Origin of the sequence: Aestuariivivens sp. NBU2969, assembly GCF_019931125.1 — a bacterium.
Taxonomy (GTDB): Bacteria; Bacteroidota; Bacteroidia; order Flavobacteriales; family Flavobacteriaceae; genus Aestuariivivens; species Aestuariivivens marinum.
This window is the reverse complement of record NZ_JAIOUU010000022.1, coordinates 1-41,634: the sequence shown is the minus strand read 5'-3', so window position 1 is coordinate 41,634 and position 41,634 is coordinate 1. Positions and strand designations below refer to the sequence as shown.

37 protein-coding genes are annotated in these 41,634 nt (G+C 34.6%); 15 read left to right on the top strand and 22 right to left on the bottom strand.

The window, feature by feature from the left end:
- Window positions 1-318 precede the first annotated feature (318 nt).
- Complete coding sequence (locus K7G79_RS12800) at window positions 319-948, bottom strand: 7-carboxy-7-deazaguanine synthase QueE (RefSeq protein ID WP_223551991.1); 630 nt, start codon at window positions 946-948, stop codon at window positions 319-321.
- A 104-nt stretch (window positions 949-1,052) separates the two neighbouring features.
- On the opposite strand from K7G79_RS12800, the gene K7G79_RS12795 reads away from it, so the two are divergent.
- The 7 genes from K7G79_RS12795 (at window position 1,053) to K7G79_RS12765 (ending at window position 6,707) form a co-directional block, all read left to right on the top strand.
- Entirely contained in the window at window positions 1,053-2,594 is a 1,542-nt protein-coding gene (locus K7G79_RS12795) for a helicase HerA-like domain-containing protein (RefSeq protein ID WP_223551990.1), read from the top strand.
- A 32-nt stretch (window positions 2,595-2,626) separates the two neighbouring features.
- Window positions 2,627-3,190, top strand: a complete 564-nt coding sequence (locus K7G79_RS12790) for a hypothetical protein (protein WP_223551989.1) — start codon at window positions 2,627-2,629, stop codon at window positions 3,188-3,190.
- 6 nt (window positions 3,191-3,196) lie between these two features.
- Window positions 3,197-4,171 (top strand): YitT family protein, encoded by a 975-nt coding sequence (locus K7G79_RS12785; RefSeq protein ID WP_223551988.1) that lies wholly within the window; start codon window positions 3,197-3,199, stop codon window positions 4,169-4,171.
- Between the two features lies 1 nt (window position 4,172).
- Complete coding sequence (locus K7G79_RS12780) at window positions 4,173-4,538, top strand: cupin domain-containing protein (RefSeq protein WP_223551987.1); 366 nt, start codon at window positions 4,173-4,175, stop codon at window positions 4,536-4,538.
- 137 nt (window positions 4,539-4,675) lie between these two features.
- Window positions 4,676-5,503 (top strand): alpha/beta hydrolase, encoded by an 828-nt coding sequence (locus K7G79_RS12775; RefSeq protein WP_223551986.1) that lies wholly within the window; start codon window positions 4,676-4,678, stop codon window positions 5,501-5,503.
- An 18-nt stretch (window positions 5,504-5,521) separates the two neighbouring features.
- Window positions 5,522-6,289: a pseudouridine synthase gene (locus K7G79_RS12770; RefSeq protein ID WP_223551985.1), complete on the top strand. Its 768-nt coding sequence runs from the start codon at window positions 5,522-5,524 to the stop codon at window positions 6,287-6,289.
- Window positions 6,279-6,707 carry a VOC family protein gene (locus tag K7G79_RS12765; protein WP_223551984.1) on the top strand — a complete coding sequence of 143 codons (429 nt, stop codon included), beginning with the start codon at window positions 6,279-6,281 and terminating at the stop codon, window positions 6,705-6,707. Before K7G79_RS12770 ends, K7G79_RS12765 begins: the two co-directional genes overlap by 11 nt.
- Here the strand turns inward: K7G79_RS12765 and K7G79_RS12760 are convergent.
- The 4 genes from K7G79_RS12760 to K7G79_RS12745 form a co-directional block, all read right to left on the bottom strand.
- A complete protein-coding gene (locus K7G79_RS12760) occupies window positions 6,693-7,436 on the bottom strand; it encodes a TIGR02206 family membrane protein (protein ID WP_223551983.1) in 744 nt (247 codons plus the stop codon). The genes K7G79_RS12765 and K7G79_RS12760 overlap by 15 nt on opposite strands.
- A 27-nt stretch (window positions 7,437-7,463) precedes the next feature.
- Window positions 7,464-8,339 (bottom strand): bifunctional 5,10-methylenetetrahydrofolate dehydrogenase/5,10-methenyltetrahydrofolate cyclohydrolase, encoded by an 876-nt coding sequence (locus tag K7G79_RS12755; protein ID WP_223551982.1) that lies wholly within the window; start codon window positions 8,337-8,339, stop codon window positions 7,464-7,466.
- Window positions 8,340-8,397: 58 nt separating this feature from the next.
- Window positions 8,398-9,726, bottom strand: a complete 1,329-nt coding sequence (gene ffh, locus K7G79_RS12750) for a signal recognition particle protein (RefSeq protein ID WP_223551981.1) — start codon at window positions 9,724-9,726, stop codon at window positions 8,398-8,400.
- A 193-nt stretch (window positions 9,727-9,919) separates the two neighbouring features.
- On the bottom strand, window positions 9,920-11,686 hold the full coding sequence (locus K7G79_RS12745; protein ID WP_223551980.1) for a hypothetical protein: 1,767 nt from the start codon (window positions 11,684-11,686) through the stop codon (window positions 9,920-9,922).
- A 148-nt stretch (window positions 11,687-11,834) separates the two neighbouring features.
- Here K7G79_RS12745 and K7G79_RS12740 point away from each other — a divergent pair, with 148 nt between their 5' ends.
- The 4 genes from K7G79_RS12740 to K7G79_RS12725 all read left to right on the top strand — a co-directional run bounded on the left by K7G79_RS12740 (window position 11,835) and on the right by K7G79_RS12725 (window position 16,463).
- Window positions 11,835-12,350: an RNA polymerase sigma factor gene (locus tag K7G79_RS12740; RefSeq protein ID WP_223551979.1), complete on the top strand. Its 516-nt coding sequence runs from the start codon at window positions 11,835-11,837 to the stop codon at window positions 12,348-12,350.
- Between the two features lie 115 nt (window positions 12,351-12,465).
- On the top strand, window positions 12,466-13,380 hold the full coding sequence (locus K7G79_RS12735; protein WP_223551978.1) for a FecR family protein: 915 nt from the start codon (window positions 12,466-12,468) through the stop codon (window positions 13,378-13,380).
- Window positions 13,373-15,733, top strand: a complete 2,361-nt coding sequence (locus K7G79_RS12730) for a TonB-dependent receptor plug domain-containing protein (protein WP_223551977.1) — start codon at window positions 13,373-13,375, stop codon at window positions 15,731-15,733. Before K7G79_RS12735 ends, K7G79_RS12730 begins: the two co-directional genes overlap by 8 nt.
- A 91-nt stretch (window positions 15,734-15,824) precedes the next feature.
- Window positions 15,825-16,463 carry a YceI family protein gene (locus tag K7G79_RS12725; protein ID WP_223551976.1) on the top strand — a complete coding sequence of 213 codons (639 nt, stop codon included), beginning with the start codon at window positions 15,825-15,827 and terminating at the stop codon, window positions 16,461-16,463.
- A 65-nt stretch (window positions 16,464-16,528) separates the two neighbouring features.
- Here K7G79_RS12725 and K7G79_RS12720 read toward each other — a convergent pair whose 3' ends face one another.
- From K7G79_RS12720 to K7G79_RS12705, 4 genes are read right to left on the bottom strand one after another with little or no spacing between them, the layout of a single operon-like run.
- Window positions 16,529-17,245: a peptidoglycan DD-metalloendopeptidase family protein gene (locus tag K7G79_RS12720; protein ID WP_223551975.1), complete on the bottom strand. Its 717-nt coding sequence runs from the start codon at window positions 17,243-17,245 to the stop codon at window positions 16,529-16,531.
- A gap of 28 nt (window positions 17,246-17,273) precedes the next feature.
- Complete coding sequence (locus tag K7G79_RS12715; RefSeq protein ID WP_223551974.1) at window positions 17,274-18,791, bottom strand: hypothetical protein; 1,518 nt, start codon at window positions 18,789-18,791, stop codon at window positions 17,274-17,276.
- Window positions 18,792-18,806: 15 nt separating this feature from the next.
- Window positions 18,807-19,379, bottom strand: a complete 573-nt coding sequence (locus K7G79_RS12710) for a hypothetical protein (RefSeq protein ID WP_223551973.1) — start codon at window positions 19,377-19,379, stop codon at window positions 18,807-18,809.
- Window positions 19,363-19,914: an RNA polymerase sigma factor gene (locus K7G79_RS12705; protein WP_223551972.1), complete on the bottom strand. Its 552-nt coding sequence runs from the start codon at window positions 19,912-19,914 to the stop codon at window positions 19,363-19,365. The genes K7G79_RS12710 and K7G79_RS12705 overlap by 17 nt, the downstream gene beginning before the upstream one ends.
- Before the next feature lie 180 nt (window positions 19,915-20,094).
- On the opposite strand from K7G79_RS12705, the gene K7G79_RS12700 reads away from it, so the two are divergent.
- Together K7G79_RS12700 and meaB are read left to right on the top strand one after the other, a co-directional pair.
- On the top strand, window positions 20,095-20,649 hold the full coding sequence (locus K7G79_RS12700; protein WP_223551971.1) for a DUF2911 domain-containing protein: 555 nt from the start codon (window positions 20,095-20,097) through the stop codon (window positions 20,647-20,649).
- Window positions 20,650-20,814: 165 nt separating this feature from the next.
- Window positions 20,815-21,885 carry a methylmalonyl Co-A mutase-associated GTPase MeaB gene (gene meaB / locus K7G79_RS12695; protein WP_223551970.1) on the top strand — a complete coding sequence of 357 codons (1,071 nt, stop codon included), beginning with the start codon at window positions 20,815-20,817 and terminating at the stop codon, window positions 21,883-21,885.
- Here the strand turns inward: meaB and K7G79_RS12690 are convergent.
- Genes K7G79_RS12690 through K7G79_RS12675 form a run of 4 tightly spaced genes read right to left on the bottom strand, consistent with a single transcriptional unit; the run spans window position 21,874 to window position 25,033 of the window.
- Window positions 21,874-22,821 carry an NAD(P)-dependent oxidoreductase gene (locus K7G79_RS12690; protein WP_223551969.1) on the bottom strand — a complete coding sequence of 316 codons (948 nt, stop codon included), beginning with the start codon at window positions 22,819-22,821 and terminating at the stop codon, window positions 21,874-21,876. The two genes, meaB and K7G79_RS12690, sit on opposite strands and share 12 nt — an antisense overlap.
- Complete coding sequence (locus K7G79_RS12685; protein WP_223551968.1) at window positions 22,818-23,405, bottom strand: phosphatase PAP2 family protein; 588 nt, start codon at window positions 23,403-23,405, stop codon at window positions 22,818-22,820. Before K7G79_RS12685 ends, K7G79_RS12690 begins: the two co-directional genes overlap by 4 nt.
- A 10-nt stretch (window positions 23,406-23,415) precedes the next feature.
- Window positions 23,416-23,643, bottom strand: a complete 228-nt coding sequence (locus tag K7G79_RS12680; RefSeq protein WP_223551967.1) for a hypothetical protein — start codon at window positions 23,641-23,643, stop codon at window positions 23,416-23,418.
- A 13-nt stretch (window positions 23,644-23,656) separates the two neighbouring features.
- Entirely contained in the window at window positions 23,657-25,033 is a 1,377-nt protein-coding gene (locus K7G79_RS12675) for an MATE family efflux transporter (RefSeq protein WP_223551992.1), read from the bottom strand.
- A 351-nt stretch (window positions 25,034-25,384) separates the two neighbouring features.
- On the opposite strand from K7G79_RS12675, the gene K7G79_RS12670 reads away from it, so the two are divergent.
- Complete coding sequence (locus K7G79_RS12670; protein WP_223551966.1) at window positions 25,385-26,320, top strand: hypothetical protein; 936 nt, start codon at window positions 25,385-25,387, stop codon at window positions 26,318-26,320.
- A gap of 4 nt (window positions 26,321-26,324) precedes the next feature.
- On the opposite strand, the gene K7G79_RS12665 is transcribed toward K7G79_RS12670, so the two are convergent.
- From K7G79_RS12665 to mnmA, 3 genes are all read right to left on the bottom strand, one after another.
- Window positions 26,325-27,776: a sialate O-acetylesterase gene (locus tag K7G79_RS12665; RefSeq protein ID WP_223551965.1), complete on the bottom strand. Its 1,452-nt coding sequence runs from the start codon at window positions 27,774-27,776 to the stop codon at window positions 26,325-26,327.
- Window positions 27,777-27,932: 156 nt separating this feature from the next.
- Entirely contained in the window at window positions 27,933-28,874 is a 942-nt protein-coding gene (locus K7G79_RS12660; RefSeq protein WP_223551964.1) for a nitronate monooxygenase family protein, read from the bottom strand.
- Window positions 28,875-28,996: 122 nt separating this feature from the next.
- Window positions 28,997-30,184 carry a tRNA 2-thiouridine(34) synthase MnmA gene (gene mnmA, locus K7G79_RS12655; protein ID WP_223551963.1) on the bottom strand — a complete coding sequence of 396 codons (1,188 nt, stop codon included), beginning with the start codon at window positions 30,182-30,184 and terminating at the stop codon, window positions 28,997-28,999.
- 177 nt (window positions 30,185-30,361) lie between these two features.
- On the opposite strand from mnmA, the gene K7G79_RS12650 reads away from it, so the two are divergent.
- Entirely contained in the window at window positions 30,362-32,653 is a 2,292-nt protein-coding gene (locus K7G79_RS12650; protein ID WP_223551962.1) for a fasciclin domain-containing protein, read from the top strand.
- A 231-nt stretch (window positions 32,654-32,884) separates the two neighbouring features.
- On the opposite strand, the gene K7G79_RS12645 is transcribed toward K7G79_RS12650, so the two are convergent.
- From K7G79_RS12645 to guaA, 6 genes are all read right to left on the bottom strand, one after another.
- Entirely contained in the window at window positions 32,885-33,613 is a 729-nt protein-coding gene (locus K7G79_RS12645) for a toxin-antitoxin system YwqK family antitoxin (protein ID WP_223551961.1), read from the bottom strand.
- Between the two features lie 188 nt (window positions 33,614-33,801).
- Complete coding sequence (gene yidC, locus K7G79_RS12640; protein ID WP_223551960.1) at window positions 33,802-35,697, bottom strand: membrane protein insertase YidC; 1,896 nt, start codon at window positions 35,695-35,697, stop codon at window positions 33,802-33,804.
- A gap of 75 nt (window positions 35,698-35,772) precedes the next feature.
- The gene (locus tag K7G79_RS12635; RefSeq protein ID WP_223551959.1) at window positions 35,773-37,413 is read right to left on the bottom strand and encodes a CTP synthase; all 1,641 of its coding nucleotides are present in this window, start codon (window positions 37,411-37,413) and stop codon (window positions 35,773-35,775) included.
- A 109-nt stretch (window positions 37,414-37,522) separates the two neighbouring features.
- Window positions 37,523-37,747: a DUF3820 family protein gene (locus tag K7G79_RS12630; RefSeq protein WP_223551958.1), complete on the bottom strand. Its 225-nt coding sequence runs from the start codon at window positions 37,745-37,747 to the stop codon at window positions 37,523-37,525.
- Between the two features lie 25 nt (window positions 37,748-37,772).
- Window positions 37,773-39,707 carry a LysM peptidoglycan-binding domain-containing protein gene (locus tag K7G79_RS12625; RefSeq protein WP_223551957.1) on the bottom strand — a complete coding sequence of 645 codons (1,935 nt, stop codon included), beginning with the start codon at window positions 39,705-39,707 and terminating at the stop codon, window positions 37,773-37,775.
- Window positions 39,708-39,945: 238 nt separating this feature from the next.
- Window positions 39,946-41,481 carry a glutamine-hydrolyzing GMP synthase gene (guaA, locus tag K7G79_RS12620; RefSeq protein ID WP_223551956.1) on the bottom strand — a complete coding sequence of 512 codons (1,536 nt, stop codon included), beginning with the start codon at window positions 41,479-41,481 and terminating at the stop codon, window positions 39,946-39,948.
- Window positions 41,482-41,634: the final 153 nt, after the last annotated feature.

Sequence of the window (41,634 nt, the reverse complement as noted above, 5' to 3'; positions counted from 1 at the left end):
TTTACAAAGTTTAGTATATTTTTACCTTCATATTGTTCCATATCTTAATGTTTTAAAGCATTAAAATACGGATTTTAAATTAATAACTCAATTTTTTTAAATAATTTCTTTAACAGAAAAAAATCTTGTTTTGGAGTATTAGTAATTAACGAGTTGGGATACTATATTCAGTACAATGGGCATTATTATGAAAGGCAAGTGGCAAAGTTTATAGAAAACTTAAAAAAACAAATACATACCTTAACAAAGAACTGAATTAAAAAACGATAGTATCCAAAATTGACACTATCCAAAAGGCAGTATATAAAAAATGGTACTTTAAGGAATATTTAAATACTTATGGGTTTGTAAGGACACTTTCCACTTAGGGTGTTTCATGACGTAATCCACAATTTCCGGAATCACCTTATCACGCTTACTCCATTCGGGTTGTAAATACAGGATACAGTTGTCATTAACCTTGGCCGCTTGTTCTTCAGCAAAGCGAAAATCATCCTTGTTATAAACAATAACCTTAAGTTCATTGGCTTTTTCATAAACTTCCTGAGTTGGTGGTTTTAGCTTTTTTGGCGATAAACATATCCAATCCCAAGTCCCCGTCAATTTATAAGCGCCAGAAGTTTCTATATGGACCTGCAATCCTGCAGTTTTAAGCTGGGACGTTAAAGGTTCCATATCCCACATTAAGGGTTCCCCTCCAGTAACAACAATAGTATCGCTATAGGTTTTCGCATTTTCAACAATCCTAACTGTTTCTGTTGGCGGATGCAAATCGGCATTCCAGCTTTCTTTTACATCGCACCAATGACAGCCCACATCACAGCCTCCAACACGTATAAAGTACGCCGCCGTACCTTTATGGTAACCTTCCCCTTGGATGGTGTAAAACGCCTCCATTAAAGGCAGCATTTTACCTTGATCTACCAACTGCTTTATTTCTTTTTCCATAAGGCTGCAAAGATAGCGGTTTACGGTTTAATTGTTCAAAGTTTTACATATCTTGGTTACAAGATTTAACCGAGAATGGTTATTTTTATCAAAATTTCCTATTCATGGACAAGAAGGATGCCTTTTATAAACACATAACCGATGGCAATACAACCAAAGGTGATTTTATTCCCATAGGAGCCGCCATGTTAGATGGCGAAACCGTTACAGGTGCCCATGTAAAAATTCCTTTAAAAACCATGAATCGCCATGGCTTAATTGCCGGTGCTACAGGAACAGGAAAAACAAAATCGCTACAGATTTTGGCAGAGAATTTAAGCGATAAGGGAATTCCTGTCTTGCTGATGGATATTAAAGGCGATTTAAGCGGATTGGCTCAACCCAGTTTAGGGCATCCTAAAATTGACGAACGTCATGAAAAAATAGGTTTACCTTTTGAAGCGAAAAGTTTTCCTGTTGAAATCTTAACCCTTTCTGAACAAGATGGTGTACGGTTAAGGGCTACCGTTAGTGAATTTGGCCCTGTATTGCTTTCAAGGATTCTGGATTTATCGGATACACAATCTGGTGTTGTTGCCGTGCTGTTTCAATATTGTGACGACAACAAATTGCCCGTATTGGATTTAAAGGATTTTAAAAAAATATTGCATTATGCCACCAACGAAGGCAAGGAAGAATTTACCAAAGCCTATGGTAGAATTTCCCCAGCTTCTACGGGTGCTATTCTAAGAAAAATTATAGAATTGGAGCAACAAGGTGCCGATTTGTTTTTTGGTGAAACGTCGTTTGAAGTTGAAGATCTATTACGAATTGATGAAGATGGTAGAGGTTACATCAATATCATTAGGCTTACCGATATCCAGGACCGCCCCAAACTATTTTCAACCTTCATGTTAAGTTTATTGGCAGAAATCTATTCCACGTTTCCAGAACAAGGTGATAGTGACAGGCCGGAGCTTATTATGTTTATAGATGAAGCACATTTAATATTCGATGAGGCCTCCAAACCTTTGTTAAATCAAATTGAAAGTATCGTAAAATTAATACGTAGTAAAGGCGTTGGACTTTATTTTGTGACCCAAAATCCAACCGATGTTCCCGAAGCTGTTTTGGGACAGTTAGGACTGAAAATTCAGCATGCACTTCGTGCCTTTACGGCCAATGATAGAAAAGCCATAAAGCTTACAGCACAAAACTATCCCGATTCTGAATACTACGATACCACCGAAGTACTAACCTCACTTGGTATTGGCGAGGCTTTAGTATCTACCTTAAATGAAAAAGGGCGCCCCACACCCCTTGCTGCTACTATGATGCGTGCACCCATGAGTAGAATGGATGTATTGACCAAAACCGAGTTAAGTAGCTTACTTTATAAATCTAAACTGGCTAAAAAATATAATGAAACCATAGACCGGGAAAGTGCTTACGAACTTTTAAATGCAAAAATAGAACGTGCCGAAGCCGATCAGGCCAAAGAAAAAGCAAAACAAGAGCGCGAAGCCCTTAAAAAAGCAGAAACCAAAAAACACACATCAGCAACAAGACACCGAAGTACTAGAATGAACCCAATAGTTAAAGTACTTACCAGTGCTACTTTTATAAGAAGCGTGTTTGGTATTTTAACCAAATTGATGAAAAATTAATTATCATAAACCTGTTTATAACACTAAAATTAATGAACAAACTATTTTTTTTAAGCCTTGCTGTTCTAGCTATTTGCCTTAGCAGTTGCAAACAAGAACAAAATCCATTTGAAATTGACAAACACCATGTAGGGCTATTAAACGATTCCACACAAGTAAAAGATTTAAAAATTATTTTTCCTAATGACTCGATATCAAAATTTGAAAGCGGCAAAGCCTTTTCAGGCAATATCAATACCATTGATGTCCATGATAAAACTGGTAAAAAGCTTCTCGTACTTTCACCAAGAAAACTTGGGGATTCTACCTCGGTGATTAGTAGTGTTCAAATTATGGATGCCCGCTATAAAACCAATGAGAACATATCTATTTTAAGTACCTTTAAGGATATTAATAACGCTTACAAAATAAGCCGGATCAATAACCTAATAAATTCTGTTGTGGTATCTGTAAATGAAATTAACGCATCATTTACCATTGATAAAAAAGAACTTCCTGCCAACCTTCGTTTTGACAGGAACTTAACCATTGAAGCCATACATATTCCGGACGGTGCAAAAATTAAATACTTTTTTATTAATTGGAATAATAACTAAGACGTAATGAACCCTCTTCTTTCCAAATTACTAATAGACATTGCTAGAAAAAAACTAGAGCACAAACACCCTAACCAACCTGTTAGAAAAAGGGAAATTGTACCATTGGTAAGAAATCTACAGGTAGAATTATCGCATACCATAAAAAAATATATATTTATAGCAATTGGTGTCTTTTCTGCAGGCTTTGGCCTTAAAGGATTTTTACTACCAAACCGCTTTATAGATGGTGGAGCAACAGGTATTTCTTTATTATTAGAAAATATTACTACTCTTAATTTAGAAACCTTACTTGTACTCATTAACCTGCCTTTTATATTCCTAGCCTCTAAAACCATCAACCTAAAATTTGCTGTTCGCAGTATCGTTGCTATCATTCTTTTGGCCTTGGTAGTTCATTATATCGATTATCCAACAGTTACAGAAGACAAACTACTTATAGCAGTTTTTGGAGGCTTTTTTTTGGGTCTAGGTATAGGTATGTCAATGCGAGGTGGAAGCGTTATTGATGGCACTGAGGTTTTAGCCATTTACTTAAGTAGAAAGCTGTCCCTTACCGTTGGCGATGTGCTTTTGCTTATTAATATCATTATATTTTCCTTTGGCGCTTATATTTTGTCAATTGAAGTTGCATTGTATGCCATTCTTACCTATTTAGCTGCTGCAAAAACCGTGGATTTTGTAGTAGATGGTGTTGAAGAGTATGTTGGTATTACCATTATTTCTGAAAAACATGAACAACTTAGGATGATGATTACCGAAAAATTGCAAAGGGCTTGTACTATTTATTCTGGTAAAGGTGGTTTTGGTAAAAATGGAGCATCAAAAGAGAAAAACATAATATACACCGTTGTTACACGCCTTGAAATACCTAAACTAAAAACCGAAATCGACAAAATAGACAAACATGCTTTTTTAGTGATGGGCATTGTAAAAGATATTAAAGGGGGCATGATAAAGCGTAAACCTTTAAAAGATTAAAATGAAAAAATATAAAATTCAAGACAACCCCTTTATTGTGCCTACAAACGATGGTAAGGCCATAAAGGAACATTTCGGCCTGGTTAGTGACGGTAATACGCAAATAAGTATTGCACACATGACCGTTCCTGGTGGGTGGAGCGAACCATTTCAAACTCCAGAATTTGACGAGTATACTTTTGTAATAAAGGGTAAAAAAAAATTCATAATAGAAAAAGATACAGTTGTATTAAAAGCTGGTCAATCTATTAAAATTGAAAAAAACACGCGCGTTCAATATTCAAATCCTTTTGATGAAGCATGTGAATATCTTGCCATTTGTGTTCCCGCCTTTTCCATGGATTTGGTTAACAGGGAAGTTGAATGAAATACCGATATTTAATTTTATCATAAAACGAAATGATGATTTGGATATTACATGCCCATGCCGAGAGTAATTGAAGCACAGCCATAAAAACAGAATAGATATCAGTACAAGAAACGAACATTAATAAATTTAAACATTTGAAAATAGTTTTAGTCAAACTCATCGGTTTTTTTATAAATACCATAGCTCTTATTAGTCCAAGATATGCTGTTAAAATAGCCATTAAATTATTTTCTACACCGCTAAAAGGGAAACACATTCCTGAAGGAAAAGATTTTTTAAATACAGCTTTTCAAGAAGAGGTGGTCTATAAAGATTTCTCTATAATGACCTATAGATGGCTTGGTAAAAAGGATACTATTCTATTGGTTCATGGCTGGGAAAGTAATGCCTTTCGATGGAAAGATCTAATTGAAAAACTGAAACAAAAAAGTTATAACATTGTTGCCATAGATGCACCAGCACATGGTAAATCGGGCGGGAAGTACTTTAACACCTTAGACTATTCGGAATGCATACATCTCGTAGCAAAAAAGTTCAAGGTAAAAACTATTATTGGACATTCTGTTGGAGGTATGGCAACGATTTTTTTTCAATACAAATATCAATTCCCCCATTTGGAACGTATCGTATTACTTGGTGCACCATCTAATTTCAAGGATATATTTGAACGCTATGTAAACATGATGGGATACCATAATATTTTGGTAAAACACATTGATGAGTTCTTTTTAAAAAAACATGGGCATCGTTCTGCTTATTTCGAAGCTTCAAAATTTTCAAAGGACATTACATCCAAAGGTTTGATTATTCATGATGACAAGGATAATATCATTCCATATAAAGATGCCTTAGACTACCAAGTCAGCTACACCAATGCAAAACTTATAACAACAAACAATCTAGACCATAGTTTAAAATCTGAAAATGTTGACAATCACATTTTAGAGTTTATCTCCAATTAGTTATTGTATTTTTGTGGTATGCAAGAAGAATTAAAACGTATTAATAAGTTTTTAAGTGAAATAGGCTATTGCTCTCGTCGTGAAGCCGATAAGCTTATTGAAGCTGGCCGCGTAACAGTAAATGGAAACATTCCTGAAAAAGGAACAAAATTAACATTAGAGGATATTGTTGCCGTTGATGGTACTGAAGTTGGAAACACTAAAAAAGAATTCGTGTATCTTGCATTTAACAAGCCTGTTGGTATCGTATGCACTACAGATACAAGAGTGGAAAAAGATAATATTATTGATTTTATTAACTACCACAAGCGTATCTTCCCTATAGGTAGATTAGATAAACCCAGTGAAGGTTTAATTTTATTGACAGATGACGGAGATGTTGTAAATAAAATTCTTCGAGCCAATAACAACCATGAAAAAGAATATATTGTTAAGGTGGATAAACCCATATCCCAAACCTTCATTGAACATATGTCTAGAGGTATTTACTTAAAGGATTTGGGACAAACCACACAACCTTGTAAGGTTAAAAAAATGGATAAGTTTACCTTTAAAATAATACTTACACAGGGGCTAAACAGGCAAATCCGTCGTATGTGTGAATACTTAAGTTATGAGGTACAAACCTTAAAACGCGTACGTATCATGAATATCAAATTAGATATACCTTTGGGAAGATATAGAGAGTTAACTAAAGAGGAGTTTACCGAATTAAACAAACTATTGACTAAATCGACCAAAACCAATAAAGGGAAACCTTCTTTAAGAAATCATCATGGCAAATAACATCAATCCGTTCCACTTGGCCATTCCAGTTCACAACTTAGAAACCTGTCGAGTTTTTTACCGGGAAACTCTTGGATGTGTTGAAGGCAGAAGCAGTAATTTATGGGTTGACTTTAATTTTTTTGGGCACCAATTGGTCATTCATTACAAACCAAAACAAGACAATTCCAGTTTGTACACCAACCCTGTAGACGGAAAAGAAGTTCCCGTACCTCATTTTGGAGTTGTTTTATCTTGGAAAACCTTTCATGGTTTAGCTGAAGATTTAAAACAAAAAAACATTGAATTTGTTATTGAGCCTTATATACGATTTAAAGGTTTAGCAGGAGAACAAGCCACCATGTTTTTTTATGATCCTTCAGGAAACGCATTAGAATTTAAGGCATTTAAGGACATCAATCAACTATTCGCCAAATAATGCCTGTTCCCTTTTCTTTTTATTTGCTAAATAAAATGGCAAGTAAATAAGAAAAAAATAAGGGATCAATATAATTTGAACTACTATAATATAATAAGGCCAATCACCAAAATAATCTAATAGCGAGGCTGCTTCTGGCTTTTCAATCAAATAAAAATAATTTGATTTTAATGCATAATTAATAAGAATCATAACAAATACATATGCCTGCAAGGCAAAGTACGATTTAAAGACACTAGGCAATTTAGGTCGCATTTGAAAAACAAAAATGGCATAAAAAATAACAATTAAAACGCCTAAATGCACTGCCCAAAACCTAAAATAATCAAAGGAAGGAAATCCTATTGCTATATCTGGTGTTATAACCCCTTGTAAAGTTCCTCCAATAATCCAAAATAACAAAATTTCGAACATCCAATATTTTCTGTAATAAGTAAAAAATGGAATGAACAAAGCCATTAAACTACATAAATACAAAGGTAAATCGGTAACAATACTGTAATCCCCAAACAAAAAGTAGTATAAATGAAATACAAAAACCGTTAAACTTACAGAGCAAGCCAAATAATGAATGTATTTAATTTGCTGGGATTCGTTTAACTTATGTTTTGCATACCGAATAAAAAAAACAGCAAAAAGGGTAACCAAAACCACTGGAATTATGTGCTGCAAACTACCAATAGCAACCCGGGTCTGTAATTCTATAAAGCTAAATAGGTTAAAATGCATATTGCAATTTAATCTATTTTGGGTTAATTACAAACGTCTTGTACGTGCCAACAACGTATTTTTAAGTAACATAGCAATAGTCATAGGGCCCACACCTCCAGGTACAGGTGTGATATAACTGGCTTTTTTACTAACACTTTCAAAATGCACATCTCCCGCAAGCCTAAACCCATTTTTCTTAGAAGCATCTGGTACTCTGGTGATACCAACATCTATAACCACAACACCTTCTTTAACCATATCTCCTGTCAAAAATTCTGAAATGCCTATCGCAGCAACTATAATATCAGCTTTACTGGTGATTTCAGATAAATTTTTTGTTCGACTGTGAACTAGGGTGACAGTAGCATCTCCAGCACTTCGCTTTTGACTCATTAATATACTCATGGGACGACCTACAATATGGCTTCTTCCCATTACAACTAAATTTTTACCAGAAGTCTCAATACCATAACGTTCAATAAGCTCTAAAATACCAAAAGGAGTTGCTGGCAAAAAACAAGGTAAATCTAATGCCATTCTACCTACATTTACGGGATGAAAACCATCGACATCTTTTTCAGGGTCAATAGCCATCAATACTTTTTGTTCGTCAATATGCTTGGGCAAAGGCAACTGTACTATAAAACCATCAATATCATCATTAGTATTTAGCTCATGTATTTTGCTAAGCAATACCTCTTCTGAAGTTTCTTCAGGCAAATCGATTAAAGTAGATTGAAAACCAACACGTTCACAAGCTTTTACCTTGGCACCCACATAAGTCATACTAGCACCATCGGTTCCTACGAGCACTGCAGCTAAGTGAGGTGCTTTTTCACCTTTTGATTTGATTAAACTAACTTCCTTAGCTATTTCATCTTTAATGTCGTTACTAATTTTTTTACCGTCTAGAATGATCATTTAATGTTGGTTATTAGTGAATTTAATTACAAATGGCAGCTAATCTTTAGCTTAAAACCTAGCGCATATTCTGCATCATTTGCATCATTTTTTTACCGCCTCCACCTTGCATCATCTTCATCATTTTGCTCATTTGGTTGAATTGATTTAATAACTGGTTAACTTCTTGAACCGAAGTTCCAGATCCCTTCCCAATACGTTTCTTTCTACTAGCATTTAAAATTGATGGATTGGCACGCTCTTTTGGAGTCATGGAGTAAATAATTGCCTCAATACCTTTAAAAGCATCATCATCTATATCGATATCCTTCATCATTTTTCCTGCACCGGGTATCATGGCAATAAGGTCCTTCATGTTACCCATCTTCTTAATTTGCTGAATCTGCTTTAAGAAATCGTCGAAGCCAAACTGATTTTTAGCAATTTTCTTTTGAAGCTTTCTTGCTTCTTGCTCATCGAACTGTTCTTGGGCCCGTTCTACCAACGAAACAACATCTCCCATTCCCAAAATACGGTCTGCCATACGTGACGGATGGAACACATCAATAGCTTCCATTTTTTCACCTGTACCAATAAACTTAATTGGTTTATTAACCACAGACTTTATGGATATTGCCGCTCCACCTCTCGTATCACCATCTAATTTGGTTAAGATAACACCATCAAAATTCAATATATCATTGAATGCTTTGGCTGTATTAACCGCATCCTGACCAGTCATTGAATCTACTACAAAAAGGGTTTCTTGTGGTTGAATGGCTTTGTGGATATTCGATATTTCATTCATCATCACCTCATCTACCGCCAAACGACCAGCAGTATCTATAATGACCACATTAAACCCATTTGCTTTAGCATGGGCAATACCTGCCTTTGCAATAGCTACAGGATCATTATTGCCTTTATCACTATAAACTTCTACATTAATTTGATCACCTACTACATGTAATTGATCAATCGCTGCTGGACGATAAACATCACAAGCCACCAATAAAGGTTTCTTTGTTTTTTTGTTTTTGAGATAATTGGCAAGCTTACCAGAAAAAGTCGTTTTACCAGATCCTTGCAAACCTGACATTAGAATAACACTTGGTGTTCCCGAAAGATTAAGCCCTTCAGCATCACCACCCATGAGTTCGGTTAATTCATCCTTGACAATTTTTACCATTAATTGTCCTGGCTGAAGCGTTGTCAACACATTTTGACCAAGTGCTTTCTCTTTAACTTTATTGGTGAACTCTTTAGCTATTTTAAAGTTAACATCGGCATCTAACAAGGCACGCCTTACTTCCTTTAAAGTTTCCGCTACATTAACTTCCGTAATACTTCCATGGCCTTTAAGAACGTGTAGGGCTTTATCTAATTTATCGCTTAAATTATTAAACATAATGTTACTTAAATTTTAAGAAGTGCAAAGTTAATGATTTGTAACCTATTATTGAAACGCTATTCTATAAATAAAAAAGGCTGTCAATTTTACAATTTGACAGCCTCAAAAAGGATTACTTAGCTAACTAACCTATAAAACCGATATGACAAGTTTTCCTTTTTTTTAACCAAAACATAATTCTCTTTTTCAATTATATTTTCTTTTCAAGAACTAGAATACGTTCTATATTTCCATTAGAGTCCAGATCTTTTAATTCTATCCTAGTTTCATCAATCTCCACTATTTTCCATCTATGGTTTAAAACATTAAACGGTTCATTATCTCCAAAATACAAACCAAGTCTTAACCCTTCTTTTCTATAGGACAACCAAGAGCCTGAAAAAGTACCATTATTAGGATCAGTAACTTTTACTCTACCAGTCTCAAAAAAACTTAGTGTGTACATAAAAAACGTATCGTCTTTTTCCAATTCCCCTTCAGCAATAAAGTACCTAGTTACTTCCCAATCGCTACTAATTAATACGTCATCGACATAATTTAGATCGTCATCTGTATTTGGACAATGTCTTTCCAACACCATTTTATTATCTAAATTACCAAGACTTTCCAGTTTAATTAAACCAGGTTCCAGGAAGGTTATTAACCACTCTAACTGTAAGTTTGGCCTGCCTTCCAATTGAATTTGAAGTACGAATCCAGCATTAAAAGCTAATACATTATAAGTCCCTTGAACAAACTCACCATTCACACGTATTTTAACCACATTATCTGGAAAGAATTTTAAAGGCGTACCTATATAATCCTTTTCATTATCCACCCCATCAACACTTAAACGTGTTACTCGCCATAAACATTCCTGCAAGTAATTTAGTATACGCTCTTTGGTAACATCGAAAGCAATATCGCAATTCTTCTTTAAAATAATCCTATTGCCTCCAACTTGGTACAATTTAATCCTTCCGTATTCTAAGTCATAAACAATCCATTCTAAGGTAAAGTCTACTAGGGTGTCGAACTCCAATTTAATTAATGCACCGTGGTCTCCAATTCGGGTTGTCCAAGTTCCTGTTAATACATCTCCATTTCTAGCACGTACTTTTACGACATTATCTTCCTTGAAAACAACTACGTACTCACGGTATTTGTCATCTAAATTCTCTTCATTTCTATCAAAGTCATGAACTACCCATGGGCAAGTCATTAATAAATTATCCAAACGTTCTTTAGTGAAATCGTCATCACCATAATCGTTATCATCATCCTCATCACACGTATCCTTAGCATCTTCAATTGCTGTTTCCAATTCAAAATTGTTATTAACGATTATTTCTGAACCGTCGGCCAATATCATAGTAACTGGAAAATTTAAACTAGCTAAAACTTCTTTATCTATTACACGTTTAATAAAACGATACAATTGAAAATCATTTTCAACCGTAACAACATCTATAACCTGAAAGTTAGCATTGTATAAAGAAAATGAAATTGGATATTTGAAATCAATACACTCAATATCATCATCATCTTCATTTTCACCTTTACATTTAGCCACTAGCTCTTCTAGGTGGGTTTTATTTTCAATAACAATCTCCTCATGATCTTCGGTAATGATAGTTATTGGGAATATAATTTCCAATCGATCATCGTCGTCTTCAAATTTGTCAAAAATGGCTTCAATGGTTTTGAAGTCTTCTTCAGAATCAACAATAATTTCCAAATTGTTCACTACCACGGTTACAGGAAGTTCTACAGACAAACAACTGGCTCTATCAATAATATTGTCTTTAGAACCATCCCGTTTTGAGGTGGCACTAACCATAGCAGTTAAATTTGAATTGGCGACTAAGGCCTCTGCTTCATTGGGAGGTGTAATGTCTACGATTTCATCCTGACAAGATGTAAATAGTAAGAGGGCAAAAAAAGGTAGTAGGATTAAGGTTTTTAATTTCGCTTTCATGATTTTTAATTTAGGGTTCAACATAGCGTTTTGATGATAAAACAGGATAACTATAAAAACTCCTACCCTCTACCCCTAAAAAAATTTAAAAATTGTAAAAGCTAAATTCCAAAAAGCATTATTTTAGAGGCACCAACTACCAAAACCAATGACAAAACAGCTACATGACAATATTTGTGAAGAACATCTTTTTTCTTCCATATTTAATAAATATTCTAAAGACCTACATGATTTTCTATATTACAAGTTTGGTGACCGATTAAATCCAAAGGACAAAGTACAGGAAGCTTTTGTGAAGCTTTGGCAAAACTGTGCAAAAGTAAGGCCAGATAAAGCCAAAAGTTTTGTTTTTACAACGGCCAACAATTTAATGCTGAATGAAGTAGCACATCAAAAAGTGGTTTTAAAACATCAACAGGCCAAACCTAAAATGCATACCAATGAAAACCCTGAGTTTTTAATGCAGGAACAAGAGTACAATGACAAACTGCAACGTGCGCTATCTAATTTAACCGAACCTCAACGGGTGGCTTTTTTAATGAACCGAATAGAAGGCAAACGTTTTAAGGAAATAGCAGAACTATTGGATATTTCTACCAAAGCAGTTGAAAAACGAATTTATGGCGCATTGGATAAATTAAGAAAGGAGATTAAGGAGTTGTAGTTTTTGACTTTAATTTTACCTTAATAAACCAAACCTATATATTGAAACTTGAAACATAGAGCCTGATTTTTTTTCAAAACAGGGTAGGAGAAAATAAAAACTAATTGTTATATAGTTGAATACAGAAATGATGGACAGAGAAAAACTCATATTAAAATGGTTAAATAACGACCTAAACGATCAAGAACTTCAAGCCTTTAAAACCCTTGAAGATTATGACGATTTAGAAAGGTTAAACAAAAACCTAAAAGGCTTTAAGGCTGATAATTATGATACTAGTAGCGAGTTAGAAAAGGTATTATCTTCCATTAGAACTAAAAAAACACAGGTAACGAGGCATTGGATAAAACCCTTTATGCGTGTAGCTGCAATTCTTGCCATTTGTTTAAGTGTCTATTATTATAGTACTATGGTAGACACAACATATACTACCGATGTTGCCCAAAAAACGATTATACAACTACCTGATGCGTCAAATGTATCACTTAATGCGAAATCGACATTGGTATTTAATAAAAAAGATTGGAAAAAAGAACGTGATGTAACACTGGAAGGTGAGGCTTTTTTTAAAGTATCTAAAGGATCTACATTTAATGTAATTACAGAGTCTGGAACCGTAACCGTATATGGTACAGAATTTAATGTAAAGCAACGCGACAATTATTTCGAGGTTATTTGCTACGAAGGTTTAGTTGGGGTTACCCATAATGCTTATGAAACTAAATTAAAACCTGGAGACAGCTTTTTAATTATAGATGGGAAACTAATTGCTAAAGAAAAAGAAAACCGCTCAACACCTTCGTGGCTAAATAACGAAAGTCAATTTAAAAGTATTCCTTTTAAAGCCGTCGTATCTGAATTCGAAAGGCAATATGGTGTCGATTTTACACTCTTGGGAATAGATAGTTCACAGTTGTTTACCGGTAGCTTTTCGCACGATAACATAGACATTGCTTTGCAGGCAATTTCCTTGCCTTTACACTTAACGTACAGTAAAGAAAATAATACTATTATTTTAAAACGTGAGTAAAAAAGGTTTACTTAATGTTATTATTGCCTTATTTTTTTTGAACACTTTTTGCATTACTGCCCAAAACGTTCAAAAAGAAAAGCTTAGCCTTGCTTCCGTTTTGAATGTACTAGAAACCCTTTACAACGTAAGTTTTTCTTATGCTGATGAAACCATAGAAGACATTTCATTAGAACTACCTGAAAACATAATAACCCTTACCGATGCTATAAATTTCATAAGCATCCAAACCGATTTGAATTTCAAATTGCTAGACAATCGCTTTATTGTTATTACCAAGAAAAAGACCCTTAACAGTCATGATTTCAGCACTCAACAGCTAGAAGAGGTCGTTGTTGTAAATTACCTAACTTCTGGTTTAACCAAACTAAATGATGGTAGTATTACCTTAAAACCTGAATCTTTCGGTATGCTTCCTGGATTGATTGAACCCGATGTGCTACAGACCATTCAGGCACTCCCTGGAGTTTTGAGTGTGGATGAAACCGTATCGAACATTAATGTAAGAGGTGGTACTCACGACCAAAACCTAATACTCTGGGACGGTATAAAAATGTATCAATCGGGACATTTCTTTGGCTTGATTTCAGCTTTTAACCCATATACTACTAAATCTGTTAAGGTTTCCAAAAATGGTACACCGGCAAAATATGGCGATGGCATTTCAAGTATTATAGACATGCAGTTATCCAATACTATCGACAATACTTTTAATGCAGGTTTAGGCTTTAACTTAATTAATGCCGACGGCTTTGCCAAAATACCGTTATCGCACAATACCGAACTACAACTATCCACCCGAAGGTCAATAACTGATATGATTAACACGGCAACATTCGAACAATATTCCAAACGTATATTTCAGGATTCAGATTTTAATAAGGCTAAGGAAAATGATGATTTTATATCACAAAATGAATCGTTTTATTTCTATGATATCACAGCTAAGTTCCTTTACGATATTACTCAAAAAGATAAAGTAAGATTTCATTTTTTCAATGTGTTCAATGATTTAAACTACGACGAACAATTAACCACAAATGACCGCAATGAAGTCTTGAATAGCCAACTCACGCAGCGCAACTCAGCTATTGGACTAACTTATACAAGAGATTGGAACGACGATTTATCAACCAGCACCCAAATATATGTTTCCAATTATGATTTAGATGCCACTAATTTTGATCTCATTAACAATCAACGCTTAATACAGGAAAATGAAGTATATGATGGTTCAATAAAATTGGATATAAATTACAGGCATAATCAAAATTTTAAGTTTAATATTGGCTATCAATTCACAGAAGTTGGCATAAGTAATTTGGAAGATGTTAATAACCCCGATTTTAAAAGTTATATAAAAGAAGTTAATAGAACCCATTCCCTATACATTGAAGGAGCATTTTTATCCAATAGTGCCAAAACCAATTTGAAATTGGGGACAAGGTTAAATTACTTAGACAAGTTTAACACTCTTTTAATAGAGCCCCGCTTAAGTTTCAGTCAACGGTTTTTAGACTATTTTAGACTTGAAATTTTGGGTGAATTAAAAAGTCAGACCACCTCCCAGATCATTGATTTGCAAAATGATTTTTTAGGCATAGAAAAAAGGCGTTGGGTATTGTCCAACAACAATACTGGAGTTACTAGCATTAATGGAGTAAATCTCTTTCCTGTTCCTATTATAAAAAGCAAACAAGGCTCTTTAGGATTGCATTTTAATAAAAACAAACTATTAATTAGTTCTGAAGCTTATATTAAAAAAGTAGATGGTATAACAAGTAGAAGTCAAGGTTTTCAAAATCAATATCAGTTTGTTTACGATACCGGTAGTTATAAAATTAAGGGCTTAGACCTATTAATCAACAAACAATTTAATACTATTTTCAGTACGTGGTTAAGCTACACCTATAGTAAAAATAACTACCTGTTTTCAACTTTAAATGATGGCGAAGCCTTCCCTAACAATGCTGATATTAGGCATGCTTTGACCTTTGGAGGTGTTTATACCTATAACGACCTTAAACTAGCTTTAGGAATTAATTGGCATACAGGCAAACCAATAACAAACCCAATAGATGTGACCGATAGTTCAACCTCGAAGGAAATTAATTACGAAGCACCTAACAACAGTAACTTAAACGATTATTTACGTACTGATTGTTCTGTTTCCTATGCATTTGTAATTTCAGAAAATACCAAAGCCAATATTGGTGCTTCTATATGGAATGTTCTCAATAAAAAAAATGTTATAAACGCCTATTATGTTTTAAATGATGATAACACTTACAGGATGGTTGAAAATCAATCGCTAGGTATTACACCAAATATTAGTTTTCGTGTTAATTTTTAACATCCTATTTTATTAAAGCACTCTAAATTTATAAAACTTGACTTTTGTTAATAATTTAAATAAATTGTTGACTCATAAAAAAACATTGATTATGAAAAACAAACTCCCTTTTGTGTTAATGATTATTGTCTTAACTTTTACAATAACCAGTTGTCGTGATAAAGTCAAGGAAGCAGAAACCAAAGAAGCAGAAACTGTTAATTTAGCAAAAGAAACTTCAAATAAATTTATAGTTTCCACAGAAGAATCTACTATTATCTGGTCTGGCTATAAACCTACAGGTTCACATACAGGTACTATAAATTTTAGTCATGGCGAATTAACCATAAATGATGGTAAAATTGAAAGTGGAACCTTTACTATTGATATAGCCTCGCTTAAAGATTCTGAAGCTAATGCCCGGTTGGAAAAACATTTAAAAAGTACCGATTTTTTTGATGTTCAAAAATATCCCATTGCTACTTTTAAAATTACTGATTTTGAAAAAGTCAATAATAAAACATTACTCTCAGGAAATTTAACCTTAAAAGACACAACGAACAATGTAACCTTTACTGTGTCGGTACTTCATACAGATGATTCGGTTAAAGTTGAAAGTGAAACGTTTTCTATAGATCGCTCTAAGTGGAATGTAAAATACGGTTCAAAATCTTTTTTTGATAATTTAGGCGAAAAGTATATCAACGATGATATAGAATTATCGATTGTTGTTAAAGGGAAAAAAGAATAAAACTTGTATTAAATTGATAATAACCAAAGACAAAACCTTTATAAACTAGTTTTAGCATGTTATATCTATATTTTATCTTTTACGCTACAGTTTATCTTCAACAACAAATTAGGATCTGGACAATTGGATTTAAAAAAACTTAAATCCTTGATATTGCATACTCCTGGATAATCTCCAACCCACCCTTGAAGGTTCTTTATGATTTGAAAATGCAAATGTGGTGGATAATCCCCATTTTCGCCCATACTTCCTAAAGAGCCTATTTGATCTCCTGCCTTAAACACTTGCCCTACTTTTAGATGTTTTATAGAAGACAAACTTAAATGGCCATACAAAGTATAGAATTCAAACTCGAAAAGGGTATGTTTCAAAATAATGGTTGGTCCATAATCGCCATAATTGCTATTATTACAAAAACTGTGCACTGTTGCTTTCAATGGAGTATAAACAGCTGTATTCACAGGACACCAAAAATCGATTCCTAAATGGATATTACGTTCTGAGTTGTCTAGATTTAATGTATTAAAATGCGTACTACGTTTATAAATAGTTCGTTTTTCCAAATAACCGCCATAAGCGGCAAAAGCCTTATGCATTTTTATAAAAGTTCCTATATAATTTCCTAATTTTTCAGAAGATGAAAAATAAAATGAACTGAATTGGGCACTATTTGCCGATAAATCTAATGGGATATATTTTGAATAGGATTTAGAAGCATCTAAAACATGAAGTGGTTTTGTACTAATGTTGGAAAGGCACTTTAAAAAACGGCTTGAGTCCATATAGGATATTTTCCCAAAACTAATGAATCTATCGCATAGTTACATTACTGTATTTGGCATTAACAACAATACTTTTGTCCGAGCTTAAATCTCCCGTTGAAAAAGAAGCGGTATTATCCTTTGCTGTTTTATTGGGGTGACTAAGCCGGGTAAGATTTCCTTTAAACTGAAGGTTATGAGCTGCTTTAGGTAGTACGATAACCGCTTGGGTATTATGCAATATGGCATTTAAATTGGTAAAGGCATCATCTATCCTTAAAATTTTTAAATCTCCAATACTTTCATTTATTATAGCATTTCCGAGCAAATTATCAATTTTAATATTGGAGGAATTTGCCGTAAGCACCAACTGCCCAACCTGTTCCAGATTAGCTTTCTCTACATAATTTAAAGTAAGTTCCCCCACGTTCCATTGGACAACATGAACAGGTGAATGTGTAGCATTAATGGAAGTAGAACTTCCATTAATGCTTTGTGCTACAAACTTAGTATAGGCTAAATCAGCTTTTAAATTATTAGTACTCGCTGCCAACTTTAATTCACCATGCTTTACATTAAGCTTGAGCTTAGCACCTTTTGGCATTTTTATCTTTATAGTTTTCTTTACCTTAGAGTGAGCTTCACGGTTAACCAAACGCTCCACAATTACACGTCTTTTATCAGCTAGTTTTTCACGCTTTTCACTTAACTTTTCGCGTTCCAACATATGCTTTTCACGAGCTCTTTCGTGCTCTTCCCTCATTTTATCTTCACGTTCTGCCATGGCTTCCATACGTTCGGCTCGTCGTTCCATCTGGGCTGCAAAACGCTCTCCCCAAGCTTCCATTTGTTTTCCATATCGCTCCTCAAATTTTTCACTCCAATCCGCCATTTGTTTAGCATATTTTTCCTCCCATTCCTTTCCAAATTTTTCACCCCAGGTTTCCATCTCTTTTGCAAATTTCTTCCCAAATTTAGACTCAAATTCCTTAGTATATTCTTCTAAATACTTGTCTCCATCTTTTTTATAGGCATTGTAATCGAATTTAATACTTTTAACGCCTTCTGGAAGCTCTGGCAATTCTGGAAACTCCGGTATTTCTGGTATTTCTGGTGCCAAAGGCATTTGAGGTATTTCATGAAACACAAAGTCAAAATCCAGCTCTGGCAAATCTGCCAATTCAAACTTCAACTCCTCCAGAACAACATCTAAACCTTCTATATCTCTAAGATCCAAGTTATGCACCCAAGCTACTGGTGCATACCCCCTTGTGTTTACAGTTATCAGAGATGTAGAAGCATCAACATCTACCTCCCAATTTTTTAAAGCTTCTTCTAATTCTTCCTTGCTTAAGCCATCACCTTCTATATAAGCTTCTATTTCAACGGTATTTTTATTCCAGGTATCAAATTCGATATTACAATAGCTCGTATTTAAATCGATGGTAACATCTTTATCTACTTTTACAGATTGCGATATCTTAGTTAGTTTTTCTTGTGCTGTTAGTGTTGCGAAAACAAAACAACTTAGTATAAATAATTTTAATTTTATAATTGACTGTTTCATTGTTTGATTGATGTTTTAAGCTGTTTGTGATTGTAATTCAGCTTGTGTTAATTCCTTTAATTGTTCTTTTAATCGATACAATAGGTTTAAACGAAGTTTTAAATTATCTATTAAGGCATTAATGGTTAGCTCGGTGGGACCTGCTTTAGTCAACTCTAAAGACAAACGCTCGTACTCCTTATTGAGTTCGTCGAGTTGGGTAATGTAACCATCGAAAACCTCTTTGGTTTCTGGGGTGTATTTAATTTTTGAAAGTTCTAAATTGATGCTAGCCAAATAGTAATCCTCTACCTTCTTTAACCCTGGCGACACATCACCAAGTGTCTTGGTTTTAGCAACCACAGTCTCTGTTCCATTGGATTCATCATTAATATTTAGATCATTAATATTTATATAATTAAATGCACCATAGCTTAAACCTAAAAGCACTACAACACTAGCTGCAATATTGTACCATCTAAACGATTGACGCTTAGCTTGCGGCAATGCTTCATCTAATTTTTTAAGAAACCGTTCCTGATGGTTCACTGGCATTTTTTCGCTCGAAAACTTTTCATTCTTAAATAATTCTCTAATATCCTGTGCCATTTTCATTTAGTGTTAACAATTCTTTTAATTTAGATTTTCCTCTAGATAATTGAGTTCGCGATGACACCTCAGAAATATTTAGTATTTCTGAAATCTCTTGATGATCGTACCCTTCAATTAAATATAGCATAACAACATACCTATATTTATCTGGCAACTTACCAATTGCCACTTTTACTTCATCTAGTGTAATTGCATCGTCTACTAACCATTTGTCATCATCAACAGTATCGACAACCTTTAAGTGCACTTCTTCCAGTTCAACTAAACGTTGTTTTTTGGATTTCAGGAAATCAATACTCTTATTAACGACAATACGTTTTAACCAAGCTCCAAAAGTAACCTCTGCTTTATACTGGTTCAGTTTTGTAAAAGCCTTAATAAAAGCTTCTTGAACAACATCTTCAGCATCATTTGTATTTTTCAAAAAACGCATGGCAACAATATACATACCATCGCAGTACTGGTTGTATAACTGCAGTTGTGCCTTACGATTGTTTTGTTTACATTTTTCAATAATGTCAACTTGAAACATACTTTGGTCTACATTTTGGTTTAAGCTAGTTCATATTAAAGGACGATACAAAAATAAATATGTTGCAAACACACCATATTTTTTTATTTATAAGGGTAACAAATCTAAATAAATATGCGTTAGCATTTTATAGATTGCACCTAATTAAAGTATCTTTACATCCCAAAAATTGCTATATTTATGAATACTTTTTTAAAACAGTTAATGGCAATACTATTCATTGTTGCCCTTGGAGTTTTCGTTTATTCTTATCTCAATGATGGCTTTCAAAAGCCAAAGAGTCCAAAAAAAACAGTGAGCTTTAAAGTTGATGATTTAAAACTTGAAGTATTTTATAACAGACCTTCAAAACGTGGTCGAGAAATTTTTGGGGCCCTTGTTCCTTACAATGAAGTTTGGCGTACTGGGGCCAATGAAGCTACCACTTTTGAGACTAATAAAGCCTTAAAAATTGTTAACTATTCACTTGAGGCTGGTAAATATACCTTGTGGACTATCCCCAACGATACAGCATGGCAGGTTATTTTTAATGCCAAACAATATGAATGGGGCGTAGACCATACCACACTAAAACCCCTTAGAGAACCGAATTTTGATGTAGTTAAGGTTTTGGTTCCAGTGAAAAAATTAGATCATGTAGTTGAACAATTTACAATAGCTTTCGATAATTCAACAGACAATCTTTTTTTAACCATGGCTTGGGATAATGTAAAAATCGAAGTCCCGCTAAAATAAGTTGGCTATTTACATTAGCAGTCTTTAGAAAAACCATTTTATAAATCACTTGTTCATTATAATAGTTCACTTAAAGTTACAATAGTCATAAGACTACTAAACATTTGTGCTTTTTTATAGATATAAAGCTAAAAATTGTAAATTAGTGAATCAATCGTTTAGTAGGTGACTAAGAAAAAACCAAAGACTTTAAAAGAAAACAAAGGCATTTCTGAAACAGGAATAACCAATACAGCTTCTATTGTCTCCTTTAAAAATAAACGTAAAAACATTTTAGACACAGATACTATAATCAATGGTATTTTAATTAAAAACATATCTTCTTTAAGCAGGGCCATCACTCTTATTGAAAGTAAAAATCCGAATCATTCAGAGCAAGCTAGACTAATTATAAAAACATGTTTACCTCATGCAAACAAATCCATTAGGATTGGAATTACTGGAGTGCCGGGTGTAGGTAAAAGTACTTTTATTGAGGCTTTAGGAAAACACCTAACATCCCAGGGAAAAAGAGTTGCTGTTTTGGCAGTAGACCCCTCTAGTGCCATATCCAAAGGTAGTATATTAGGCGATAAAACCCGAATGGAAACCTTGGTGAAAGACAAAAATGCTTATGTAAGACCATCAGCCTCTGGTGATACCTTAGGTGGTGTAGCCAGAAAAACAAGAGAATCTATTATACTTTGTGAAGCAGCTGGCTTTAATGTCATAATTATTGAAACCGTTGGTGTTGGACAAAGTGAAACAGCCGTACATAGTATGGTTGATTTTTTTCTATTGTTAAAACTTGCCGGTGCGGGTGACGAATTACAAGGTTTAAAACGCGGTATCATTGAAATGGCTGATGCCATTGCCATTAATAAATCGGATGGTGATAACTTAAAACGTGCAAAACTAGCTCAGGTTGAATTTAATAGAGCGCTTCATTTATATCCTGAAAAAACTTCAGGTTGGCAACCTAAAGTAACGACTTGTAGTGCCTTACAAAATGAAGGCATTGATACGATTTGGAAACTTATTCTAGAATATAAACAAATCACAACAAATAATAACTTCTTCGATAAAAAACGATACCAACAAAATAAGTTTTGGCTGATCCAGACCATTGAATCCGAGTTAAAGTCTAATTTCTTTAATTCAGATAAAGTAAAAAAAGAGCTCGAAAAACAATTAGTTCTAGTCGAACAGAATAAAACCACTCCTTTTGCTGCTGCAGATTATTTATTATCTCTTTAGAACACTTGATTTATACCATTCAATCTGATGTTTTACAGCCTCCATCAATGTTGTTTTCGGGTTATAATCCAATAATTTTCTAGCTTTTTCTATAACAGCCTTAGTACGAAATTGATCACCCGGGCGCTTTGGTATCACATTTAGGTGAATAGGTTTACCCAAAATACTCTTTACTGCTTCAATGCCTTGCTTAGTGGTATATTCTTTATCTGTTCCCAAATTAATGATTTCCCCATCTATAACAGATGTTTTATATATAACACTAACTATACCTTCAACAATATCACCCACATAGGTAAAGCTCCTTAAATGTTTATCACTGCCTTCGAATAAAGGAAAGGAAGTGCCTTTTATTCCGGAATCAATTAACTTGGTAAACATTTTTTCAGGGCGTTCCCGAGGGCCTATTACCGAATATAACCTCAGCGAACAGGTTCTTAGCTTTTTTTCTCTACTTTGCTGAAGCACTAATTGTTCAGCTGCTAATTTTGTTACTCCATAAAAAGAAGCAGGTTTAGGTATTGCATCTTCATCAAATGTGGCTTCCAGACCATAAACAGAGGAAGTTCCTATATTAACCAGTAGCTTTAAATTTGGCAAACCAAGAGCATAGTCTATTAAATGTTTTGTCGCCAGCACATTATTCTGCAAATAATCCTGAAATGTAGAATGAGTAGAAATTCCAGGTTGGGCTGCAAAGTGAAAAATATAATCAATCTCTTTGGGTAAAGTTTCAGCTAAATCTTCATCATTTAAATTTTTATTGATGATCGAAATACCAACTGAATTTAAGCTCCTTTCATTCAATTTCTTTAAACCCACATCATAATGAGGTGAAAAATTATCTACACCAACAACCTCATGTCCCAAAGCTTTTAAAGCTTCAGCTGCATGGGATCCTATAAAGCCTGCTGCCCCAGTAATTAAAATATTCATACTGGTTCGGGGTTATAAAGTTGAAAGCGTTTTAACAAATATTTTGCCAATTTATGGAACAGGTATCCAGATATAGCCCCAAATATTAACCCACAGACAATATCCAACGGATAATGTACGCCTACATAAATTCTACTATAAGCAACAATACAACTAATACCCACTAGCACATAAATAATCCATTTATAATATGGCTTAAGCAATAATCCACCAAATATAGCTACCGCCATAGAGTTAGAGGCATGCCCAGAGAAAAAACCGTATAAACCGCAACGCACCGCTATAAACCTCATATGTTCCATCACGCCTTCTGTTCTACAGGGGCGAGTACGTTCAAAAACACGCTTAAACAAATTAGTAGATTGGTCTGTAAAGGTTATAATTAAGGCAAGTACAAATACTAAAAAAACCACAGACTTAAACCCAAATTTTTTATATAAAAAATAAAAAAGTATTAGCCCTAACACAGGCCCAAAAAACAACTTGTTTGTTATGGTCAGCCATAAACCATCCCATGGTTCCGATCCTAAAGTATTTAAATATAAAAAGAGTTCGTTATCGTATTGCAGAATTTTGTCCAACATTTTTGATAGATTATTCTTCGTATTTCGCTATTTCTCGGTCATAAAATTGAGTCGCCAACCGGATAGCATTTTCTGTTTCTATTTCTAGCTCCTTTTGGTCTTCGGCATCAAAATCCTCAAACCATTCCACATCATCATCTTCAAGATTAATTATGAACCTTGGAAACTCTGTATGAATCACATAAATAGCATTGGGATATTCTGAATTATCACCTAATATGAATTTTGGTAAAATCATAATCTATTCTTATTTAGTTGTTTGACAAAATTAACTTTTTAGTCAAATAATTAAACCTAATATACAATAAAATAGCTGCAGTAGTTAAGCCTGCAAGTAAGCCCAACCATATACCAAAACTACCATAAGCCTCTTCTTTTCCAAAAAACCAACTTATTGGAAACCCTACCAACCAATACGATATAAAAGTGATTATAGTTGGTATTTTTACATCTTGCAGTCCCCGTAAAGCACCTAAAACAATAACTTGGATACTATCACTTATTTGAAAAATTGAAGCAGCAATTAATAATTTTGAGGCTATAGCGATTACTTCTGTATTATCATTTAGATTCTTAACATCATCAAAATCGACATAAAGTTTTGGTAATTGATTATGGAATGCAAAGAAAATAATAGCGAAGCACACAGCAAATAAGGTTCCCATTAAGAAAAGGGAAAATGCAATTCGTCTTAATTCATAAAATGCTTTAAGTCCTTTTTGGTTACCAACACGAATCATGGATGCTACACTTAGTCCCATAGCCACCATGAAAGTCATCGATGATAGATTTAATGCAATTTGGTTTGCTGCTTGAGGATTCTTTCCCAATAAACCACTTAGCCAAATAGCAGCAGTAAAAATAGCTACCTCAAAAAACATTTGCATAGAGCTAGGGGCTCCAAGGTTAATTATTTTTTGCAGCATCCTTTTACTTAAAACAAAAAACTTAATATTGGTAACAAATGCTTTGGATTTATCCTTTCCTTTTAACAAGTACCAAAGGTACCCCACCATAATAAACCTTGAAGCCAAAGTACCATAAGCCGCTCCAACAATACCCAATGCAGGAAAACCTAACTTTCCGAATATTAAGATATAATTTAACAAAACATTCACCACATTGGCTAAAATAGTGGCATACATGGGATATTTGGTCATTGACAAACCATCTCCAAACTGCTTAAAAGCCTGAAAAACAACTAATGGTATAAGTGAAAATGCCACTAAATCTAAATATGGCATTGCCAATATAACCACTTCATCAGGTTGTTTCATTAAATACATCAATGGTTTTGCAAAAAACACCAATAAAAAAAGTAACACACCCAAAACAGTACACAAAAATAAGCCATGTTTAAAGGCTGATTTTCCTTTTACAAAATCCTGGGCTGAATCTGCTTCGGCTATTAAAGGCGTGATGGCAGTACTAAAACCAATCCCTAAAGACATAGCAATAAACATAAAACTATTGCCCAAAGACACAGCTGCCAATTCTGCTGTACCTAATTGCCCTACCATAATGTTGTCAATAAAACTAACAAAAGTATGTCCCAACATACCTAACATAACTGGGGCTGCCAATTGCCAATTGTATTTAAATTCTTTGGTATAGTTTTTTATCAGCATCATGCAAAAATAAACTTTAGCATTGTGAATATTATCGTTTAGCCAAAAGATTTGACCAAATCTTGGTTAAAATTGTTAATAAATTACAGCAACACTCTTAATATCAAATGGTTATTTTTTGTAAGTTTGAAATGCTTTTATCCAAAATCCATTTAATCGAACAATTTTTAGAAAATATATATAGAAACATTTGGCTTTTATTTTATTAGGGATTAAAAATATTTTGGCTTACTCGTTTCGATATTCAAGAGGGGAAATTTTTCCCCTTTTTTAATATATTTAATTAACATTTCTTTTAAACAATACAAATGCTTCTTTAGCTACCTTAAACTGTAAACCAAATTAAAGTCTATGAAGTTCTTCCTTGCATTTTTCTTAATTATAATATCCGCTATTGGTTTTTCTCAACAACACGTTGTCGAACCTTTTTTACCAAATATTGTTAAACAATTTCCTAATGTTAGGGATGTAACCATATCACCTAATGGTGATGAGCTTATGCTTACTGCACAAAGTGTTAATGGTAACCTCTCAGCCATTATTCATTTAAAAAAAGAAAGTAATAGTTGGGGGAATCCTCAAATAGCCTCTTTTTCTGGTAAGTATTTCGATTTAGAGCCTTGTTTTTCACCTGATGGCCTAAAACTTTATTTTGTGTCTACCCGATCATTGACTTCTGACTCCAACAAACCTAAGGATTTTGACATTTGGTATGTTGAACGTCAATCTTTAAATGCTAATTGGTCTGAACCAAAAAATATGGGAAGCCCTATAAATACCGAACACGGTGAATTTTACCCATCTATTGCCCTAAACGGAAACTTTTATTTTACTAGAGACGACACAAACATAAAAAGAAAGGATGACATCTATTTTAGTAAATATAATAATGGCCAATATGCTGAACCCAAAGCATTATCGGCTAGTATTAACTCTGAAGGTTACGAGTATAATGCCTTTATAGCTCCAGATGAATCCTATTTAATTTTTGGCAGTTACAATAGAACAGATAGTTATGGGAGTGGTGACCTTTATATTAGTTACAAAACAAAAACCCTTTGGAGTAAAGCTATAAATATGGGTGATATTATCAATTCTAGTAAAATGGATTATTGCCCATTTGTTGACACCAAAACCAATACTTTATATTTTACAAGTAAACGCGATAACACCAAAATCCTATTAGATGACCCTTTAAACATAGAGGAGTTAATTGCTGAATTGAACAGATACAATAATGGCTCAAGTAGACTGTATAGAATATCCTTCGAAAAGTTTAAATTATAATACATTATTCAACATGCTTAGCATCATTCCAGTCATCTGTTCTAAATGAAGATGCAGGCAAGAGATTAGTATCAAATAAACTTCCTTTAACCCAATTGCGCCAAGCATATCGTACTGCAACAGGAGTTTTTACATGACCACTTGTTACAAATACACGGTTACCGTTTATAATCTTTGCATCGGCTGGATAGAAAACTTTATCCTCACCAGCTATCTCAAATCCAGTTAAATTGGTAAATGTATAAAGTCCCTTTTCGGCATTTTGAAACTGTAACATTAATCCGCCCTCATGAGCAATCATGGAATTGTATATTGGTCCCGAAAAATCAATAGTTTTATAACCATAGGATTTGTGTAATGCAATAAATAATAGTCTATTGGCCACCTCTTTCTTTTTCGCCGGATGAATACAATTGGCCTCACCGATATCCATTGTAATTGCTATTCCAGAATTTGGTATAAGATCAACACATTTGAGTTGGGTTTCACGTATATAAGCTGAGTTATTAGAAACCTCAAAGGCATTATTGTCGCCATATAAAAAAGGGGCAATTTGCACATAATAGAATGGAAAATCTCCAATATTCCAACGGGATCGCCAATCTTTAACCATAGCTGGAAAACGCTCTTTGTATTCAGAAGGTTTATCTCGATTGCTCTCACCTTGGTACCATAAGGTGCCTTTTATTGTATATGGAATTAATGGATTTATCATAGCATTGAATAAGGCTGTAGGAATATGATTGGTTTGTTTATTAATATCCACACTATCTAGATCAACAGTTTGGTAAGTATTCATATATTCCTTACTTATCCAAGCTTCTACTTTACTACCTCCCCATGAGGTATGAATAAGACCCACAGGAACATCTAAAATTTTCTGCAATTGCTCACCAAAAAAATAGGCAACGGCACTAAACTCCATCACATTAATAGAACTCGCTTCTTCCCATCCATCGTAACCATCAATATTGTTCAAAGGTAGTTTTGCACCCTTTCGATGTACAGTAAACAACCTTAAATTAGGGTTATTTGCATTAGCTACTGTATGTAATGCACCAAATGTAGGTTGGCCGTTATAGCCAGAAAGTGGCTGTTGCATATTAGATTGACCTGAGCACAACCAAACTTCACCAAATAATATATTCTTTAAAAGAATATTGGATGTGCTACTAAAAATTTTAATTATTTGTGCCTCTTTGCTATTGGTAGTCATTACTTTAACCTTCCAATTCCCTTCCTTATCGGCTAAAATATTTATACTCTCATGCAACCAAGATGCTTCAATGGAAATATCTTCAAAAGGATCTGCCCAGCCCCACAGAGTAACATCAGTATCACGTTGTAATACCATATTCGAAGATACAATAGCTGGAAGCGTAATTTCGGCTTGTAAAAATTGAACCCACAGGAATCCTACGAGTATCAACAGTTGAAGACACTTTTTTGTGTTCATGTATTTAATATTTATAGAATTATACTTTTAAAAAATCATTGATTTTAATCTAACAAAGCTTTGTCTTAAATATAAAAAGAAAATAAATGTAATTCACAAAGGCCTCTACATACAAATACTAATATGATTGATAGCAATCTTTTTAAAATTTAATTGCTATAAATCAATAGCCTGTTTTTTAGCTTCTTCAAACTCTTTTACAATATCCTTAACAATTGTAGTCACGGGCTTAATATCGTGGATTAATCCAGAAATCTGCCCTATTTCCAACTCCCCTTCTTCTAAATCACCTTCAAACATGCCCTTTTTTGCACGTGCTCGTCCAAGAAGTTCCTTAAGTTGCCCTATTGTTGGTCCTGTTTTATATAGTTCTTGAACTTGATTGTAAAATTTATTCTTGATTAGCCGTACTGGAGCTAATTCTTTCAAGGTCAACTGAGTATCTCCCTCTTTAGCATTAACAATAGCCTGTTTAAATAATTGATGTGCAGAACTTTCTTCACTTGCAGCAAACCTACTCCCTATCTGTACACCATCTGCTCCCAAAACCATAGTAGCCAACATAGCTCTTCCCGTAGCTATACCTCCTGCAGCTATTAATGGTATATTTATTTGTTCCTTAACCATAGGGATTAACGTCAATGTAGTGGTCTCTTCCCTGCCATTATGTCCTCCAGCCTCAAAGCCCTCAGCAACTATAGCATCGACACCTGCTTCTTGTGCCTTCAAGGCAAACTTCACACTACTTACTACATGCACTACAGTAATACCCTTGTCTTTCAACCAAGAAGTCCATGTTTTTGGATTTCCAGCCGAAGTAAAGACAACCTTCACCCCTTCATCTACAATAATTTCCATAATTTCTTGAATATTGGGATATAACATGGGTACATTAACACCAAATGGTTTATTGGTTGCTTTTTTGCACTTTTGAATGTGTTCCCTAAGCACATCAGGGTACATGGATCCTGCTCCTATCATTCCCAAAACTCCAGCATTACTAGCAGCCGATGCCAAACGCCAACCACTATTCCACACCATGCCCGCTTGTACGATAGGATATTTAATATGGAATAGTTGTGTTATTCTCTTGGTCATAAAGAAATATTTCTAAAATGGAAAATTATGAATTATATCCCTAAGGTAAAAGTTAAGATGAAATTTAAGAAATGAAATACCTATTCAATACACTGCTCCAATTCGAAATGAGACTAAAAAGCTTAAGAGATAATCCCTGAACCCACAAGCTCATCATCAAGATACCAAGCTATAAATTGACCTTCTGTAATAGCAGATTGGTAATTTTCGAACTCCACATATAAACCACTTTCAACTTTATACAAAATTGCCTTTTCCAAAGCTTGCCGGTAACGGATTCTTGCCAAAACTAACATACTTTCGCCTTCCTTTAACATTAAGTCTTCCCGAATCCAATGCAATTCATCATTAGTCACAAACAAAGCCTTTTTTAACAATCCCGGATGTTCTTTACCTTGCCCTGTGTAGATGACGTTTTCCTCTACATCTGTATCAATTACGAACAAAGGTTCTGGAGTACCTCCTACTGACAATCCTTTTCGTTGTCCTTTGGTGAAATAATGAGCCCCTTGATGTTTACCCACTACTTTACCATCTAAAAGTTTGTAATCAATCTTACGCGATAAGTATCTTAATTTCTCTTCAAGGGTATCAAACATTGGTTGAGCCTCTTGAAATATATTCTGTTCTTTAGAAACCTCAACAATGACACCTTCTTTAGGCTTTAATTGTTGTTGTAAAAAATCAGGTAGCTTGACTTTCCCTATAAAACACAAACCTTGGGAATCTTTCTTTTCAGCTGTCACCAAACCCAACCTCATGGCGATTTCACGCACTTGTGGTTTGGTTAACTCCCCTATTGGGAATAGGGATTTTGCCAATTGGGCTTGGGATAATTGACACAAAAAATACGATTGGTCTTTATTCCCATCAACTCCAGCCAAAAGACGATAAATGGTTTGTCCGTTTTTTTCAATACTGCCCTTTCTACAATAATGACCCGTAGCAACATAATCGGCTCCAAGTTCTAACGCAATGTTCATAAAGACATCAAACTTTATCTCTCTATTACAAAGTACATCGGGGTTTGGTGTTCGACCTCTTTCATACTCATTAAACATATAGTCTACAATACGTTCCTTGTATTGTTGGCTTAAGTCGACCGTTTGAAATGGAATTCCCAATTTTTCAGCAACTATCATAGCATCGTTACTATCATCCAGCCATGGACATTCATTGGAAATAGTCACAGAATCATCATGCCAGTTCTTCATAAACAATCCAATCACCTCAAAGCCTTGCTGTTTTAACAAATAAGCAGCAACACTTGAATCTACTCCTCCTGAAAGTCCAATTACTACGCGTTTCATCAAAAAAAATTGGTTACAAAGATACGATATAAAAGAGAATACCCCTTATTAATTTAAGACTTTGAGTAACGTACAAATAATATTTTGTTTATTTTTTTTTAAATTTTATTAAACAATATTTTGTTTTTTGTTTAATTATTATATACTTTTGTTAAACAATATAAAAACAAAATGAAAATGAAAACATTAACAGCAATTAAAAAGTTAGTTTTAGTAACTATGGTATTGACTTTCGCATCTTCTTGTCTAAGCGATGATGATCCGATTGTAGTTGAACAGCCAGAAACTATTGCCGAAATAGCAGTAGTTACTCCACAATTAAGCAGTTTAGTAGCGGCCTTAAATCGTGCAGATCTTGTAGAAACTTTAGACGGTAGTGGTCAATTTACTGTATTTGCACCTACCAACGCAGCATTCGCTTCGTTTTTAGCTGCTAACGGATTTGCATCATTGGAAGAAGTTCCTGCAGATGCATTAGAGCAGATTCTATTAAATCATGTCATTTCTACAGAACTTAAATCCACAGATCTGTCAACAGGATATGAAAAAACTTTAGCTACCGAAGCAAGCTCAAATGCCAACTTGAGTTTATACATAAACACATCATCGGGAGTTCAGTTAAATGGTAACGCTTCTGTTACAAATGCTGATATTGATGCAACAAATGGGGTTATTCACATTGTTGATGCTGTAATTGGATTGCCAACTGTAGTTGACTTTGCTTTGGCAGATGATACCTTTTCAACATTGGTTTCTGCTCTAACCAGAAGTGACTTAACTTTTGATTACGTAACAACATTATCTACCCCAAACGGAACAAGCCCTGCTCCGTTTACAGTTTTTGCTCCTACTAACGACGCTTTTGCTAGCTTATTGAACGAGCTTGAGTTATCATCTCTTGGTGAAATTGATGAACCTACACTTAAAGCCGCTCTAGATTTGCATGCTATAGCTGGAGCTAATGTGATATCATCAGATTTAATAGATAATATGACTGTAACGACATTAGGTGGAGATATTACCGCTAATGTCTCGGGTGGACCAAAACTAACCGATTCAAACGGAAGAATGAGCAACATAGTAGTTACCGATGTACAAGCTGCCAATGGTGTTATTCACGTCATCGACAAAGTTGTATTGCCCAAACTACCAGATAATATTGTAAGCAAAGCATTAAGTACTCCAGACCTAAGTAATTTAGTTGCTGCTCTACAGGCTGCAGACGGAGATCTTGTAAATATCCTATCGGGAAGTGGTCCGTTTACAGTTTTAGCACCTACCAATGCCGCTTTTGACACCTTTTTGACTAATAATGGTTTTACTACTTTAGGTGATGTACCAACTGATGTGCTAGCACAAATCTTGCTTAATCATGTAATTTCAGGAAAATTCATGTCCAGTGATTTGACAGCTTTTGGAAATGGGTATATTTCAACTGAAGCTATTGGAACAGCTAACAATAAAATGAGTATGTTTTTTAACGCATCCAATGGTGTTACGTTTAATGGTATTTCATCTGTAACAAGTGCAGATATTGAAGTTACGAATGGAGTAATTCATATAGTAGACCATGTTATTGGTTTGCCCACTGTTGTTGACCATGCCACTGCTAATCCTGGCTTTAGTAGTCTTGTAGCTGCTCTAGGTGCTGCTGATGGCGACTTAGTTAACGTGCTAAGCGGAACCGGACCATTTACCGTTCTTGCTCCAGATGATACTGCTTTCACAACATTTTTAAACGGTACGCCTTTGGCGAATGTTCCAACTGATGCCCTAGCCAATATTCTGTTAAACCATGTTTTAAGTGGCGTCACCACATCATCTGATTTAACCTCAGCTGGTGCGGGTTATACAAGTACCAGTGCATCTGGTCCAGGCATGAGCAATTTGAGTCTGTATTTTAACGCGTCAAGTAACGTTATGTTCAATGGAGTTTCAACAGTTACCCAAGCCGATGTTATTGCCAGTAATGGAATAATACATGCTATTGATGCTGTCATTGATATTCCAACTGTAGTTACATTTGCATTAGCAGATCCTAACTTTTCAACCTTAGTAAGTGCATTAACGGAATTAACTCCTGCCACCGATTTTGCTTCTATACTCTCTAGGACTGAAGGCATGAATGGAGACGGAATCAATCCTCATTTTACTGTTTTTGCTCCTACAAATGCTGCTTTTGATATGTTATCGAGCATTCCCGAAGAGGCAGCACTTACTAATATATTACTACATCATGTAGTAGCAGAGGCTAATGTGAGATCTGGTGATTTAACACCAAATGGCAATACAATCGCTACAAGTTTGGAAGGCGACAATATTACAATTACCTTACCGGGATCTGGAAGTAACACTGCAGATATAACAGATGGTTCTGGAAATACAGATATTGGTGTTATTGCAGTAGATGTTCAGGCTGGAAATGGCGTTATACATGTAGTAAATAAAGTTTTACTACCCAGCAATTAAATAAATATAAACAGCGAAAAATGGTGTACAAAGCAACTTTATTTGATAGGTATAATTTAAAAATGTTTCCGCTGTTGATGTTAAATTGTACAAAAAAACTAGCAATTAAAGTTGCAGCACACCATAAGAAACTTATTTGTGATTACATTTTTTGAATTGGTTTTTGGTTTGATTTTAGACAATTTACAGTCGTTCTCTCATAAAAATTGTCTAAGAAAAAAAGGCTCTCCACTACTGGGGAGCTTTTTTATATTTACCATCTACTTTAATATACTTTGGCTTGTAGGTAAAGTCTTTTTCTTCAGTTAACTTATTTCCTTTGTAATATTTCCAAATTCCGGTTTTTTTATCATTTTTATAATGTCCCTCGGTAACAAGTTCCCCTTTAAAATTGTAATATTTGGCAGGTCCATTAAGCTCGCCGTTTGCATATTCAAAGGCTTTTAAAACCACACCACTTTCTGAATACCATTTCGATTCACCTTCCAATTTTCCTTTAATGTAATGCTGTAGTTCTGCTACTTGTCCATTTTCATAATAGGTTAAACGTTCGCCTTCCAAATAACCATTATCGTTATAACGTTCTATGATTAAAAGATTGTCGCCCTTGTTTTGGTAATACTTCCAAGTCGCAATATAAGTTTTACCTTTCATAGTGCCTTCGCTGATAACTTTACCTTGAGGGTTAAAAAATTTTACTTGTGCTGTATCCCCGGTTCTACTGAAGGTTCTTGTTGCCAATAAAACCTGTTTACCATTATCATTTATATAAAACCTAAATTCCCCCACTTCCTTACCATGAAAAAATTCGCCTTCGTATCGTAATACCTTCGTTCCTTTATAGTGCTTTCTCCAAATACCATGATGCTTGCCATTTTCATCAAATTGATTGATGTCTTGGGCAGACATAAAAAAGCCATTCAGCATGGTTAAGACGAAAATGATATTATAAAACTTCATATCGATTGTTTTTTTTGAAAAACGCTAAAAATTATCACAAATTGTATTGTCAAAAAAAGCTGCCAATATTAATGATCAATAAATCATCACAATTGACAGCTTCTACTTTTAACCCTTCAATCTTTCAATTTCTTTATAAAATTGAAATCCACTTTCCTTTTTCAAAGGAAAAAACGATCTGTTAACTATTATTTCTTTTTTCTTTGTTGGGCCTGTTTTTGTTGCTCAGCCTGTTCCATCATTTCCTTCATTTTTCTTTGGAAACGATTTTCTTTTTTAGGCTTCTTTTTGTTCTCTTGTATTCTGGCATGTATTTTATCCTCGTCAATTATATAATTTTTAATCACCAACATAATACCAATGGTAATTAGGTTGGATATAAAGTAATATAAACTCAATCCCGAGGCATAATTATTAAAGAATACCAACATCATTAAAGGTGAGAAGTAAATCATGTACTTCATCATTTTTCCCATATCGGGCATACCCTCTTGGGTTGGCTGTGCCGCTACCTGCTGACCTGTAGTCATACGCATGTAGAAAAATATCGCTAATGACGCCAATATGGGGAACAAACTCACGTGGTCACCATAAAATGGAATATTAAAAGGCAATTCTACAATGGTATCGTAAGACGACAAGTCTTCGGCCCAAAGAAAACTTTTTTGCCTTAAATCGAACGCCGATGGGAAAAACTGGAATAAGGCATAAAACACAGGCAATTGCATTAACGCGGGCAAACATCCAGCCATGGGGCTAGCTCCTGCCTTGCTGTATAAGGCCATGGTTTCCTGTTGCCTTTTCATGGGGTTGTCTTTATACTTATTGGAAATCTCTGTAATCTCTGGTTTTAAGACCTTCATCTTGGCTTGGGACACATACGATTTATAAGTTACAGGTGACATCGCTATCCTTACTAAGATGGTCATCACGATAATGGCTATACCGTAAGGTAAGAAACCACCCAAGAAACCAAACAATGGCATGAAAACGTAACGGTTTATCCATCCAAAAATACCCCATCCAAAGGGTATCAATTCATCAAGGTTTCTATCATAGGCCGTTACTACTTTATAATCGTTAGGGCCGTAAAACAAGTCCAATGTATTGTTAAACTCACCCCCTTGTAATTCTAAAGGTATACTAGTAGAAAAGCTTTTAGTGTAAACCGTATCTATAGCTTCGTCTTGCACTAAATTTTCAGCTTTAACCACAGCCTTTTTAAACGGTGACTTCGTTAATAATACCGATGAGAAAAAATGTTGTTTGTAACCAATCCACGTAACGTCTTCAATGGTTTCTTCTGAATCCCGCATACCAGTATAATCATCCTTACCATTTTCGTATTCGTAATGAATATCGGTATATCTGTTTTCATACGAAATACTTTTGGCATGACGGTAACCTTTAAGATTCCAATCTAATTTAATGTCCTGAGAACTATTAACAATATCATTCAGGCCTTGTGACCGAACGGTAAAACCAATCATATAATCATTTGGTTTTATCTCATAACGGTATTCTAAGAATTTTGTCTCTGAAACTTTTAGTTTCATGGAAACGATAGTATTCTCTCCATTTTTAGTCACAGTTGGTATAAATGGCAGATCTTTAGTGTTTAGTATTCTGCTATCTGTAGTTCCAAAATTTATATTAAATCCAGCATTGTTATCTTTAATAAGATATATGGGTTGGTCTTTAAAATCGACAAAGGCTTTTAATTTCACTTCTGAGAGATAGCCTCCCTTGTGACTGAATTTCAACTCCAGAACTTCATTTTCTACAACAGTCTCTCCTTCTATTGCCTTTAATGCAGAATAGGCAAAAGCCCCTAGCTTATTTTGCAGCTTAACCACTTGTAAAGAATCAGAACTGTCCTCTAATTCCATATCCTCTACAACAGCTGTATTTTTTTGTTGCTTTTCTTCTACCTTTTTTTGTGCTTCAACTTGTTCTTGCTTGGCTTTTTCCTGAGCTTCAAGCTCTTCTGGCGTAGGTTGGTTTTGCCAAAACATATATATTAAAATTCCAAAAATGAGTATAAACCCAATTATAGAATTAATATCTAATTTTCTTTCTTCCATATTCTTTTGAATCAATTAAAAAAGATTCCTGCATCTGCAGGAATTATTTGCAATAATCAATAAGTTATCCAAAATTTAATTTTGTGCCATACTGACATCCTTGCCTTTCATTTTATACTTTAAAGCAGCTTTAACAAAACCAACAAATAACGGGTGTGGTTTGGCTACAGTACTTTTATATTCTGGATGATACTGAACTCCTACAAACCAAGGGTGCTCTGGTATCTCAACTATTTCCACCAAACCCGTATCTCTATTCAATCCAGTAGCAATCATTCCTGCCGCTTCAATTTGCTCCCTGTACTTGCCATTGAACTCATAACGGTGCCTATGTCGTTCCATTATGGTGTCTTCTTTATAAATATTATAAACCTTGCTTCCCTTTCGCAGATCACAAGACCAAGCTCCCAATCGCATAGTTCCTCCCTTATCCGTAATGGTTTTTTGCTCTTCCATTAAGTCTATAACAGGATTTGCAGTATTTGGATTCATTTCGGTTGAATCGGCATCAGAAATTCCTAAGACATTACGTGAAAATTCTATTACCGCCATCTGCATTCCTAGACATATTCCAAAAAACGGAATATTATTTTCACGAACATATTTAACTGCATCTATTTTTCCTTCTATACCCCGTTCCCCGAATCCAGGTGCAACTAAAACCCCATCAAGGTGCGACAGTTTCAATTTGATATTATCTTCACTTAAATACTCTGAGTGAATGGACTCTACATTGACCTTAACTTCGTTTTCTGCTCCAGCATGGATAAAAGCCTCCAAAATAGATTTGTAAGAATCCTGAAGTTCTACATACTTTCCAATTAATCCAATATTTACTTCCGTCTTTGGGTTTTTATGTCGCTTCAGGAATTGGTTCCAACGTTGAATATCTGGTTTTCTAGATTCTAAGCCTAACTTTTTAAGAACCACTTTATCCAAACCTTCCATCAACATTAAATTAGGAACATCATATATTGTTGAAGCATCAATAGACTGTATAACGGCCTCTTCTTGAACGTTACAGAACAACGCCAACTTACGACGAAGTTCTTTGGGCAAATCGTGCTCTGTACGACAAACCAAAACATCGGCCTGTACCCCACTCTCCATTAACGTTTTTACACTGTGTTGTGTGGGCTTGGTCTTTAATTCTCCTGCAGCCGATAAATAAGGCACCAATGTTAAATGGACCACAATGCCATTGTTGTCACCTAAATCCCAACGCAATTGTCGCACGGCTTCAATGTATGGCAAGGACTCAATATCACCCACGGTACCCCCTATTTCGGTAATAACAATATCGTACTCACCCGAGTTTCCTAATATCTGTATGCGATCCTTAATTTCATCAGTTATGTGTGGTACAACCTGAACCGTTTTTCCCAGAAACTCACCTTGACGTTCTTTTTGTATAACACTTTGGTAAATTCGTCCCGTCGTTACATTATTGGCCTGACTGGTTGGGGTATTTAAAAACCGTTCGTAATGACCTAAATCCAAATCGGTTTCAGCACCATCTTCGGTAACATAACATTCACCATGCTCATACGGGTTTAAAGTTCCAGGATCTACATTAATGTAAGGATCTAATTTCTGAATAGTTACCCGATATCCTTGTGCTTGTAAAAGTTTGGCTAAAGATGCTGCTATTATTCCTTTTCCTAATGAAGATGTAACCCCACCGGTAACGAAAATGTATTTTGTACTACTTACCATAATGCGCTTATAAACGCAGGCAAATTTACAAAATTAAAACAGTTATAACCGAATAAGTTTTTAGTTATTTAAAGGTGGTTATTAACAAAGCAAGAATGTGCTTGCTAACTTATTTTGAATACTGCTTTTGAATAGTTCTTACCATATCTTCCAATCCATTTAGCTTTAACTCATATACCTGATTAAGCATATCCCCTAGTTTACCCTTGGGAAAACCCTTACTATGGTACCATACTATGTAATACTCGGGTAAATCTATTAAATAACGGTCTTTGTACTTACCATAGGGCATCTTGGTATGGGCCAATTGTATTAGAAAATCTTTGTTGGGCATCACTGAAACAATAATTAGGAAAAACCTATGGCCTTACCTCTACAATAGTTAAATCTTCATGTTTTAGCAAATACACAGCTTCATTGTAATAACCCCCAATCAATTTTTTTTTGTAGGCAAATTTATTTTCCAAATATTCCGTTAACGGTGCTTTGTTTACTGATGCATATAAATCTTCTGAAGATACTAATCGTAATACCACATCCATAGTTAAATCAAAACCCTTAACAGCTGTATTACTTGGTACTACAAAATATTTCTTTTCATAGTCCTTAACAAACAGACTATGATCATTTTCGTTATATACCCTAGCGCCACTTGCATAATGAAATTGAAGTTTGGAAAGATAGTAGTTCGAAATTTCATCACCTTCAAAGGCCCTATTATAATTTGTAGTGTTTAACCTTATGGATACTTCCTTAATTTCCTCTTCTTTGTTTTCCTTTTGAATTAAGGATGCTAAAATACTTATGACATTAGAAGCAAAGCCCTCATTTTGAGTTTCTAAAAACACAATGTTGTTTCCTGGCTTCAAAACATTTTCTATATCTTCTTTAATAACATAAAAACTGTCTTTTCCTTCCTTATCCTTACGGGAATACACCAATTTAGCCTGATTAAATTTGCGCTTTAACTCATCTGCAATATTTTGGTTTTTATAATCTGAAATGACTACGATGTTACTTTTTAAGGTATCGGACTTTACAAAACTTATAATCTTATCCTTAAGCAATTCTTCTGGCGTACGTATTTGGAACACATTATCCAACAATCTTAATTTAGCTCCTGAACCTGTAGGTGATATTATAGGTGTATTATACTTACTCAATTCGGTAGCCGCACGATTAAAATTATCAGAAATTAACGGCCCTATAACGGCGTCTACAGATTCAAAATTATTATTATTAATAATTCTGGACACCTCACTTATTTCATTTTTTGTATCGTAAACGTCCACCTTAAGTGAAATACCCAATTGCTTTAGTGAATCTACAGCCATTAATACCCCTGAATGGAAATCCAATGAAGCCTTTAAATAGGGATCATTCTTGATACTGTTTTTAGTACCTATTATAGAATCGTAATCCACACGGTTTAACCTAAATGGTAACATAATGGCGATATGCTTTTGAGAGAAATCTGAAATACTATCTATTAGATTAATACGATTACTTTCTTCTCCTAATATGGAATAAGTTTCAGAAAAAGGAATTTTCAGAAACATACCAACCTTTAATCCGCTCTCACTTAAGCCTGGATTTAAAATTTCCAATTCTTCTTGTGTTACCCCAAGTTTCACTTTTAAACGGTAGAACCCTTCCTTTGGTAATACTTCATAATAGCTGTAGCGTTCATCAATTTGCTTTTTTTCTTCATCTTCAATGTTAGGTACATTAATTTCTTGACCAGCTTGCAAAACCTCACCCATATCAGGATTCAAAGCCTCTAATTCCTTTATTGTTATACCATACTTGTAGGCAATACGCCATTTGCCTTCTTTTGGAAGCACTTTGTAAATGCTGGTCGAATTTGCTTCTTCTACAGTTTCCGTAATCTTAAAAACAGGAATTTGCAACTTATCTCCTTTACGCAAGGGGTCGGCATATAAAAAGGTGTTATACTTCTTAATCTCATCAACGGTTATTTCATATTGCCTAGCCAAGCTGTATAGGGTTTCTTTTTTCTTGACCCTATGGTTTTTAAAGCCTTCCAATTCCTTTGTAATGGTTATTTTAGGTTTATTGGCCTTAGAAATAGGAATAATTAATATAGTATTAGGTTTAAGTTTAGTTTTAGAATCTGGATTTAAACTATAAATATCAAAAGGGGTTACATAATACAATTTTGCTATGTCTTCAACCGTTTCGCCCTTTTTTACTTTATGTGTACTAAAGTTTTGAGCTTTAACAGAAACTGTAAACAATAAAGCTAAAGCTAAAACTGAAATTAATTTATTCATATTTTGTTTTTTTATAAACCTAAACCAAATAGTTTATATACGATTATTTCAGATATTAAGGATGTATTCTTAATCACATCCTTTTCATTTGTGCATATAATATGCCAAAAAGAACAAAAAGATATATTTTATTGGTAGATAAACTACATTTAACACTATAGCGAAAACACCAACAAAGCTCTAAAAGTAGCTAATAAATCTAAACTTAAATAGAAAAATAATTAAAAAAGATATGCTTTTACTCCCATTCTATGGTTGCAGGGGGTTTAGAACTAATATCGTAGACTACTCTATTAACACCTTTAACTTTATTTATGATATCGTTAGAAGTCTTTTGCAGAAACTCATACGGTAAGTTTACCCAGTCTGCCGTCATACCATCGGTACTTTCAACAGCTCTTAGTGCCACGCACTTTTCATAGGTACGCTCATCACCCATAACGCCAACACTATTTACCGGCAATAACATGGCTCCAGCTTGCCACACTTTATCGTAAAGCCCCCACGTTTTCAATCCGTTTATAAAGATCGCATCAACTTCCTGTAAAATACGTACTTTTTCCGCAGTAATATCTCCTAATATCCTAATCCCCAAACCAGGCCCTGGAAACGGATGACGGCCTAAAAGTTCGGGGTCTATACCTAATGTAGTACCCACACGCCTTACCTCGTCCTTAAACAAAGCCTTCAGTGGCTCAACAATTTTTAGTTTCATAAAATCGGGTAATCCTCCAACGTTATGATGACTTTTTATGGTAGCTGAAGGTCCTCCTGTTGCTGATACACTTTCAATTACATCTGGGTAAATAGTCCCCTGTGCCAACCAAGTCACATCTTCTATTTTATGAGCCTCATCATCAAAAACTTCAATAAATGCATTACCAATGGCTTTACGTTTTTTCTCTGGATCTTGAATACCCTTTAAAGCTAACAAGAACCTATCAGAAGCATCAACTCCTTTTACGTTAAGCCCCATTCCTTCATATTGGTTCAATACATTTTGAAACTCATTTTTACGAAGCAACCCGTTATTAACAAAAATACAATACAAATTTTTACCAATGGCTTTATTAAGCAACACAGCCGCCACCGTTGAATCCACGCCACCAGAAAGCCCTAAAACAACTTTATCATCTCCTACTTTTTCTTGCAAGGCTTCAACTGTTTCCTCTACAAAAGATTGTGGCGTCCAGTCTTGATGCACACCAGCTATACTTACTAAAAAGTTTTCCAATAATTGTTTTCCATCTGTAGAATGATATACTTCTGGGTGAAACTGAATAGCATAAGTTTCTTCTCCATTAATACGGTAAGCGGCATTTTCTACATCGTGTGTACTTGCTATAAGTACCGCATTGGTTGGTAATTTTTTAATAGTATCACTATGGCTCATCCATACCTGACTACCTGTATGGATATGTGCCAAAAACGGCTCGTTACTCTTTATGAAAGATAAATTTGCACGTCCATATTCACGAGTATTGGAAGGTGCTACTTCGCCTCCTGAAAAATGCGCTAAATATTGTGCGCCATAACATACAGCCAACAATGGTTTTTTACCACGTATGTCTGTTAAATTTGGATGCAGAGCCTCTTCTCCCCTTACAGAATAAGGGCTACCTGAAAGAATAACAGCCTTATATTCATCAACATTATTTGGAATTTTGTTAAATGGAATAATTTCGGAGTAGATGTTGAGTTCCCTAACTCGACGCCCAATAAGTTGGGTATATTGCGATCCGAAGTCTAAAATTAATACCTTATCGTGTTGCATGCGCAAAAGTAATAATTGATTTTAGATTGACGAATTACGATTACGATTTTTTTATTTTTTTTCACTGCCGTCCAAAAGTTTTTGAAAACGGGCAATAAAGTTTCTGTGTCCCTTTGTTTATAGGGGCATAATTAATTGTTTGCTGGAATTATC

Bases quoted from the DNA above. Each gene is read 5' to 3' on its own strand.
- K7G79_RS12800 (WP_223551991.1), bottom strand. From the start codon at position 948: ATGGAAAAAGAAATAAAGCAGTTGGTAGATCAAGGTAAAATGCTGCCT.
- K7G79_RS12795 (WP_223551990.1), top strand. From the start codon at position 1,053: ATGGACAAGAAGGATGCCTTTTATAAACACATAACCGATGGCAATACA.
- K7G79_RS12790 (WP_223551989.1), top strand. From the start codon at position 2,627: ATGAACAAACTATTTTTTTTAAGCCTTGCTGTTCTAGCTATTTGCCTT.
- K7G79_RS12785 (WP_223551988.1), top strand. From the start codon at position 3,197: ATGAACCCTCTTCTTTCCAAATTACTAATAGACATTGCTAGAAAAAAA.
- K7G79_RS12780 (WP_223551987.1), top strand. From the start codon at position 4,173: ATGAAAAAATATAAAATTCAAGACAACCCCTTTATTGTGCCTACAAAC.
- K7G79_RS12770 (WP_223551985.1), top strand. From the start codon at position 5,522: ATGCAAGAAGAATTAAAACGTATTAATAAGTTTTTAAGTGAAATAGGC.
- K7G79_RS12765 (WP_223551984.1), top strand. From the start codon at position 6,279: ATGGCAAATAACATCAATCCGTTCCACTTGGCCATTCCAGTTCACAAC.
- K7G79_RS12760 (WP_223551983.1), bottom strand. From the start codon at position 7,436: ATGCATTTTAACCTATTTAGCTTTATAGAATTACAGACCCGGGTTGCT.
- K7G79_RS12755 (WP_223551982.1), bottom strand. From the start codon at position 8,339: ATGATCATTCTAGACGGTAAAAAAATTAGTAACGACATTAAAGATGAA.
- ffh (WP_223551981.1), bottom strand. From the start codon at position 9,726: ATGTTTAATAATTTAAGCGATAAATTAGATAAAGCCCTACACGTTCTT.
- K7G79_RS12745 (WP_223551980.1), bottom strand. From the start codon at position 11,686: ATGAAAGCGAAATTAAAAACCTTAATCCTACTACCTTTTTTTGCCCTC.
- K7G79_RS12740 (WP_223551979.1), top strand. From the start codon at position 11,835: ATGACAAAACAGCTACATGACAATATTTGTGAAGAACATCTTTTTTCT.
- K7G79_RS12725 (WP_223551976.1), top strand. From the start codon at position 15,825: ATGAAAAACAAACTCCCTTTTGTGTTAATGATTATTGTCTTAACTTTT.
- K7G79_RS12720 (WP_223551975.1), bottom strand. From the start codon at position 17,245: ATGGACTCAAGCCGTTTTTTAAAGTGCCTTTCCAACATTAGTACAAAA.
- K7G79_RS12715 (WP_223551974.1), bottom strand. From the start codon at position 18,791: ATGAAACAGTCAATTATAAAATTAAAATTATTTATACTAAGTTGTTTT.
- K7G79_RS12710 (WP_223551973.1), bottom strand. From the start codon at position 19,379: ATGGCACAGGATATTAGAGAATTATTTAAGAATGAAAAGTTTTCGAGC.
- K7G79_RS12705 (WP_223551972.1), bottom strand. From the start codon at position 19,914: ATGTTTCAAGTTGACATTATTGAAAAATGTAAACAAAACAATCGTAAG.
- K7G79_RS12700 (WP_223551971.1), top strand. From the start codon at position 20,095: ATGAATACTTTTTTAAAACAGTTAATGGCAATACTATTCATTGTTGCC.
- K7G79_RS12690 (WP_223551969.1), bottom strand. From the start codon at position 22,821: ATGAATATTTTAATTACTGGGGCAGCAGGCTTTATAGGATCCCATGCA.
- K7G79_RS12685 (WP_223551968.1), bottom strand. From the start codon at position 23,405: ATGTTGGACAAAATTCTGCAATACGATAACGAACTCTTTTTATATTTA.
- K7G79_RS12680 (WP_223551967.1), bottom strand. From the start codon at position 23,643: ATGATTTTACCAAAATTCATATTAGGTGATAATTCAGAATATCCCAAT.
- K7G79_RS12675 (WP_223551992.1), bottom strand. From the start codon at position 25,033: ATGCTGATAAAAAACTATACCAAAGAATTTAAATACAATTGGCAATTG.
- K7G79_RS12670 (WP_223551966.1), top strand. From the start codon at position 25,385: ATGAAGTTCTTCCTTGCATTTTTCTTAATTATAATATCCGCTATTGGT.
- K7G79_RS12665 (WP_223551965.1), bottom strand. From the start codon at position 27,776: ATGAACACAAAAAAGTGTCTTCAACTGTTGATACTCGTAGGATTCCTG.
- K7G79_RS12660 (WP_223551964.1), bottom strand. From the start codon at position 28,874: ATGACCAAGAGAATAACACAACTATTCCATATTAAATATCCTATCGTA.
- mnmA (WP_223551963.1), bottom strand. From the start codon at position 30,184: ATGAAACGCGTAGTAATTGGACTTTCAGGAGGAGTAGATTCAAGTGTT.
- K7G79_RS12650 (WP_223551962.1), top strand. From the start codon at position 30,362: ATGAAAACATTAACAGCAATTAAAAAGTTAGTTTTAGTAACTATGGTA.
- K7G79_RS12645 (WP_223551961.1), bottom strand. From the start codon at position 33,613: ATGAAGTTTTATAATATCATTTTCGTCTTAACCATGCTGAATGGCTTT.
- yidC (WP_223551960.1), bottom strand. From the start codon at position 35,697: ATGGAAGAAAGAAAATTAGATATTAATTCTATAATTGGGTTTATACTC.
- K7G79_RS12635 (WP_223551959.1), bottom strand. From the start codon at position 37,413: ATGGTAAGTAGTACAAAATACATTTTCGTTACCGGTGGGGTTACATCT.
- K7G79_RS12630 (WP_223551958.1), bottom strand. From the start codon at position 37,747: ATGCCCAACAAAGATTTTCTAATACAATTGGCCCATACCAAGATGCCC.
- K7G79_RS12625 (WP_223551957.1), bottom strand. From the start codon at position 39,707: ATGAATAAATTAATTTCAGTTTTAGCTTTAGCTTTATTGTTTACAGTT.
- guaA (WP_223551956.1), bottom strand. From the start codon at position 41,481: ATGCAACACGATAAGGTATTAATTTTAGACTTCGGATCGCAATATACC.